The 54,678-nt window shown below is 67.0% G+C and carries 58 protein-coding genes and 1 tRNA gene (2 of these 59 cut by a window edge); 22 read left to right on the forward strand and 37 right to left on the reverse strand.

Annotated features, from left to right (window positions below; genetic code table 11):
- Positions 1–1,746 carry the 5' portion of a GumC family protein gene (locus Q8S38_RS13000; protein ID WP_305680841.1) on the reverse strand. The gene continues 435 nt to the left of window position 1, outside the view, so only the first 1,746 of its 2,181 coding nucleotides appear in the window; the start codon lies at positions 1,744–1,746; its stop codon lies beyond the left edge, outside the window.
- 193 nt (positions 1,747–1,939) lie between these two features.
- Here Q8S38_RS13000 and Q8S38_RS13005 point away from each other — a divergent pair, with 193 nt between their 5' ends.
- Positions 1,940–2,500, forward strand: coding sequence for a polysaccharide biosynthesis/export family protein (locus tag Q8S38_RS13005; protein WP_305680842.1), 561 nt, complete (start codon positions 1,940–1,942; stop codon positions 2,498–2,500).
- A gap of 19 nt (positions 2,501–2,519) precedes the next feature.
- Positions 2,520–3,680, forward strand: a complete 1,161-nt coding sequence (locus Q8S38_RS13010) for a glycosyltransferase (protein WP_305680843.1) — start codon at positions 2,520–2,522, stop codon at positions 3,678–3,680.
- A 15-nt stretch (positions 3,681–3,695) separates the two neighbouring features.
- Here Q8S38_RS13010 and mdtI read toward each other — a convergent pair whose 3' ends face one another.
- Both mdtI and Q8S38_RS13020 read right to left on the reverse strand, forming a co-directional pair.
- Positions 3,696–4,034, reverse strand: coding sequence for a multidrug/spermidine efflux SMR transporter subunit MdtI (mdtI, locus tag Q8S38_RS13015; protein ID WP_305680844.1), 339 nt, complete (start codon positions 4,032–4,034; stop codon positions 3,696–3,698).
- Positions 4,031–4,402, reverse strand: a complete 372-nt coding sequence (locus Q8S38_RS13020; RefSeq protein ID WP_305680845.1) for a DMT family transporter — start codon at positions 4,400–4,402, stop codon at positions 4,031–4,033. Before Q8S38_RS13020 ends, mdtI begins: the two co-directional genes overlap by 4 nt.
- Positions 4,403–4,939: 537 nt before the next feature.
- Here Q8S38_RS13020 and Q8S38_RS13025 point away from each other — a divergent pair.
- A complete protein-coding gene (locus tag Q8S38_RS13025; RefSeq protein ID WP_305680846.1) occupies positions 4,940–6,490 on the forward strand; it encodes an undecaprenyl-phosphate glucose phosphotransferase in 1,551 nt (516 codons plus the stop codon).
- Positions 6,487–7,749 (forward strand): O-antigen ligase family protein, encoded by a 1,263-nt coding sequence (locus Q8S38_RS13030; protein ID WP_305680847.1) that lies wholly within the window; start codon positions 6,487–6,489, stop codon positions 7,747–7,749. Before Q8S38_RS13025 ends, Q8S38_RS13030 begins: the two co-directional genes overlap by 4 nt.
- Here Q8S38_RS13030 and Q8S38_RS13035 read toward each other — a convergent pair.
- On the reverse strand, positions 7,719–8,537 hold the full coding sequence (locus Q8S38_RS13035; protein ID WP_305680848.1) for a class I SAM-dependent methyltransferase: 819 nt from the start codon (positions 8,535–8,537) through the stop codon (positions 7,719–7,721). The genes Q8S38_RS13030 and Q8S38_RS13035 overlap by 31 nt on opposite strands.
- Positions 8,538–8,747: 210 nt before the next feature.
- On the opposite strand from Q8S38_RS13035, the gene Q8S38_RS13040 reads away from it, so the two are divergent.
- From Q8S38_RS13040 to Q8S38_RS13050, 3 genes are all read left to right on the forward strand, one after another.
- Positions 8,748–8,825, forward strand: a tRNA-Pro gene (locus Q8S38_RS13040).
- 109 nt (positions 8,826–8,934) lie between these two features.
- Positions 8,935–9,084: a hypothetical protein gene (locus tag Q8S38_RS13045; RefSeq protein ID WP_305680849.1), complete on the forward strand. Its 150-nt coding sequence runs from the start codon at positions 8,935–8,937 to the stop codon at positions 9,082–9,084.
- A gap of 102 nt (positions 9,085–9,186) precedes the next feature.
- Positions 9,187–9,417, forward strand: a complete 231-nt coding sequence (locus tag Q8S38_RS13050) for a hypothetical protein (protein WP_305680850.1) — start codon at positions 9,187–9,189, stop codon at positions 9,415–9,417.
- A 45-nt stretch (positions 9,418–9,462) separates the two neighbouring features.
- Here Q8S38_RS13050 and Q8S38_RS13055 read toward each other — a convergent pair whose 3' ends face one another.
- Positions 9,463–10,083, reverse strand: coding sequence for an alpha/beta hydrolase (locus Q8S38_RS13055; RefSeq protein ID WP_305680851.1), 621 nt, complete (start codon positions 10,081–10,083; stop codon positions 9,463–9,465).
- Positions 10,084–10,153: 70 nt separating this feature from the next.
- Positions 10,154–11,086 (reverse strand): ring-cleaving dioxygenase, encoded by a 933-nt coding sequence (locus Q8S38_RS13060; RefSeq protein WP_305680852.1) that lies wholly within the window; start codon positions 11,084–11,086, stop codon positions 10,154–10,156.
- Between the two features lie 202 nt (positions 11,087–11,288).
- Between Q8S38_RS13060 and Q8S38_RS13065 the strand changes: the two genes are divergently transcribed.
- From Q8S38_RS13065 to Q8S38_RS13075, 3 genes are all read left to right on the forward strand, one after another.
- Positions 11,289–11,714, forward strand: coding sequence for a DoxX family protein (locus tag Q8S38_RS13065; protein ID WP_305680853.1), 426 nt, complete (start codon positions 11,289–11,291; stop codon positions 11,712–11,714).
- Positions 11,715–11,857: 143 nt separating this feature from the next.
- Entirely contained in the window at positions 11,858–12,835 is a 978-nt protein-coding gene (locus Q8S38_RS13070; protein ID WP_305680963.1) for a LysR family transcriptional regulator, read from the forward strand.
- 105 nt (positions 12,836–12,940) lie between these two features.
- A complete protein-coding gene (locus tag Q8S38_RS13075) occupies positions 12,941–13,111 on the forward strand; it encodes a hypothetical protein (protein ID WP_305680854.1) in 171 nt (56 codons plus the stop codon).
- 12 nt (positions 13,112–13,123) lie between these two features.
- On the opposite strand, the gene sugE is transcribed toward Q8S38_RS13075, so the two are convergent.
- From sugE to Q8S38_RS13110, 7 genes are all read right to left on the reverse strand, one after another.
- Complete coding sequence (gene sugE, locus Q8S38_RS13080; protein ID WP_305680855.1) at positions 13,124–13,438, reverse strand: quaternary ammonium compound efflux SMR transporter SugE; 315 nt, start codon at positions 13,436–13,438, stop codon at positions 13,124–13,126.
- 138 nt (positions 13,439–13,576) lie between these two features.
- Positions 13,577–14,050, reverse strand: coding sequence for a MerR family transcriptional regulator (locus tag Q8S38_RS13085; RefSeq protein ID WP_305680964.1), 474 nt, complete (start codon positions 14,048–14,050; stop codon positions 13,577–13,579).
- Between the two features lie 35 nt (positions 14,051–14,085).
- Positions 14,086–14,400 (reverse strand): integration host factor subunit alpha, encoded by a 315-nt coding sequence (locus Q8S38_RS13090; RefSeq protein ID WP_069054799.1) that lies wholly within the window; start codon positions 14,398–14,400, stop codon positions 14,086–14,088.
- 190 nt (positions 14,401–14,590) lie between these two features.
- Positions 14,591–15,568 carry a beta-ketoacyl-ACP synthase III gene (locus tag Q8S38_RS13095; RefSeq protein WP_305680856.1) on the reverse strand — a complete coding sequence of 326 codons (978 nt, stop codon included), beginning with the start codon at positions 15,566–15,568 and terminating at the stop codon, positions 14,591–14,593.
- Positions 15,569–15,578: 10 nt separating this feature from the next.
- Positions 15,579–16,652 (reverse strand): phosphate acyltransferase PlsX, encoded by a 1,074-nt coding sequence (gene plsX / locus Q8S38_RS13100; protein WP_305680857.1) that lies wholly within the window; start codon positions 16,650–16,652, stop codon positions 15,579–15,581.
- Positions 16,653–16,767: 115 nt separating this feature from the next.
- Entirely contained in the window at positions 16,768–17,358 is a 591-nt protein-coding gene (locus tag Q8S38_RS13105; protein ID WP_305680858.1) for a YceD family protein, read from the reverse strand.
- Positions 17,358–17,903: a ubiquinol-cytochrome C chaperone family protein gene (locus Q8S38_RS13110; RefSeq protein ID WP_305680859.1), complete on the reverse strand. Its 546-nt coding sequence runs from the start codon at positions 17,901–17,903 to the stop codon at positions 17,358–17,360. The genes Q8S38_RS13105 and Q8S38_RS13110 overlap by 1 nt, the downstream gene beginning before the upstream one ends.
- Positions 17,904–18,046: 143 nt before the next feature.
- Here Q8S38_RS13110 and Q8S38_RS13115 point away from each other — a divergent pair, with 143 nt between their 5' ends.
- On the forward strand, positions 18,047–18,541 hold the full coding sequence (locus tag Q8S38_RS13115; RefSeq protein WP_305680860.1) for an outer membrane protein assembly factor BamE: 495 nt from the start codon (positions 18,047–18,049) through the stop codon (positions 18,539–18,541).
- Positions 18,542–18,618: 77 nt separating this feature from the next.
- Here the strand turns inward: Q8S38_RS13115 and Q8S38_RS13120 are convergent, their stop codons facing one another.
- Both Q8S38_RS13120 and Q8S38_RS13125 read right to left on the reverse strand, forming a co-directional pair.
- Entirely contained in the window at positions 18,619–19,548 is a 930-nt protein-coding gene (locus Q8S38_RS13120) for a DMT family transporter (RefSeq protein ID WP_305680861.1), read from the reverse strand.
- 612 nt (positions 19,549–20,160) lie between these two features.
- The gene (locus tag Q8S38_RS13125; RefSeq protein ID WP_305680862.1) at positions 20,161–20,379 is read right to left on the reverse strand and encodes a hypothetical protein; all 219 of its coding nucleotides are present in this window, start codon (positions 20,377–20,379) and stop codon (positions 20,161–20,163) included.
- A 167-nt stretch (positions 20,380–20,546) separates the two neighbouring features.
- Between Q8S38_RS13125 and Q8S38_RS13130 the strand changes: the two genes are divergently transcribed.
- Positions 20,547–20,975, forward strand: a complete 429-nt coding sequence (locus Q8S38_RS13130; RefSeq protein ID WP_305680863.1) for a hypothetical protein — start codon at positions 20,547–20,549, stop codon at positions 20,973–20,975.
- Positions 20,976–21,029: 54 nt separating this feature from the next.
- On the opposite strand, the gene Q8S38_RS13135 is transcribed toward Q8S38_RS13130, so the two are convergent.
- The 12 genes from Q8S38_RS13135 to glyA all read right to left on the reverse strand — a co-directional run bounded on the left by Q8S38_RS13135 (position 21,030) and on the right by glyA (position 32,080).
- Entirely contained in the window at positions 21,030–23,186 is a 2,157-nt protein-coding gene (locus tag Q8S38_RS13135) for a sodium-translocating pyrophosphatase (protein WP_305680864.1), read from the reverse strand.
- Positions 23,187–23,407: 221 nt separating this feature from the next.
- Complete coding sequence (gene allE, locus Q8S38_RS13140; RefSeq protein WP_305680865.1) at positions 23,408–24,208, reverse strand: (S)-ureidoglycine aminohydrolase; 801 nt, start codon at positions 24,206–24,208, stop codon at positions 23,408–23,410.
- A gap of 38 nt (positions 24,209–24,246) precedes the next feature.
- Positions 24,247–25,452, reverse strand: coding sequence for an MFS transporter (locus Q8S38_RS13145; RefSeq protein ID WP_305680866.1), 1,206 nt, complete (start codon positions 25,450–25,452; stop codon positions 24,247–24,249).
- Between the two features lie 39 nt (positions 25,453–25,491).
- Positions 25,492–26,487, reverse strand: a complete 996-nt coding sequence (thiL, locus tag Q8S38_RS13150; protein WP_305680867.1) for a thiamine-phosphate kinase — start codon at positions 26,485–26,487, stop codon at positions 25,492–25,494.
- 156 nt (positions 26,488–26,643) lie between these two features.
- Entirely contained in the window at positions 26,644–27,096 is a 453-nt protein-coding gene (gene nusB / locus Q8S38_RS13155; protein WP_305680965.1) for a transcription antitermination factor NusB, read from the reverse strand.
- Between the two features lie 41 nt (positions 27,097–27,137).
- Positions 27,138–27,647, reverse strand: a complete 510-nt coding sequence (ribH, locus tag Q8S38_RS13160) for a 6,7-dimethyl-8-ribityllumazine synthase (RefSeq protein WP_305680868.1) — start codon at positions 27,645–27,647, stop codon at positions 27,138–27,140.
- 41 nt (positions 27,648–27,688) lie between these two features.
- Complete coding sequence (locus Q8S38_RS13165) at positions 27,689–28,330, reverse strand: riboflavin synthase (RefSeq protein ID WP_305680869.1); 642 nt, start codon at positions 28,328–28,330, stop codon at positions 27,689–27,691.
- Positions 28,330–29,475, reverse strand: coding sequence for a bifunctional diaminohydroxyphosphoribosylaminopyrimidine deaminase/5-amino-6-(5-phosphoribosylamino)uracil reductase RibD (ribD, locus tag Q8S38_RS13170; protein ID WP_305680870.1), 1,146 nt, complete (start codon positions 29,473–29,475; stop codon positions 28,330–28,332). Before ribD ends, Q8S38_RS13165 begins: the two co-directional genes overlap by 1 nt.
- The gene (nrdR, locus tag Q8S38_RS13175) at positions 29,468–29,965 is read right to left on the reverse strand and encodes a transcriptional regulator NrdR (RefSeq protein ID WP_305680871.1); all 498 of its coding nucleotides are present in this window, start codon (positions 29,963–29,965) and stop codon (positions 29,468–29,470) included. The genes ribD and nrdR overlap by 8 nt, the downstream gene beginning before the upstream one ends.
- A 9-nt stretch (positions 29,966–29,974) precedes the next feature.
- Positions 29,975–30,445, reverse strand: a complete 471-nt coding sequence (locus tag Q8S38_RS13180; RefSeq protein WP_305680872.1) for a PIN domain-containing protein — start codon at positions 30,443–30,445, stop codon at positions 29,975–29,977.
- Positions 30,442–30,684, reverse strand: a complete 243-nt coding sequence (locus tag Q8S38_RS13185; protein WP_305680873.1) for a hypothetical protein — start codon at positions 30,682–30,684, stop codon at positions 30,442–30,444. The genes Q8S38_RS13180 and Q8S38_RS13185 overlap by 4 nt, the downstream gene beginning before the upstream one ends.
- Positions 30,685–30,778: 94 nt before the next feature.
- Positions 30,779–32,080 (reverse strand): serine hydroxymethyltransferase, encoded by a 1,302-nt coding sequence (gene glyA, locus Q8S38_RS13190; protein ID WP_305680874.1) that lies wholly within the window; start codon positions 32,078–32,080, stop codon positions 30,779–30,781.
- 310 nt (positions 32,081–32,390) lie between these two features.
- Between glyA and Q8S38_RS13195 the strand changes: the two genes are divergently transcribed.
- The gene (locus tag Q8S38_RS13195) at positions 32,391–32,615 is read left to right on the forward strand and encodes an antitoxin MazE family protein (protein WP_305680875.1); all 225 of its coding nucleotides are present in this window, start codon (positions 32,391–32,393) and stop codon (positions 32,613–32,615) included.
- 205 nt (positions 32,616–32,820) lie between these two features.
- On the opposite strand, the gene Q8S38_RS13200 is transcribed toward Q8S38_RS13195, so the two are convergent.
- The 4 genes from Q8S38_RS13200 to Q8S38_RS13215 form a co-directional block, all read right to left on the reverse strand.
- On the reverse strand, positions 32,821–34,062 hold the full coding sequence (locus Q8S38_RS13200) for a L,D-transpeptidase family protein (RefSeq protein WP_371125878.1): 1,242 nt from the start codon (positions 34,060–34,062) through the stop codon (positions 32,821–32,823).
- Positions 34,063–34,332: 270 nt separating this feature from the next.
- Positions 34,333–34,845 (reverse strand): transcriptional regulator LdtR, encoded by a 513-nt coding sequence (ldtR, locus tag Q8S38_RS13205; protein ID WP_305680877.1) that lies wholly within the window; start codon positions 34,843–34,845, stop codon positions 34,333–34,335.
- 203 nt (positions 34,846–35,048) lie between these two features.
- Complete coding sequence (locus Q8S38_RS13210; protein WP_305680878.1) at positions 35,049–35,495, reverse strand: DUF6163 family protein; 447 nt, start codon at positions 35,493–35,495, stop codon at positions 35,049–35,051.
- Between the two features lie 8 nt (positions 35,496–35,503).
- Entirely contained in the window at positions 35,504–36,559 is a 1,056-nt protein-coding gene (locus Q8S38_RS13215) for an enoyl-CoA hydratase/isomerase family protein (RefSeq protein ID WP_305680879.1), read from the reverse strand.
- A gap of 228 nt (positions 36,560–36,787) precedes the next feature.
- Here Q8S38_RS13215 and hemB point away from each other — a divergent pair, with 228 nt between their 5' ends.
- The 8 genes from hemB (at position 36,788) to Q8S38_RS13255 (ending at position 44,230) form a co-directional block, all read left to right on the forward strand.
- A complete protein-coding gene (gene hemB / locus Q8S38_RS13220) occupies positions 36,788–37,801 on the forward strand; it encodes a porphobilinogen synthase (RefSeq protein WP_305680966.1) in 1,014 nt (337 codons plus the stop codon).
- Between the two features lie 169 nt (positions 37,802–37,970).
- A complete protein-coding gene (locus Q8S38_RS13225; protein ID WP_305680880.1) occupies positions 37,971–38,519 on the forward strand; it encodes a hypothetical protein in 549 nt (182 codons plus the stop codon).
- Positions 38,520–38,532: 13 nt separating this feature from the next.
- Positions 38,533–39,792: a threonine ammonia-lyase gene (locus tag Q8S38_RS13230; RefSeq protein WP_305680881.1), complete on the forward strand. Its 1,260-nt coding sequence runs from the start codon at positions 38,533–38,535 to the stop codon at positions 39,790–39,792.
- Between the two features lie 56 nt (positions 39,793–39,848).
- On the forward strand, positions 39,849–40,322 hold the full coding sequence (locus Q8S38_RS13235) for an RDD family protein (RefSeq protein WP_305680882.1): 474 nt from the start codon (positions 39,849–39,851) through the stop codon (positions 40,320–40,322).
- 77 nt (positions 40,323–40,399) lie between these two features.
- The gene (locus Q8S38_RS13240; protein WP_305680883.1) at positions 40,400–41,146 is read left to right on the forward strand and encodes an arginyltransferase; all 747 of its coding nucleotides are present in this window, start codon (positions 40,400–40,402) and stop codon (positions 41,144–41,146) included.
- 161 nt (positions 41,147–41,307) lie between these two features.
- Positions 41,308–42,333 (forward strand): DUF2336 domain-containing protein, encoded by a 1,026-nt coding sequence (locus Q8S38_RS13245; RefSeq protein WP_305680884.1) that lies wholly within the window; start codon positions 41,308–41,310, stop codon positions 42,331–42,333.
- Positions 42,334–42,524: 191 nt separating this feature from the next.
- Positions 42,525–43,517, forward strand: coding sequence for a DUF2336 domain-containing protein (locus tag Q8S38_RS13250; RefSeq protein WP_305680885.1), 993 nt, complete (start codon positions 42,525–42,527; stop codon positions 43,515–43,517).
- A gap of 50 nt (positions 43,518–43,567) precedes the next feature.
- A complete protein-coding gene (locus Q8S38_RS13255) occupies positions 43,568–44,230 on the forward strand; it encodes an outer membrane protein (RefSeq protein ID WP_305680886.1) in 663 nt (220 codons plus the stop codon).
- Positions 44,231–44,383: 153 nt separating this feature from the next.
- Here the strand turns inward: Q8S38_RS13255 and parC are convergent, their stop codons facing one another.
- Positions 44,384–46,630: a DNA topoisomerase IV subunit A gene (gene parC / locus Q8S38_RS13260; RefSeq protein ID WP_305680887.1), complete on the reverse strand. Its 2,247-nt coding sequence runs from the start codon at positions 46,628–46,630 to the stop codon at positions 44,384–44,386.
- Between the two features lie 131 nt (positions 46,631–46,761).
- Here parC and Q8S38_RS13265 point away from each other — a divergent pair, with 131 nt between their 5' ends.
- Positions 46,762–47,553 carry a DUF1003 domain-containing protein gene (locus Q8S38_RS13265; protein ID WP_305680888.1) on the forward strand — a complete coding sequence of 264 codons (792 nt, stop codon included), beginning with the start codon at positions 46,762–46,764 and terminating at the stop codon, positions 47,551–47,553.
- Here the strand turns inward: Q8S38_RS13265 and recO are convergent.
- The 5 genes from recO to Q8S38_RS13290 form a co-directional block, all read right to left on the reverse strand.
- Positions 47,460–48,203 (reverse strand): DNA repair protein RecO, encoded by a 744-nt coding sequence (recO, locus tag Q8S38_RS13270; RefSeq protein WP_305680889.1) that lies wholly within the window; start codon positions 48,201–48,203, stop codon positions 47,460–47,462. The genes Q8S38_RS13265 and recO overlap by 94 nt on opposite strands.
- Before the next feature lie 110 nt (positions 48,204–48,313).
- Positions 48,314–50,209 (reverse strand): DUF7380 domain-containing protein, encoded by a 1,896-nt coding sequence (locus Q8S38_RS13275; RefSeq protein WP_305680890.1) that lies wholly within the window; start codon positions 50,207–50,209, stop codon positions 48,314–48,316.
- A 44-nt stretch (positions 50,210–50,253) separates the two neighbouring features.
- Positions 50,254–52,488, reverse strand: coding sequence for a RelA/SpoT family protein (locus Q8S38_RS13280; RefSeq protein ID WP_305680967.1), 2,235 nt, complete (start codon positions 52,486–52,488; stop codon positions 50,254–50,256).
- A gap of 167 nt (positions 52,489–52,655) precedes the next feature.
- Entirely contained in the window at positions 52,656–53,048 is a 393-nt protein-coding gene (gene rpoZ / locus Q8S38_RS13285) for a DNA-directed RNA polymerase subunit omega (RefSeq protein WP_054141122.1), read from the reverse strand.
- 104 nt (positions 53,049–53,152) lie between these two features.
- Positions 53,153–54,678, reverse strand: the 3' portion of a protein-coding gene (locus tag Q8S38_RS13290) for an ATP-binding protein (protein ID WP_305680891.1). Its footprint extends 163 nt past the window's final position; only the last 1,526 of its 1,689 coding nucleotides appear in the window; its start codon lies off the right edge, out of view — the gene reads right to left on this strand; the stop codon is at positions 53,153–53,155.

Consider the following 54,678-nt stretch of genomic DNA (forward strand, 5'->3'; position numbering starts at 1 on the left):
GATGCAGCGGCAGCGCTGCGACAGCAGATCGGCCAGATCATGGGGCGTGGTCGCGCCCTCGCCCGCACCGTCGAGCACCAGCACCATCGGCGCCATGCCGCGGGCGGGCTCCTCGATGCGCTCGGCGAGATCGGCCAGCGTCTGTTCGGGGTGGGCGAGATCGAGCGTGATCTGGCCGAGGCGGCCGCCATGGGTCAAAAGCCCGGCGACCCGTTCGCGGCGCAGATTGCTCTCGGTCTCGTCACCGCGCGGCGCACCGGCAGCGCCGCCGCCGACCCAGCCCGGCGCCCGGCGCGGCTGGGGAGCGGGCGTCTCGCCGCGGCCGTTGAGCAGCTCGCGCGAAACCACCGTCGCCAGCGAGACGAGGAAGGTCGCCAGCGTCGCCACCAGCACGGTCGGCAGCTTCTTGGGGAAGGACGGCTCGGTCGGCTCGATGGCGCGCGAGATGACGCGGGCGTCGGCGGGCGTCGCGTTCTGGGTGTCGCGGGCGACCGCCTCGCGATAGCGCAGCATGTACTGCTCGAGCTGCTCGCGCAGGGTGCGCGCCTCGCGCTCCAGCGCGCGCAGCTGCACCTCGCTGTCATTGCCGGTCGAGACGCTCTTCTTCTGGCCGTCGAGGGCGGCGGTGAAGCTCTCGACGCGCTGGCCGGCTATCTTGGCCTCGTTCTCCAGCGTGCGGACCGTGCGCTCGGCGGCGGCGCGAAGCTGGCCTTCGAGATCGGCGAGCTGGGCGTTGAGCTCCTTGATGCGCGGATGCTCGGAGAGGAGGTTGCGCGATTCGAGCGCGAGCTGGGCGCGCAGATTGACGCGCTGTTCGATCAGCCGGCGGACCAGCTCGTTGTTGGCGACGTCGGGGATCTCGAAGGTGCGGCCCTGCTTGATCGCGTCGCGGATCAGGCCGGCCTTGGCCTGCGCCTCGGCCTGCTGGCTGCGCGCGGCGGAGAGCTGGGTCGAGAGATCGCCGAGCTGCTGGGCGTTGATCGTGGTGTTGTTGGCTCCAACCAGCAGGCCGTTGCGCGAGCGGAAGTTCTCGACCTTGGCTTCGGCGTCGGCCAGACGCTGGCGCAGCGGCTCGATGGTGGTGGACAGCCAGGACGAGGCGCTGCGGGCGGAATCCTGCTTTGCGGCCTCCTGCAGCTCCAGATAGGCGCTGGCGATGATGTTGGCGCCGCGGGAGGCGAGCTCCGGATCCTGCGAGGTGAATTCGACCGCGACAATGCGCGAGCGCCCGACCGGATAGACCAGGAGCCGGTCGTAGTATTTCTCCAGCACGCGGTCTTCGGGCGAGCGGTCGGCCGGATGGGCCCCAAACCCGATCAGCACGCCGAGCTTGCGCAGGGCGTTGAGCGCGCCGGCGCCCGAATCGAACTCGGCGTTGCCGACGAGCCCGATGCGCTTGATCGCCTCGCGAGCAAGGTCGCGCGACATGATGATCTGGACCTGGCTCTGCACCGCCTCCGAGTCGAACTGTCCGACGCTGTCGGTCGAGGACTGGCCGGGCAGCGTGAAGAACGTGCCGCGGTTCTCCAGCAGGATGCGGGCCTCGCCCGTGTAGCGAGGCGTCACCAGGTTGACGGCGACGAAGGACAGGCCCAGCACCGCCAGCGTCGGCCCGATGATCCAGGCCTTGCGCCGCTTGATCGCAAGCCAGAGCGCCGAGAGGTCGAGCATGTCGCCGCGACCGTCATCGCGCGCCGCCGGCTCGCGGAACTGCTCCCTGACATGGCTCTCGGTCTGAGCGGTCATGATCCATCCATCCACGCAAAACTCTCGCGCCCTGAACAGGACGCAGTCTTGATGAAAGCTCAGTAAGGTTAGTGTGGGGTTAAGAGGCCGCCTGCCCGGCGTACCGATGCGGAGCGTCCGGTTTTGCGCTGAAGTCTTTGTTAACCATGTCGCGCCCATGCTCACGCCAAGCTTCGCATGGGTATCGCTTGTGATGAGTCGCCGTCTCGCCTCTTTCGTCCTGGCCGTTGCCATGACCGCCGGTGCCTGTGCGCCGCGTTATGCGCCGTCCGATTATGCGCTGTCGCAGCCGACCGGGCCCTACCGCCTCGCCAGCGGCGACCGCCTGCGCGTCATCGTCTTCGGACAGGACAATCTCTCGAACATCTATACCGTCGACGGCTCGGGGCGGATCTCGATGCCGTTGATCGACGCCGTCGATGCGCAGGGCCGCACAACCCAGCAACTCGAGGCGGCGATCGCGGCGAAGCTGCGCGCCGGCTTCCTGCGCGAGCCCAAGGTTTCGGTCGAGGTCGACACCTACCGGCCGTTCTTCGTCCTCGGCGAGGTCACGAGTTCCGGCCAGTTCCCCTTCGTCCCCGGCATGACCGTGCAAACGGCCGTCGCCATCGCCGGCGGGTTCACCCCGCGTGGCCAGCGCAGCTCGGCCGAGGTGACCCGCCTGATCGAAGGCCAGCTCGTCACCGCCAGCGTCCCGATCACCTACCCTGTGCAGCCCGGCGACACGATCGTCATCAAGGAACGCTGGTTCTGATCCACGCGGGAGGACCCCGATGACGGACGCCTCGCCGCGGCTGCGGATTCTGCATGTCTTCCGGGCGCCGCTCGGCGGATTGTTCCGGCATGTGCTCGACCTCGCCCGCGGCCAGGCACAGCGCGGCCATGAGGTCGGCATCTTCTGCGATTCCACCACCGGCGGAACCCGCGCCGAAGATGTCTTCGCGGAGCTCGCCAACCAGTTGGCGCTCGGCATCACCCGCGTGCCGATGTCGCGCTATCCAAGCCTGACGGATGCGAAGGCTCAGATGAGCGCGATCGCGCTGCGCGCGCGCCTCGCTCCCGACATCGTCCATTGCCACGGCTCGAAGGGCGGGCTCTACGGCCGGCTGCCGGCGCTGCTGACCCCGGGGCGGCGCTATGTCACCGCCTATACACCTCATGGCGGCAGCTTCAACTACAAGCCCGGCGGCACCGAGCATAAGGTCTATATGGCGGTCGAGCGTCTGCTCGAGCCGGCCACCGACATGTTCCTGTTCGAGAGCCGCTTCATCGCCGGCCGCTTCGAGGCCTATATCGGGCATGTCCCGAAGACCGACCACCGCATCGTGCTGAACGGCATCTCCGAGCCGGAATTCGAGCCGATCGACCATAGCGGCGCGACGTTCGACCTCGTCTATCTCGGCGAACTGCGCTCGGCGAAGGGCATCGACACGCTGATCGATGCGCTGAGCCTGCTCAAGACCCGCGACCGGCTGACACCGCGCACCCTAATCGTCGGCTCCGGCCCCGACGAGGCGACGCTGCGGGCGCTGACGGTGTCGCGCGGCATCGCCGATCAATGCGTCTTCGAACCGCCGGGCCCGATCCGGAAGGCGCTGTCGCGCGCCCATGTCATGGTGGTGCCCTCGCGGGCGGAATCACTGCCCTATGTCATCCTGGAAGCGGCAGCGGCGGCCCAGCCGCTGGTTTCCACCGATGTCGGCGGCATCAACGAGATCTACGGGCCGCGCCATCGCGACCGGCTGATCGCGACCAACGACCCGGTCGTCCTCGCGGGCGCGATCGCCACGATTCTCGCGCGGCCCGATGCCGAACGCGCGGCGGAGGCGACCGATCTCGCCCGGCATGTGCGCGAGAACTTCCAGCTCGACGCGATGATCGACGGTGTCCTCACCGCCTATCGCGATGCCATGGCCAGGCGCGCCGGGGCCTGAGAGGCCGCGTTGCGATCAGACCATCTTGAGCGCGACGACGCCGGCGATGACCAGGCCGATGCCGGCCCAGCCGCTCGGCCGGATGCGCTGCCCGAAGGCGAGCGCGCCGACGATGGCGGTGATGACCAGCCCGGCCCCGCCCCAGACGGCGTAGGCGACCGAGAGGTCCATGCCACGGATCGCCTGGGCCAGCGCCGCGAAGGCGCCGATCACCAGGACGATCCCGAGAAGCCCGTAGAGCCGGTGCCGCAGGCCGTCGGAGAGCTTCAGCAGGCAGGAGCCGGCAACCTCGAGCACCACCGCCAGCGCCAGCCAGGCGATGGCGAGCGACTGCGGAAGCAGGGGGGAGATCATGCCGGCCTCCCCTCATGCGAGCCGCCAGCCGCACGCTGGGCCGGCTTCTCGCCGACGCCGCGTTCGAGCAGCAGAATGCCGGACAGGATCGCCGCCAGCGCCAGGATGCGCTCGGGCGTCAGATGTTCGCCGAAGAGCAGATGGCCGATGACGGCGATGCCGACGATGCCGAGCCCCTCCCAGACCGCATAGGCGACCGCCAGCGGGATGACGCGCAGCGCAATCGAGAGCAGCGCGAAGGACAGGCCGATCAGGACCAGGGGCAGAAGCGCCACCAGCCAGGGGGCCGAGACGACCGACTTCAGCGCGGCCGTCGCGGCGATCTCGACGGCGATGGCCGCGAGCAGGAAGAACCAATGGGAAGACATGGAGCACACGGGGCGAAGCCGACGAGAGGCATCGCGGGGGCGATGCGACGAGGCTCAGCAAATGTTCGAGTTTGAAATCAGAGTCCGGAGCGAACAGGCTTCCGGCGGGATCACCGCGAAAGCAGCAATGCAATCATAAACCGGCCACCAGGGCCGGACATACGATCGCGCAGCAATGTGCTTCTCAGACACTCATCGTCGTCAGATATAGCCTCAATTGTTCTTTTCGTCAACCCGAAACGACTTCCGTGACGGTTTGCACGCTTTTCCAGCGAGGCAATCGATGGCCGTTTATCTGCAACAATACGTTGATCGGCCAAGGAAAACCGGCTTTTCTACGCAGCCGTTTTCGTGGGCGACGTCGGCCGTCGATTCCGCGCCGGCGCGTCGGGGAACCTGCGGAAACAGCGACCCGTCCGGTTAAGCCTTCCGTGAGCATTTTCGGGTAGTTCCACAGCAAGATCGGCGGCCGGCGAAGGCCAATCGTCAGGCGGCGCCGACAGCGACCACGGTTGCGAAGACCAGGGATGTGACGTCATGGGTGCCTTCGATGTCCGCGATCTGATCAAGGCCGACGCCGCCGCCTCCGCCACGCCGGAGATGTTCGGGCGGGCCGGCGGCGGGACGCGCATCTTCCATCCGCTGGCGGAGCGGATCGCCGCGATGCCGGTCAAGCCGACGCTCTCGCCGGTGATGATCGAGGGGCTGGTGCGCCTGCTCGACGTCCTGGCCGTGGTCGGCGCCGGCGGGCTGGTCTACTGGCTTTATGTCGCGGGCAACGCCGAGAACGTCCTGCCCTACCAGATCACCATACCGGCGCTGGCCGTGGGAGCCCTGGCGGTCTTCCAGGCGCTGCATCTCTACCATGTCGGCGCGCTCAGGAATTTCATCGCCATGGCGGTCCGGCTCGCCAGCGGCTGGACGTTGCTGTTCCTGATCACGCTCGCGACCTTCTTCTTTCTCAAGACCGGCGACCAGGTTTCGCGTGTCTGGCTGCTGGGCTTCTACGGCGTCGGCGGCGCGGCGCTGCTCCTCGAGCGCCTGATCGTCACGCTGGGCGTGCGCCACCTGACGCGCAGCGGGCGGCTGGAACGGCGCACCGCCATCGTCGGCGGCGGCGAAGGCGGCGAGGCGCTGATCAAGGCGCTGGAGGCGCAGCGCGACACGGGCCTGCGCATCTGCGGCGTCTTCGACGACCGCAACGACGACCGCTCGCCCGATCTCGTCGCCGGCTATCCCAAGCTCGGCACGATCGACGACCTCGTCGAGTTCGCCCGGCGCACCAAGCTCGATCTCGTGATCTTCACCCTGCCGATCTCGGCCGAGGCGCGCCTGCTCGCGATGCTGCGCAAGCTCTGGGTGCTGCCGATCGACATCCGCCTCTCCGCGCATATGTCGAAGCTGCGCTTCCGGCCGCGCTCCTATTCCTATTTCGGCGCGGTACCGGTGCTCGACGTCTTCGACCGGCCGATCGCGGATTGGGACATCGTCGTCAAATGGGCCTTCGACAAGGTCGTCGGGGCGCTGGCGCTGATCGTCCTCTCGCCGGTGATGCTGGCCACCGCGATCGCGATCAAGCTCGACTCGAAGGGGCCGGTGCTGTTCCGGCAGAAGCGCTACGGCTTCAACAACGAGCAGATCGAGGTCTTCAAGTTCCGCTCGCTCTACCACGAGATGACCGACCACACCGCCGCCAAGCAGGTGACGAAGGACGATCCGCGCGTCACCCGCGTCGGCCGCTTCATCCGCAAGACCTCGCTCGACGAGCTGCCCCAGCTCTTCAACGTCGTCTTCAAGGGCAATCTCTCGCTGGTCGGCCCGCGGCCGCATGCGCTGCACGCCACCGCCTCGAACCGCGCCTATGAGCAGGTGGTCGACGGCTATTTCGCGCGCCACAAGGTCAAGCCCGGCATCACCGGCTGGGCGCAGGTCAATGGCTGGCGCGGCGAGACCGACACCGAGGACAAGATCCAGCGCCGCGTCGAGCACGACCTCTATTACATCGAGAACTGGTCGGTGCTGCTCGACATCTACATCCTGATCAAGACACCGTTCTCGCTGATGACCAAGAGCGAGAACGCCTATTGAGCGCGCTGGCCGACAGGGGCCATGCGGAGCCGGCGCGCCGCGGCGGCCTGCGCATCTCCTATGCCGCGCTCAAGCGCGGCGCGCTCTGGCTGCTGACCGCCTCGAGCGGGCTCGCGTTGATCGAGCCCTCGCCCTACGAGGTCGTGTTCCTGCTCGCCGTCTTCGTCTTCATGATCACCGGCATCCGCTTCTCGCAGAAGCTTTTGCCGCTGGCGCTGCTGCTGCTGCTCTACAATATCGGCGGCACCTTCTCGCTGATCCCCTGGATGGATGAATCGGCCTCGGTCCGCTTCACCGCCGTGTCGGTCTATCTGATGGTGACCGCGGTGTTTCTGGCCGCGATCATGGCCGACGACGCGCTGGGACGCCTCGAAACGCTGCGCCGGGGCTATCTCTTCGCCGCCTGGGGCGCGGGCCTGGCCGGTCTGCTGGGCTATTTCGACGTGGCGGGGCTGGGGTCTGTCTTCACCCTCTATGGCCGCGCCTCGGGCACCTTCAAGGATCCCAACGTGCTCGGCCCCTTCCTGGTGCTGCCGATCATCTATGTGCTGCATCACATCCTGACCGGCCGGCTCGGGCTGATGCGCGGGCTCCTGCTGATGAGCGTGCCGTTGGCGGCGCTGTTCCTGACCTTCTCGCGCGGCGCCTGGGGCAATCTCGTCGCCGCCGCGCTGCTGATGATCGCGCTGACCTTCCTGACCGCCCCGAATGCGGCGCGGCGGGCCAGGGTCGTCGCGCTGACGCTGACGGCAATCGGCCTGCTGACGGTCGCGCTGCTCTTCGCGCTCTCCTTCGAGAACATCCGCAGCGTCTTCGAGGTCCGCGCCAGCCTCGACCAGAGCTATGATCAGGGCGTCACCGGCCGCTTCGGCAACCAGCTGCGCTCGATCCCGCTGCTGCTGGAGGAGCCCAACGGCTTCGGCCCGCTGCGCTTCCGCTGGCTCTTCCCGGAGGATCCGCACAACGTCTACATCAACGCCTTCGCCTCCTATGGCTGGCTCGGCGGCTTCTCCTGGCTGGCGCTGATGGCGGCGACCTGCCTCGTCGGCTGGCGCCTCGTCTTCCAGCGCTCGCCCTGGCAGAACCATGCGATCGTGCTGTGGTCGGTGCTGTTCGTCACGATCCTGCAGGGGCTGCAGATCGACACCGACCATTGGCGCCACATGTATCTGATGCTCGGGCTGGTCTGGGGGCTCGCCGCGCTGCCGGCGCCGCCCGCTGCGCGGCCTCAGCCGCGGTCCTTGCGGACGACGACATAGGCGTAGGTCGTCACGAAGTCCCAGCCGATCTTCGCGGCCAATGCGTTGAAGGCGTGGTCGGCCTGCTTCAGACCGGGCATGCGGTCGAAATAGCCATGGCCCCAGAAGCGCTGGATGTGGACGTCATTGAAGCCGGCGCGGTTGAGCATCGGCTCCAGCATCGCGCGGCTGCCGCGGCACCAGTCGTAATGGGCCGGGAATTTCGGATCGCCGCCGCCGTCACGCCGCGCCGGAAACAGCGCATGGACGATGGCGCGCGAGGCCTTCTCCGGCAGGATGTGGTTGAGCGCGAAGACCGGCGCCCAGAGTGTCGGGAAGAAGGCGAGCGCGACGCCGCCGGGCGCGAGCAGGGCGTGGATGTTGGTCCAGGCGCGCTCGACGTCGCGGACATGCTCGAAAACCATGCGCGAGACCATCAGGTCGTAGCCCCCGCGGGCGATGTCGGGCTCGGACAGGTCGCCGGCGATGTCGAAACGGGCGGTTTCGAGACCGGGCGGCGTCAGCGCCAGTTCGCCGGCATCGATGTCGTTGACGACGAGGTCGATGCCGCGGCGCCTCGCCTGCTCGGCGGTGAAGAGCGGATCACGCCCGCCGCCGATCTCGCAGACGCGGCGCAGGCCGTATTGCTGGGAGAGGGAGAGGATCGTCGCCTCGTAGTTCTCCCAGGCCCATTGCGAATGCCAGTCGGGCGCGAGTTCGCGAAAGAAGCCCTCGACGCTACGGGACGTCGGCGCCGAAACCCGCATCGCGGGGCGCATCGGATTCGCCGTGACTGTCGCCAATGACATGGTGGTCTCCGCCTGCTCGCCCTCCCCATCCCGCCCCAAGAGATGCCGGCATCGCGCCCCGCCCGCAATCGAAGAGTAAATCGAGGGTTAATCGCGAGGGGGCGCTGCTGTGCCCGTTCGACACAAAAACCGATTATCCCGCACGTCTTGCGAAACAAGCCCGCGAAGCCGATTGCATCCGCGGCCACCCGCCCCTATAAGCCGACCCGTCGGAGCGTAGCGCAGCCCGGTTAGCGCACTTGTCTGGGGGACAAGGGGTCGGAGGTTCGAATCCTCTCGCTCCGACCATTACCTCACCGCCCCCGCCCTCCCCATGGCGGTCTTTCGCGGTCGAGTGGGCAGGTTGTCCACAGCGCTCGAAGCGCGTCTCTTGCAGCCCCCTCCCCGATGACCCAACGTGACGTTCAGGGTCGCCGGGGTCGCTGTCATCATGCGTATGTTGTCGCGTTGTCTCGAATGGCGTGTTTCAGGCCAGTCGGCGATTTTTTTGCGCGCCCTGGTCGTGCTGGCGATCGCCATGGCGATCACCCTGCCCCTGCTGGCCTGAGCGCGGCGTCGGGCCGCGATCACCGCCCCTGCGATGCGGCTCGTATCGGCGCGCAATCGGGGGTAAGCTTCACTCTCCGCGTGTGACAGAAGGATGAGAGCGATGGCAGGGGAAAACCGGGGAACACGCGCCTGGCATGACGTGAACAACGTCCAGGAAGCGCCCCGCGAAAAGCAGAAGTCGAGCGGCCGCATCGCTGCCGAGGAGGCCGCCGCCCGCAAGAAGATCGAGGGGCTGAAGGCCCTGCGCATGGCCAAGCAGGCGGCCGAGCCGCCGGCGCCGCCCGCTCCCGAAAAGAAGACGAGGCGCAAGGCCACGGCCCCGACGGCCTGACTCCACAGCCATTCGGCGGCGCCATGCGCGCCGCCGATGGGGGCCTCAGGCTCCCGCCAGCCAGTTCTGCAGCAGCCCGATATCGGGCTGCGACAGGCCGTGACCGGCCGGCAGCACGCGATGATCGACGCTGGCGCCATGGCCCGACAGTGTCTGCGCCAACCGCCTGGCGTCCGCCGCCGGCACGATCGGATCCATCGCCCCCGAGAGGATGAGGACGCGCTGGCCCGCCAGATCCGCCTGTGGCGGCGAGACGAAGGGCGACATCGCCCGCAGCAGCGCCGCGCCCGCCAGAACGCCAGGCCGCAGCAGGAGCAGGCTCGCCGCGATGTTGGCCCCGTTCGAGAAACCGACCGCGACCGGCGCCGCGAGCCCGTAGCGGCGGCGGGCGTCCTCGACGAAATCCGCCAAATCCTGCGTGCGCCGACGCAAATCGTCCTCGTCGAAGACGCCCTCGGCCAGCCGCCGGAAGAAGCGCGGCATCGCGCCTTCCAGCACCTGGCCACGCGGCGAGAGCAGGCTGGCGCCCGGCGCCACCGCCCGGCCGAGGCCGAGCAGATCGCGCTCGTCCCCGCCGGTGCCGTGCAGCAGCAGCAGCGGCGGCCTGTGGTGATCGGCGCCGGGCTCGTAAACGTGAATGAAGTCGGTGGTCGCGGGAGCGTCCATCGTAAACCTCCTGTTCGATAGGGTTAGCGGACGGCCCTGCCCGGCTTGCAGGCCGGGCAGGGCAACGCGATCAGCCCAGCGCGGGCAGCACGGCTTCGATTCGGGCACGCTGCGTTTCCAGCCCGGCCGGGAGCTTCAGCGCCTGGCCGAGGCTCTCGGCGGGTTCGTCGACGGCAAAGCCCGGCACGTCGGTCGCGATCTCGAAGAGCACGCGGCCGGGCTCGCGGAAGTAGACGGAGCGGAAGTAGTTCCGATCCCGCTGTTCCGTGGTGCGGATGCCGTGGTTCTCCGCGAGCTTGCGCACCATCTCCCCCTGGGCCGCATCGTCGGCCGCCCGGAAGGCGATATGGTGGACCGAGCCCGCCCCCTGCCGCGCCGGCAGGAAGCCGCCAGCAACCCGCAGGTCGATGACGTCGCCGAACGGCGCGCCGTCCGCGCGATAGCGGACCAGCGTGCCCTCGCGGCCGATCTCGCGGAATCCGAAGACGTCGCTCAGGATCGCCCCCGTCGGCGCGGCATCGTCGACCAGCAGGCTGACGCCGTGGAAGCCGCGAATGGCGTGCTCGAGCGGCACATCGCTGCCGGCCCAGGCGGTCTGCGCCTCGATGCCGGCCACGCCGACGAGCGCCAGCCGCATGCCGTCGGGATCGCGGAAGGCCAGAACCGTCTCGCCGAAACGCTTCAGCGGCGCATCATGGGGCACGCCCTGCTCGACGAAGCGATGCGTCCAGTAGCCGATCGCGCCGGCCGGCACGCGGAACACCGTCTCCTGCGTCTCGCCGACGCCGAGCCGGCCCGGTGCAGCGTGCTCCCAGGGGAAGAAGGTCAGGATCGAGCCCGGCGCTGCATCGGCATCGCCGTAATAGAGGTGATAGGTGCCGGGATCGTCGAAATTCACGGTCTTCTTGACCAGGCGCAGGCCGAGCACACGCCCGTAGAAATCGAGATTGCGGCGGGCCGGGCCGGAGATCGCCGTGACGTGATGAATGCCGTTGATCTGCATGACTACGATCCTTCCAATGCGATGAGGCGGGGTGACCGCCCTGTTGGCGAGGAAGATCGGTCCGCCCAGCCCAAAGCGCCAGAGCCGGAACATTGCATCTACGCAATGCAATCGTTGACCAATCGCCGTTTGCATTGCCTCGGAGTGGCAGCGATCTCTCATGCCGAGACCAAGCCGGTCCCGCTTCCTGGAAACTGCCATCATGATCGACCATCGCCTCGCTCCCTATGGCGCCCTGACCCTGCGCGTCGCGCTCGGTGCCATGTTCATCGCCCATGCCTATCTCAAGCTCGCGGTCTTCACGCCGGCTGGCTTTGCCGGCTTCCTCGGACAGGTCGGCCTGCCGGCCATCCTCGCCTGGCCGATCATCCTTGCCGAGCTTCTCGGCGGCCTCGCGATCCTGGCCGGCTTCTATGGCCGTTTCGTCTCGCTCCTGCTGCTGCCGATCCTGCTCGGCGCCTTGATGGTGCATGCCCCCAATGGCTGGGTCTTCAACGCCCCCAATGGCGGCTGGGAATACCCCGCCTTCCTGGCGCTGGCCGCCCTGGCCCATGGCCTGATCGGCGATGGCGCGCTCGCAGTGCGGGGCGCCCGGCTGCCGGCCGCGCGCGGCCTTCTGACGGCCTGACCGGCGGCACGCGCGCCCTGTCGTCCGCCGCCGCCATTCGGCCTCGTGGCCTTGATGGCGGCGGCGTCCTGGCCGACAGTATCGCCATGACCGAGCCGACCCAGACCGACCCCGGCAAGACCCGCCCGCGCACGCCCTCCCTCATGAAGACCGCCGCCAAGGGACAGCCCTCGCCCCCGGCGCTGTCGAGCAAGACGCTGGCCTGGGACGATTTCCGGCTGATCAAGGCGATCGCGGAGCGGCGGGCCCTGCCGGCCGCAGCGATCTCGCTCGGCCTGAACCATTCGACGGTGTTTCGTCGCCTCGGCCAGATCGAGGCGGCGCTCGGCGTCAAGCTGTTCGAGCGCCATCGCAGCGGCTATGTCGCGACGCCCGCCGGGGACGAGATGGCGCAGCTCGCCGGACGGGTCGACGACGACATCAGCGCCTTTGCGCTGAAACTCGCCGGACAGGAGATCACGCCGGCCGGGGAACTGCGCGTCACCACCAATGATTCCCTGCTGATCGACCTGCTGACCCCGGTCTTCGCCGGATTCCTGGCGCAATGCCCCGCGATCAGGCTCGATGTGCTGCTCAGCAACCAGGCCCTGAACCTGTCGAAGCGCGATGCCGATGTCGCGATCCGCGCCACCGACAACCCGCCCGAAACGCTGGTCGGCCGCAAGGCCGCCCGGATCGCCTGGGCGCTTTATGGCCGCGCCGAGGCCTTCGCCGAGGCCGTTCCGGTGCCGGTCGAGAGCTTGTGGGAGCGCAACTGGGTTTCGCTCGGCGACGGGTTCGCCGGGCTGAGGGCGGTGCGCTACCTCGTCCAGCATGTCGCGCCCGAGCGCATCGTCTACAAGGTCAACACGGTGCTGGGGCTGACCGAGGCCGTCGAGGCCGGCATCGGGATCGGCTTCCTGCCCTGCTTCATCGCCGATACGAGGCCGGGCCTGACCCGGCTGGCGGAACCAGATCCGGGCTTCTCCGCCGATCTGTGGCTGTTGACCCACCCCGATCTGCGGCATTCGCCGCGTGTGCGGCTGTTCCTCGATTTCATGGCGGCGGAACTCGGACGCATGAGGCCGTTGATCGAGGGTGTGCAGCCGCAGGCGGCGCGTGCAGCCGCCGCCGGCGCATGAGCGTCATCTGCGGCGGCCTCGCCCAGGTCGGCGCGTCTGCGTCCGTTCGCACACGCTCGGCATGGGGCGGTTCCGCCCGGGCTCGGCTTGGGCTAGGCTGACGCCATGGAGATGCTCATTCCCCTGCTGGTTGGCGCAACCCTGATCTGGCTGATCGGTCGCGGCGTGCCGTGGAACGCCAAGCTGATGACGCTCGTCGTCACGCTCGCCGTGATCGTGCTCATCGTGATGCTGGAGCGCGGCGGCTACTGGCCGCAAGACTGGCGCCGCTCCTGAGCGCGCGCCCGCTCAGGCGACGAGCTTGAGCCCGACGATGCCGGCTACGATCAGACCGATGCATGCCAGACGCAACGCCGTCGCAGGCTCGCCGAGGAGGATCATGCCGAGCGCGGCCGTCCCGACCGTGCCGATGCCGGTCCAGACCGCATAGGCCGTGCCGACCGGGAGGGTCTTCAGCGCCAGTCCGAGCATGCCGAGGCTGACCGCCATGCTGGCGAGGGTGAGCGCCGTCGGCACCAGCCTGGTGAAGCCTTGCGTGTACTTCAGGCCGATGGCCCAGCCGATTTCGAACAGACCGGCGATGAAGAGATAAAACCAGGCCATGGCGGCGCTCCTTGGGAAAGGGGCGAGGTCGTCCACGCCTGGAAGAAAAGCGGCGGCGCCGCCGAGGTCGTCCTCGCGGCCGATCTAGAGCGACGCGCACCGCATTTCAAGCCGCAGCCGGCCGGCGTGGCGACCGCATCAGCCCGTTTCGGCGGGCGGTTGCAGGGCCCGATCGAGAATGCGCTTGCATTCGCCAAGTTCGGCCAACACCGCCGTCAGCAAGGTGATGTCGTCGAGGCCGGGCGGGACCGGCGCGCGGGATGGGCCAGCCGGACGAGACGAGGCTTCGTCGCGATGACGTGCCGTCCCCGGCGCGGCGGGTGCAGGGCCGATCGGCCCGCCGCGTCCGATCGCCTGGACGTGGCGCGGCCCCTGCTCCTTGAGGATGCGCTGCAGGCCCTTGATCGTGTAGCCCTCGCCGTAGAGCAGCCGGCGGATACCCTTCAGCAGCGCGACATCGTCGGGGCGATAATAGCGGCGGCCGCCGCCGCGCTTGAGCGGCTTGATCTGCGAGAAGCGCGTTTCCCAGAAGCGCAGGACATGCTGGGGAATATCGAGGTCGTCAGCGACTTCGCTGATGGTTCGGAAGGCATCTGGGCTCTTGGTGTCCATGTCGGCCTCGGTGTCGCCGGTGTGGAACTCCAGGCTCACGCGTCGTCGCCCTCACCCAACTGACCGTTGATGCGGGCCTTCATCACATTCGAGGGCTTGAAAACCATCACGCGCCGCGGCTCGATCGGCACCTCGACACCCGTCTTGGGGTTGCGGCCGATCCGCTCGCCCTTGTCACGCACGACGAAGGAGCCGAAGGAGGACAGCTTGACGTTCTCGCCACGGGCGACGGCATCGCAGATTTCGTCGAGGACGGCCTCGACGAGCTTCGACGACTCCGTCCGCGAAAGGCCGATCTTCTGATACACCGCCTCGCAGAGGTCCGCTCGCGTAACCGTGTGCCCCGCCATCCATATCCTCCAAGGCGTTATCTCGGCTGGCGGGTATGCCACCTGCCTTTCGCCATTCCGGACGATGAACGCTAGGCGCAGCCGCAGTCCGGGTCAATGCTCGAGCGCGCGCTGATGCGCCCGCCCTATGAAAATTAAATGAAAACAGCGCGATAATCCGGAAAATTGACCGGAAATCCGCTCCCGGCGCCTACCAGCGGATCAGCGCCGAGCCCCAGGTGAAGCCCCCGCCCATCGCCTCGATCAGCACGAGTTGGCCACGCTTGATGCGGCCATCGTGATGCGCCTCCGCGAGCGCCAGCGGGATCGAGGCCGCCGAGGTGTTGCCGTGGCGATCGACCGTGATCACCACCCGCTCATGAGCGATCCCCAGCTTGTCGGCGGTCGCGTCGATGATGCGGCGATTGGCCTGGTGGGGCACGAACCAGTCGATGTCCGCCCCCGTCAGCCCGGTTTCCTCGAAGGTGTGCCGGACGGTTTCGGCGAGGTTCTGGACGGCGTGGCGGAAGACCTCCTTGCCCTCCATGCGCAGGAACCCGACGGTCTTCGTCGAGCCCGGCCCGCCGTCGACATAGAGCTTGTCCTTGTAGCGGCCATCCGAGCGGATATGCGTCGTCAGGACGCCGCGATCGGCCAGCGTGCCCTCGCCCGGCGCCGCCTTCAGCACGACCGCGCCGGCGCCGTCGCCGAAGAGCACGCAGGTGGTGCGATCCTCCCAGTCGAGAATCCGCGAGAAGGTCTCGGCGCCGATCACCAGCGCCGTCCTGGCCGAGCCGGTGCTGAGGAATTTGTCGGCGGTGGCGAGCGCGAAGACGAAACCCGAGCAGACGGCCTGGAGATCGAAGGCGACGCCGCCGGCGATGCCGAGCGCCGCCTGGATCTGCGTCGCGGTCGCGGGAAAGGTGTGGTCGGGCGTCGCGGTCGCGACGATGATCATGTCGATCTCGGAGGCGTCCATGCCAGCGTCGGCGAGCGCCGCCTGGGCCGCCTTCAGGCCGATCGCCGAGGTCGTCTCGCCCTCGGCGGCGACATGGCGCTGGCGGATGCCGGTGCGCTGGACGATCCACGCATCGGTGGTGTCGACGCGCTCGGCGAGCTCCGCATTGGTGACGATGCGCGCGGGAAGATAGGACCCGCAGCCCATGATCTGAGAACGCAGCATAGACAAGGACGTTTCCTTACTGGGCAGCGGCCGCTTGCGCTGCGGCCTCCTGCTGGGCGGACGCCTCCTGACGCGCGGAGGCGGCGACCATCTCCCGGACTTTGGCCATCAGGTTCTCGCGCGCCATCTCGTAGCCGAGTTCGGTCGCGCTGGCGAAGCCTACGGCATCGGTGCCGCCATGGCTCTTGATGACGATGCCCTCGAGGCCGAGGAACACGCCGCCATTGACCTTGCGCGGATCCATCTTGTCCTTCAGCGCGGCAAAGGCGCCGCGCGCGAAGAGATACCCGATCTTGGCCATCAAGGACCGGCTCATCGCCGCCTTCAGATAGGAACTGATCTGGCGAGCGGTACCCTCGGCAGTCTTCAGCGCGATGTTGCCGGTGAAGCCTTCGGTGACCACGACATCGACCGTGCCCTTGCCGAGATCGTCGCCTTCGACGAAGCCGTGATAGCTCATATTCGGCAGGTTCAGCTCGCGCAGGATGCGCCCGGCCTCCTTGACGGCCTCGACGCCCTTGATCTCCTCGACGCCGACATTGAGCAGTCCGACCGTCGGCCGGTCGAGATCGAAGATGACGCGGGCCATGGCCGCGCCCATCACCGCGAGATCGACGAGATGGCGGGCGTCGGCGCCGATGGTCGCGCCGACATCGAGCACCACGCTCTCGCCGCGCACCGTCGGCCACAGGCAGGCGATGGCGGGCCGGTCGACCTCGGGCATCGACTTCAGGCAGAACTTCGACATCGCCATCAGCGCGCCGGTGTTCCCAGCGGACACGGTGACGTCCGCTTCGCCGGTCTTGGTGGCGTCGATGGCGCGCCACATCGAGGATTTGTAGCGGCCATAGCGCAGAGCCTGGCTCGGCTTGTCGTCCATCTTCACCGAGACCTCGGTGTGGTGGAAGGTGGTCACAGCCTTCAGCTTGGGGTGCTGGTCGAGCAGCGGCAGGACCTGCGCCTCATCGCCGAAGATCACGAAACGCGCATCGGGGCGGCGCTCCAGCGTGAGCGCGGCGCCGGGGATGACGATGGCGGGGCCGTGATCCCCGCCCATCGCATCGAGCGCGATTGTAACCGGTCGTGTCATGGAGTTTTGGTTGTTCCCAGGAGCGGCCGACCTGCAGTCCGCGGCGGCTCGATGCGGGCGGGACAATAGCGACTTGGGCGCGCGCCGCAAGCCGCTACCCGCCCCGCTGCACGTCTCATTCGGGGCGCTTGAGCCGCGCCAGCGCCGCAAAGGGCGATTCGGGGGGCTGCTCGGGGGCCGGCTCGGCAAAGACCGCGCCGGGTTTGCGCGGATAGGGATCGAGGCCCAGCGCCAGGAATTCCAGCGTCACGGCACCGAGGTCGATCATGCCGTCGACGATCGGCTCGGGCGGATCCTCCTCGTTCAGCCGGACCTCGACATCGATCGCGCCGCCGTCGTCATCGGCGCTCTTGCGCCGCGGGTTCGGCTGGTCGGCGGGCGCGAAGTCGAGCTTGAGCGGCACGGTCAGCGTCACGGGGAAGGCATCGAGCGTCACGGCGCAGATCTGGTGCAGCGTCGCCTTCATCTCGCCCTCGAGCTTCACCCGGGTTCCGCTGCGCGACAGGACATAGCGCGCCTCGAGCGATTCGACCGACGGCAGGTCGAGCATCGCGGCGATGCCGGCCAGTTCGGCCGCTTCCGCCCGGACGGCGACATGCGAGCCCCTCAACTTGATCTCGTCGACGCGGATCGGCCGCTGCAACGGCAGCGGCGGCATAGGCTGCAGGGCTTCGGGCGGCAGGGCTGGCGGGGTTTCAGATGTCATCAACGCTCTCCACCGGCCATGGGAATGGCAAACAGGGTGGCCTCGGTCAGGATCTCTTCGAGATCGCGCTGCTCCAGAACGGCCTGCAGGCGGCGCGCATGGGCCGCCAGAAAGGCCGCGCCCTCGCCGGAGGCGTCCTGAGGCGTCGCGTTGCGGGCCAGGGCTTCGGTCAGGCCGTCGCCCTCCTCCCCGGCGAACGCAGCCTCATAGGCGCGCACCCGGCCGTAGAACATCTGGCCGATCTTCTTCATGCGCTTGGGGACGGCGGTGTCGCTGACGCCGCCATTGCGGCAACCCAGCTCGAGATAGGCGAAATTGGCGTCGACCAGATCCTGCGCGACCTCGTCGGCGGGCGACGGCAGCTCCCGCAGCCGCCTCAGGACCAGGAAGACATGGAGCGTCAGCGATTCGAAGCGCCCCTCGAAATCGTCGGCGATGGCGCCGTCGAGATACAAGGCCGGCAGGCGCGACGCTTCCGCGACGCGCGCGAACAGCGCCTCGACGGGCGCTTGCCGGACCTCACGCTTGCCGAACAAACCGAACATGGGGCGGGTACTTTCCCGGCCGGCGGCGCAGAGAACGTCCTTGCCTTGCCAAAGCCATCCTCGGGCGTTACGCCAACCTCCACCCGTTTGACAAGCGGCTCGGGCTTTGGCCCTTTGCCGCAGCGCCACTGGATGCCGTCCGCATGATCGCCGTTTCCCGCCGTACTGCCCTGCTCGGCCTCCTCGCGACGACCTCCCTGGCTCTCGCCGGCTGCGGCCCCAATGCCGGCGGCTTCCGGCTCGCGACCTCGGCCGGCATGAACGAGGAAATCCATCGCGGTTTCGTCGCCGACGAGGCGCTGATCGCGCAGATCAAGGTCGGCATGGATGTGCAGCAGGTGCTGTCGATCCTCGGCACGCCCTCGACGACGTCGACGGTCGGCAACCGGACCTTCTACTACATCAGCCAGACCATGCGCCGCCGCTTCCAGTTCCAGGATCTGAGCGTGGTCGATCAGCAGGTGCTGGTGATCTATTTCAACAAGGGCTTCAAGGTCGAGCGCATCGCCAATTACGGGCTGAAGGACGGCGTGATCTTCGACTTCATCAGCCGCACCACAGCGACCGGCGGCGAGGAGCAGAGCTTCCTGCGCAACCTCTTCCGCGGCGTGACCCGGTTCAACCCGCTGGGTGCGTGACGGCCTCGCCATCATCGAGACAGCATGACGCCCGCGGCTTACGCCGCGGGCTTTTTCGTTGGGGTACGTCGGCAGGCTCAGGTGGGATTGCGCGGGCGGCGGACGGGCAGCGTCATCGCCAGTACGCCGCCGACGATCAGGACGAGGCCCGCCCAGGCCGTCGGCGCCAGGCTCTCGCCGAGGAAGATCATGCCGATCAGCACGCCGGTGGGCACCCGCAGATAGGCCACCGACGTCGTCGCGACCGAGCCCAGCCGGGCGATCAGGCGGAAATAGATCACGAAGGCCAAGGCGGTCGAAAAGATTGAGAGCGCGAGCAATGCCTGGATCGAGGCCACCGAGGGCGCCAGCGTCCACGGCCGGTCGAGCATGAGGCTCAGCGGGATCAGAATGATAGCCCCGCAGATCAGCGAGCCGGCGGCGGGCATGCTCGGGTCGAGCCCCCTGAAGTGGCGCCCGAACAGCGCCGCACCGCCATAGCAGAGACTGGCCGCGACCAGCGCGAGTTGGGCTGCGAGATCGGCCCCAAAGCCGACCATCGCCTCGACGCCGACGATCAGCAGGGTTCCCGCCAGGCCCGACGCGATGCCGGCGAGCTTGAGCAGCGACACTCGCTCGCCGGTGCCCCCAAGCAGCCCCAGCAGCACGACGAAGATCGGGCTGGTCGAGCTCAGGATGGTCGCAAGCCCCGCCTCGACGCTGCGCTCGGCCCAGGCGATCAGCGTAAACGGCAGAACGCTGTTGAGGCAGGCCTGGACGAGAAAGAGCCGCCAGGTCGCGAGGTCCCGCGGCAGCCGCAGGCCGCGCCAGCGGATCACCGCGAGCAGGATCGCACCCGCCAGCAGCGTGCGCGCCGCGATCAGCGTCACCGGCGGAATCGTCTCCACGCCGACCTTGATGAAAGTATAGGAGCCGCCCCAGAGCGTGGCGAGGACGAGCAAGAGGGCGAGATCGATGAAGCGCCCTGCCCCGGAACGGGGTGCGACAACGGCGGTGGATGGGGCCATGGGAGGTCTCCTGTGATGGGAGACGTCATGCCCGCCGGCGCGGGTTATGGCTTGCGGGAACGCTACGGGGATGGCGGTAGTGTCGAGGGCGGTTCGGGCAGCGGACGTCCCATGGGATTGCATTCAGCTTGGGAATGCTCGCGGTCATATCGGCGAGGAGCAGAGCTTATTGCGCAACCTATTCAGGGGCGTGACGAAGTTCAGTCTGTTCGGCGTGTGAGGCCGGAGAAACTACTTACGAAAGAACCACTTTGATCCAGTGATCGCCATGGTACCGACTTGGAGAGTAATAGCGGAAATGAACGCTATTATCACTTTTGAATCGATCAGGCGACTTTCATGAGGGAGCTTTCCGGTTAGAACGAACATCACCTCAATGGTCGCAAGCGCAGCGATCCAGATTGTGACAGCCGCATTTATAATCATCATGTAACGCGATAATTTTGAGTATTCGACCTCCCTAACTTCGAAACGCTCCTCAGTTTTATAGGGACTCCTCTCCTCTGTCTCACTAACTTGACGATCTTTCATTACCGCCATCCTCTCGATTTATAAAAACACCCGCCAAATCTGGCGGGTGCGCTTAATCTAAGACAATCGTCAGCTCAACGACTAAAATGACTGAGGAACAACTACTTCCGCATATGTTCCATCATCTTTTTTCCTCAAAAGATGAATCCGATTATCTTCGTCGGCCTCCTCCGAGGCGATCATGGCAATCGCGAGCGCTCTCTTTAGAACAGCCGCATTCGTCGAAACGCCGTAAACACGCTTCAACTCCTCAAGAGCTTTAGCCGTCTTTTCGTCGATCTCGAAACTTGTCTGGGCCACGAAAGTCATCCTCCGATTAAGGGAACCTGAACGCGAAAGGTTCTACATCCACCCCAATCGCGCCTACATCGTGGCATCTATGTAACATTCATATGAAATCCATACAAGGAATATTGACGATCTGGTTAACATCCAGTACCCGCAAATTGCCAACATGGGACTGGAGAATGAGCCCTTATCAGCGCTTAGGCCAAATTGCGCAGCGGTACAGCCGCCGCTATCACGCTCTTCGGCGCGCGCTGCCGTTTGAACTCATTGCCGAACTTGCGAGCGCTGAGCTACGAATCGTCCAGACGTGCGGTTACCCAGAGGGACATATCAGGGCCAGCGCACTCTACATGATCTCAACCGACGAAACGCAGCAGGCTTTCTTGATCAGCGAAAATCCTGACATCACAAATACAGCCTCAGAAGAGCCTGAAATAATCAAATTAAATTTGCAAATGAGTGACGCATACAGGAAGCTTGAGCTGATAAATTATTATTCGACGAGGTCTTTGACTATAACCTACGAAGTAAATTTCGAAACAAACTGGATTACGTTTCTTGACATCCCACTTATCGGGAAGCCGATTAAATTTCTCGAACAACATTAACATATCTGCGGCCACGCCCAGATCACAGAGGTCTAGGCATGGCCGCTGATCACCTCAGCTGTGAGCCAGGATCGCCAGCAGCAGCAGCGCGATGATGTTGGTGATCTTGATCGCCGGGTTCACGGCGGGGCCCGCCGTGTCCTTGTAGGGGTCGCCGACGGTGTCGCCGGTGACCGAGGCCTTGTGCGCCTCGGAGCCCTTCATGTGGCGCACGCCGTCCTTGTCGACGAAGCCGTCCTCGAAGGACTTCTTGGCGTTGTCCCAGGCGCCGCCGCCCGAGGTCATCGAGATCGCCACAAAAATGCCGGTGACGATGACGCCCATCAGCATGGCGCCGACGGCCGCGAAGGCCTGGTTCTTGCCGGCGATGGCGTTGATCGCGAAGAAGGTCACGATCGGGGCCAGAACCGGCAGCAGCGAGGGGATGATCATCTCCTTGATCGCCGCCTTGGTCAGGAGGTCGACGGCGCGCGCATAATCGGGCCGCTCGGTGCCGTCCATGATGCCCGGCTTCTCCTTGAACTGGCGCCGGACCTCCTCGACGACGGAGCCCGCCGCGCGCCCCACCGCCGTCATGCCCATGCCGGCGAAGAGGAAGGGGATCAGGCCGCCGAGCAGCAGGCCGACAACGACGTAAGGGTTGGACAGCGAGAAATCGACGACCACGCCCCTGAAATACTGGAAGGTGGTCGAGCCCGCCTTGTTGGCCTCGGCGATGAAGAAATTGAGGTCCGAGGTATAGGCCGCGAACAGCACCAGCGCGCCCAGCCCCGCCGAGCCGATCGCATAGCCCTTGGTGATCGCCTTGGTGGTGTTGCCGACGGCGTCGAGCGCGTCGGTGGAGTGACGCACCTCCTTGGGCAGGCCGGCCATCTCGGCGATGCCGCCGGCGTTGTCGGTGACGGGGCCGAACGCATCGAGCGCGACGACCACGCCGGCCAGCGCCAGCATGGCGGTGGTGGCGATGGCGATGCCGAACAGGCCGGCAAAGCCATAGGAGACGATGATGCCGGCGATGATCACGATCGTCGGCAGTGCGGTCGATTCCAAGGATACCGCGAGGCCCTGGATGACGTTGGTGCCGTGGCCGGTGACCGAGGCCTGGGCGATCGAGACCACCGGGCGCTTGCCGGTGCCCGTGTAGTATTCGGTGATGACGACGATCAGCAGCGTGACGGCGAGGCCGACCAGCGCGCAGGCGAAGAGCCCGCCCGAGGTGAAGGTGACGCCCTGCACCGTGGTGAAGGAGGCCGAGAAGCCCCCGAACATCAGATAGTTCACGGCTGCGATCGCGCCGATGGAGAGCACGCCGGCGGCGATGAAGCCCTTGTAGAGCGCGCCCATGATCGACTGGTTGGCGCCGAGCTTGACGAAGAAGGTGCCGATGATCGACGTCACGATGCACGAGGCGCCGATCGCCATCGGGTAGAGCATCATCGTCCCGAGCGTCGCCTGACCGGCGAAGAAGATCGCAGCCAGAACCATCGTGGCGACCAGCGTCACCGCATAGGTCTCGAACAGGTCGGCCGCCATGCCGGCGCAGTCGCCGACATTGTCGCCCACGTTGTCGGCGATGGTCGCAGGGTTGCGCGGATCATCCTCGGGAATGCCGGCCTCAACCTTGCCGACGAGGTCGGCGCCGACATCGGCGCCCTTGGTGAAGATGCCGCCGCCGAGACGGGCGAAGATCGAGATCAGCGAGGCGCCGAGGCCGAGCGCAACGAGCGAGTCGATGACGACGCGGCTTGAGGGCGAGAAGCCCAGCATCGAGGTCAGGACGCCGTAATAGACGGCAACGCCGAGCAGGGCGAGGCCGGCGACCAGCATGCCGGTGACGGCGCCGGCCTTGAAGGCGACGTCGAGCCCCTCGCCCAGCGACTGCATGGCGGCCTGCGCGGTGCGGACGTTCGCGCGCACCGAGACGTTCATGCCGATGAAGCCGGCCATGCCTGAGAGCACGGCGCCGATCAGGAAGCCGATCGCGACCCACTGCCCCAGCAGATAGGCGAGCGCGACGAAGAGCACGACGCCGACCATGCCGATGGTGATGTATTGGCGCTTCAGATAGGCCTGCGCGCCTTCAGCCACCGCCGCTGCGATCTCCTGCATGCGCTGGTTGCCGGCGTCACGCTTCATGACGTCGGCATAGGCCCAGACGCCATAGGCGATCGATAATGCACTTAAAAGAATGATGATGAGCAGCGCTGACATGCGGTTTCCTGACCTTGAGCTTCCGACCGATCGGGAGCGCTTTCGCTCCTCATTTGCCGTTTTGGACGCCAGGCATAGGAAATCTGGACCGAATGACGGTTCGGCCCGCGTCGCGTCGCCAGTGTCAGGCGAATTTGTGGCAAGTTTCGCAGGGAAGCGCAAACGGCCAGGGGCACCGAGGACGCAATATTGTCGCGCGTGCAACGCCCGTCACAGGCGCCTTACAACGCCACGTCGCGGTTGACGTTCTTGTAGAGCAGGTAACAGGCGTCGTCGAAGCCGGTGGGATAGAACTGCTGCGGGCAATAGCCGCCCATCCAGATGAAGTCCTGAGCCCAGATCTCGTGCCAGTCGCGGCCGAGGAAATAGAGCCCCTGCCCTTCGAGCATATAGAGCCCGTGTTCCATGACATGGGTCTCGACATCGGGGAAACAGGTACCCGGCTTGAACCACATCAGGTTCATCTCGAAATCGAAGCGCAGATCGCCATAGGGCAGCAGGAACTGGAAGCCCCGCCCCTCCATGCCCGTGTGGTTGGTGACCGGCACCGCATCCTGATGCGAGAGGATCGGTTCGGGCATGGCCAGCCCCGGCGCGGGCTCGTATCGCTTGCGCAGTGCGAGCACGCGAACGGGCGCGGCGCTCTCGTTGCGCAGGCTGAACGACGTGCCCGGAGGCAGATAGGCAAAGCTGCCCTTCCCGAACGCGACGGGCGCGCCGTCCGCCACGGCAAAGGCGGCCTCGCCGGACAGCCCGTAGTAGAAATGCTGAATGCCGTCCTCGGCGAAGGGGACACGTGTCCCGCCGCCTGGCTCGATCTCGAAGACATATTGCGCGAACGCCGCGCCCAGCACGGGCGCAGCGAGAGTGCGCACGACCGTCTTCTCCAGATGCGGCAGACGGCTGACGAGAACACCTTCCGGCGGCATGAAGGCATAGTTTCTGGTGACGATGCCGCGGTTGTGGCCGATCGCGCCGACGGGAGGCCTGCCGGCGATCTGAGGCAACTGATGGGGACGCATGGCGGGTTCTCCTCTCGGTCGGCTCGCCCGGGCAAAGATCAGGCCGGGACGGCCGGCTTCGACAACGCCTGCCAGGCGACCAGCACCAGTGCCACCGCGACCGGCGGGAAGACCAGCCAGTTGACGCTCTCCCAGCCGCCGGCATGCAGCAGCCCGCCCGAGGAGAAGGAGGCGATGGCGACCGAGCCGAAGACGAGGAAGTCGTTGGCGGCCTGGACCTTGACGCGCTCCTCGGGGCGGTAGCAGTCGGTCACCAGCGCGGTCGCACCGATGAAGCCGAAATTCCAGCCGATGCCGAGCAGGACGAGCGCGGTCCAGAAATGCGCCACGGTGAGGCCGTGCAGGCCGATGATGGCAGCCATCGCCGTCAGCACCAGCCCGGCCATGGTGACCTGCGCCTTGCCGAAGCGGGCGATCAGCCGCCCGGTGAAGAAACTCGGCCCGAACATCGCCAGCACATGCCACTGGATGCCGAGCGCGGCGTCGCCGACCGAATGCCCGCAGCCGATCATCGCGAGCGGGGCGGCCGTCATCAGAAAGCTCATCAGCCCATAGGTGACGAGGCCGGCCGTGACCGAGGCGATGAATTTCGGCTGTCGCATGATCTCGGGGAGCGGCCGCCCGCCGGTCATGGCAGCCTTCGCCACCGGCGGCGCCCGCAGCATCAGGATCACCAGCATGGCCAGCAAGGCCAGGCAGCCCTGGGCGAGGAAGCTCGCGGCGAACGGGGCGTCGGGCGTCAGATCGCGCGTCCAATAGACGGTCTGCGGGCCGATCACGCCGGCAGCGATGCCGCCGATCATGACCCAGGAGATGGCGCGGGGCCGGAAGCTCTCGGTCGCGGCGTCGGCGGCGGCGAAACGGTAGCTCTGGACGAAGGCGCCATAGAGCCCGCAGGCGAAGGTGCCGAGGCAGAACAGCCAGAACAGCCGCGTGCTCGTGCCGGCGGCAGCGATGCTGGCGGCTGCGGCCCCGATCAGCGCGCCGATCAGATAGCCGTTGCGGCGTCCGAGCCGGCGCATCAGCATCGCGGCGGGAATGACGCCCACCGCGATGCCGAGCTGCATCAGGCTGACGGGGACGGTGGCGAAGGTCTGGTCGGTGACCAGCTGCGAGCCGACGATGCCGCCCAGCGAGATGACGATCGGCGGGCTCGATCCGCCCAGCGCCTGGGCGCAGGCGAGAACCACGGCGTTGCGCTTGGCGGGCGCGTCGCCGTCAGCGACCGGGACATGCTGGTTCATGCGTCTGCCGTCCTTGATCAGGCGGCGCGGGCCGCCTTCTTAAAAATGCGCGAAGGAGCCGCGCGTGAAGTCCCGTGCCCTGCCCTGTTCGCGGTGGCTGGCCACGCCCGCCGCCTCGGTTACGAACCCGATCCGGGTGAGCGCGATCCCGGCGGCCTGCGCCGCCGTGGTCAGAGCAGGATATTCCTTTTCCGGCACCGTGCAGAGAATTTCGTAGTCGTCGCCGCCGGTCCAGGCCAGTTCCGCCAGCGCGGGAGCGGCCATGATCGCAGCGCGCGCCGGATCAGACAGCGGAACGGCGTCGAGATCGACCTCGGCGCCGGCGCCCGAGGCCTTAAGCAGCTTGGCGAGATCGCCGACGAGCCCATCCGAGACATCCATCGCGGCACTGGCATGCGCCTGCAGGGCTGCGGCGAGATCGAGACGCGGCTGGGGATGCAGATAGCGATCGGTCAGGAACGCGCGGTCACGCTCCCCCAGTTGCGAGACCCAGCCCGGCTTGTCGGGCCCATGCACCTTGAGCCCAAGCGCGCCATCGCCGATCGTGCCGGACACGAGGAGCAGATCGCCCGGTTTGGCGCCCGCGCGCCGCACCATCCGGCCCGCCGGAACGCTGCCGAAGGCGGTGATCGAAAGCGTCAGCGGGCCCGGCGTCGAGACGGTATCGCCGCCGATCAGCGGGCAGCCCCCCGCATCGGCCGCTTGCTTCAGCCCAGCGGCGAAAGCGGCGAGCCAGCTGTCGGTCCAGCCCTTCGGCAAGGCGAGCGCCAGCACGAACCCCTCGGGCCGCGCGCCCTTGGCCGCAAGATCGGAGAGATTGACCGCCAGCGCCTTGCGGGCGATCGAGCCCGGCGGGTCATCGGGGAAGAAATGCACGCCGGCGACCAGCGCATCGGCGGTGACCACGATCTCGTAGCCGCGCGCCGGTCGCAGCAGCCCGGCATCATCGACAAGCCCGAGCCCGCCAGGTCCCGCGATCGGAGCGAAATGACGGGCGATCAGCTCGAATTCGCCGGGGCGTTCCGTTTCCGACATCCGAGCAGCCCTTTTCCACCTTCCCGCGTCATCCCGGACAAGCGGCGCAGCCGCGCCGATCCGGGATCCATTCCGGAGCCTGACCGATCGGCGCTCCGGAATGGATCCCGGGTCTCCCTTCGGTCGCCCGGGATGACCCGAGCAATGGAAAAGCCGTCACGCCGCCGGCGCGTCGAACTCGTCGGAGCGGACGTCGCGAGCGAGCTTGTCGAGCACGGCGTTGATCATGCCGATCTCCTCGCCCTCGTAGAAGGCCCGCGCAACCGCGACATATTCGGAGATGACGGCGCGCGCCGGCACGTCCTTGCGGAAGGACAGTTCATAGGCCCCGGCGCGCAGGATCGCGCGGACCACGGCCTCGACCCGCTTGAGCGGCCAGCCCGCGGCGAGCGTCTCGTCGACCGAGCGGTCGACCAGGCGCTGCTCGCGCACGACACCGCCCAGCAGATCGCGGAAGAAGGCGATCTCGGCCTTGGGAAGCTCGATGTCCTCGACCAGCTTGCCGATCCAGAAGGCCTCGAACTCGGCCATGGCCTCGACCACGCCGCGCCCGCCGATCTCCATCTCGTAGAGCGCCTGGACGACCGAGAGCCGCGCGCCGCGGCGCATCTCGGCGCGGTTGGATCCAGGACGGCCGGCCCCTGACCCACTCACTTGGATTGCTCCCCGAGCGCGCGCTTGTAGCGCAGCACCGACAGCGCCGCTTCGGCTGCGCCGCCGCCCTTGTCCATCTCGGAGCGGTTGGCGCGGGCCCAGGCCTGCGCCTCGTTCTCGACGGTGAGGATGCCGTTGCCGAGCGGCAGGGCGAAGGCAACCGAGATGTCCATCAGCGCGCGCGAGCTTTCGCCGGCGACGATGTCGTAATGGCCGGTTTCGCCGCGGATCACGGTGCCGAGCGCGACGACCGCCTCGTAAGGATCGACCGCCTCGTCGGCCGCGCGCATGCCGATGATGATTGCGGAGGGGATTTCGAGCGCGCCGGGCACGGTGACGACATCGACGCGGCAGTCGGCCTTGTCGAGCACGGCGAGTGCGCCTTCGAGCAATTCGTCGGCAAGCGTGTCGTAGAAGCGCGCCTCGACCACGAGCACGCGGGCGCCGTCCAGCGGGACGGCAGGAGTTGCGGCCTTGTCGGCCGAGATTTGCCGGGGTCCGGCCATGGTTCTTGTCCTTGTCGAAAGTATGAGGCCGCTGGTTAGACCTAGCCGCGCGCCTCCGCAAGGCGCGCGGCATAGCGCGCCATCAGATCGACCTCGACATGGACGGGATCGCCCTGCTTTCGCTGCCCCCAGGTGGTCACCGCGAAGGAATGCGGGATCAGCAGCACGGTAAAGACGTCGTCCTCGACCGTGTTGACCGTCAGCGAGGTGCCGTCGAGGCAGATCGAGCCCTTGGCGGCGATGAAGCGCGGCAGTCCCTGTGGCGCGCGGATATGAAAGCGCGCCGTCGCGCCCCAGGGCTCGTCGGGATCGGGCGCGATCGGCTCGATCTTCATGATCTGGCCGACGCCGTCGACATGGCCGGTGACGAGATGCCCACCAAGCTCGTCGCCGACCTTGAGCGAGCGTTCGAGGTTGATCGCGCTGCCGACCTCCCATTCCCCGACCAGGGTCTTCGACAGGGTTTCGGCCGCGGCCTCGACCTGGAAGATGCAGCCGGGCTCGCCATCGGTGCGCGGCCGCAGCGCCGTCACCGTCAGGCAGACGCCGGCGCAGGCGATCGAGGCGCCGATCTCGATGCCGGCAGCCTCATAGGGGCAGGCGATGGCCAGCCGCTTCAGGCTCGGGCCCTTGCGCTCGCTCTCCACGACGGTGCCGATGGCGGTGACGATGCCGGTGAACATCAGCCTGTCCTCGTAAAATGCTCGAAATGGTCGTGACCGATCAGCCCGGTCTCGGCAAGGGCGTAGAGATCGGGGTCGGCCAGCGCCGCCGCAAGGCCCGGGCGCACGGCGACGACGCCGGGCTGCCCCAGCGCGTTCGGCGAGGTCGAGACCACGACCTCATCGAGCAGCCCGGCGAGCGCGAGCTTTTCGGCGACGGTGGGCCCGCCTTCGGAGAAGATGCGCGTGATGCCGCGCGTGCCCAAAAGGCGCAGCGCCTCGGCGAGATCGAGATGCCCCTGCGGATCGGCTGAAACCCGCATGACCTCGACGCCGGCGGCGACCAGCGCCATCTCGTTTTCGACAGGAGCGGCTTCCGCCGCGATCACCCAGACCGGAACCTGCGCGACGGTCTTCACGAGTTGCGAGGAGAGCGGCAGCCGCAGATGCGTATCCAGGATGACCCGCACCGGCGAACGCTCCGCCAGGCCGGGCAGACGCACGGTCAGCAGCGGGTCGTCGGCCAGCACCGTGCCGATGCCCAGCATGATTGCGTCGTAATGGGTGCGCTGCAATTGGACCCAGCCATTGGCGGCGGGGCACGACACCGCCAGTCGCGCGCCGCCCGGCCCGCCGGCATAGCCATCGGCGGTGCGGGCGATCTTGAAGGTCACCATAGGCCGGCCTTGCGTCACCCGCAGGACATGGCCGCGATGGGCGGCTTGCGCCTGATCTTCGCAAACGCCCGTCGTCACCGCGATGCCAGCCGTGCGCAGCAGCGCGAAGCCCAAGCCCCTGAACAGCGGGTTGGGGTCCGCCATGGCCGCGACCACGCGCCGGACGCCGGCCAGGATGGTGCGTTCGACGCAAGGCGTGGCGGCGCGGATCGTGCGGTGCGAGCAGGGTTCCAGCGTGACGTAGAGCGTGCCGCCGGCTGCGGCATTGGGCCCAGCGCGGTCGAAGGCGTTGGCCTCGCCATGCGGCCGGCCGCCGGGCTGCGTGTGACCGCGTGCAACGATGACGGGGCCATCGGGCGTATCCTGCGTCACGATCGCGCCGACGCAGGGGTTCGGCCAGGTCGTGCCCTGCCCGCGCGCGCCGAAGGCGAGCGCCTGGCGCATGAAAGCCCGGTCGATCGCGGCCTGCCGGCCGCCGGTCTCAGTCATCGGCGCGGGCGGGCGGGACGGGTTGATCGCCCCCCTCCTCGTCGCTGCTGAGCTGGCCCAGGATTTCCTCGAAATCGCGGGCCTCGCGGAAATTCTTGTAGACCGAGGCGAAGCGGACATAGGCGACATCGTCGAGCGCCTTCAGCCCCTCCATGACGAGTTCGCCGATGGCGGAGCTCGCGATCTCGGCTTCGCCAGAGCTTTCGAGCTGGCGCACGATGCCGTTGACCATGCGCTCGATCCGCTCGGGCGCGACCGCGCGCTTGCGCAGCGCGACCTCGATCGAGGTCTGGAGCTTGTCGCGGTCGAAGACCGTGCGCCGGCCCGAGCGCTTGACCACGGTCAGCTCGCGCAATTGCACGCGCTCGAAGGTGGTGAAGCGGCCGCCGCAATCGGGACAGACGCGGCGGCGGCGGATCGAGGCGGAATCGTCGGTCGGCCGGGAATCCTTCACCTGCGTATCGAGGGAACCGCAATAGGGGCAGCGCATGGCGGGCTTTCAGGGGTTCGCGGCGGAGGCGGCGGCCTCCGCGCTGAGGGCCGCGGCGAGATTGGCGCTGGACCATGACGGCCAGCCGGTGCCGGCAAAATCCCGGTCATGCGACCAGATGTCGGCTTCATAGGCCCAGGCCAACGCAAGAATGTGGGCGTCGGCGACGCTGCCGTTTCGGGACGCGGGCGCGTTGCGGAGAGCGTCTGCTGCCGGCACCAGAGACATGCGATAGCGCGCTTCCGGCGGGACCTCGATCAGCCGCAACACGATTTTCGCGTCGTGTTCCGCGTCCGGCGCACGATCGCGCAAATGCCAGATCACAGCCATCAGTTCTGCGACCGATTCGACTGAAAAGAGCAGGCGCCTGCGTGTTGCGACCCTGTCCCAGATCCCACGGAGCCTGAAGCCCAAAACCATCGACAGGACGATGTTGGTATCGACAACCAGAGCGGCCGAGGGCTTGCGAGCGATCGTCACTGTTCGCGCGCGTCGAGGAAGTTCTCCAGCCAGGCCTTCGTGTCTGGACTCAGCTGGGCATGGTGCGCCTCGATCTGGTCAAGAACGCGCATCCAGGCCTCGGGATCGGGCATCCGCAGCGGTGTCAGAAAGGCGACGGTTTCCCCGTCGCTCTGGATCGGAACAGCATGCGGCAGCGCCTTGATCGTCGCAGCCGACATCTTCTGCAACTCACGCATCGTCACGGCTTGCTTGTTCATACCGCCCTCCAGCGAGAGTCCGTCTGCGGCCCAACTCGGTATGTAACCCTGTAGGGCAACCAATTCAAGTCGCGCTTTTTGCCCGGATCGTCCCTCAATAGATCGGGAAGCGCCCGGTCAGCTCATGCGCCTTGGCCTTGACCGCCTGCTCGACGGCGGCGTTGCCCTCTTCGCCGTTGGCTGCGAGCCCGTCCAGCACCTCGGCGATCAGTTCGCCGACCTTCTTGAACTCGGCCACGCCGAAGCCGCGCGAGGTGGCGGCGGGGGTGCCGAGCCGGACGCCCGACGTCACCATCGGCTTTTCCGGATCGAAGGGGATGCCGTTCTTGTTGCAGGTGATGTGGGCGCGGCCGAGCGCGATCTCGGCGGCCTTGCCGGTGACCTTCTTGGAGCGAAGGTCGACCAGCATCAGGTGGTTGTCGGTGCCGCCGGTGACGAGGTCGAAGCCCCTGGTCTTGAGCGTGTCGGCCAGGGCCTTCGCGTTCTCGACGACGGCCCGCGCATAGATCTTGAATTCCGGCTGCAGCGCCTCCTGGAAGGCGACGGCCTTGGCGGCGATGACGTGCATCAGCGGCCCGCCCTGGATGCCCGGGAAGATGGCCGAGTTGAACTTCTTGGCCAGCGCCTCGTCATTGGTCAGGATCATGCCGCCGCGCGGGCCGCGCAGGGTCTTGTGGGTTGTCGTGGTCGCGACATGGGCGTGCGGGAACGGCGAGGGATGCGCGCCGCCGGCGACGAGGCCGGCGAAATGCGCCATGTCGACGAAGAGATACGCACCGACCTCGTCGGCGATGGCGCGGAAGCGGGCGAAGTCCCAGTGCCGGGCATAGGCCGAGCCGCCGGCAACGATGACCTTCGGCTTGTGCTCGCGGGCAAGCCGCTCCATCGCGTCATAGTCGATGAGCTGGTCGACGACGCAGACGCCGTAGGAGACGACGTTGAACCATTTGCCCGACTGGTTGACCGGCGCGCCATGGGTCAAATGCCCGCCGGCGGCGAGATCGAGGCCCATGAAGGTGTCGCCCGGCTGCATCAGCGCCATGAACACGGCCTGGTTGGCCTGGCTGCCGGAGTTGGGCTGGACATTGGCGAAGCCGCAGCCGAACAGGCGCGTGGCGCGCTCGATGGCGAGCTTCTCGGCGATGTCGACGAACTGGCAGCCGCCATAATAGCGCCGGCCGGGATAGCCCTCGGCATATTTGTTGGTCATCACTGACCCTTGAGCCTCGAGCACGGCCCGCGACACGATGTTCTCCGACGCGATCAGCTCGATCTCCTCGCGCTGACGGCCGAGTTCGAGCTCGATGGCGCGCGCAATCTCCGGGTCGGCATCGGCCAGCGACGCGGCGAAGAACGAGTTCGAGAAGTGCTTTTCGGCGGCGGCGTCATGGCTCATGGCGAGGCTCCATCGGCGCTGGATCGTCGCAGGCCCGGAGGACTTTCGCCCTCGAAGCGGCATGCGGTTGCAAAGGCTTGCGGAATCCGCGCGCGCGATCCCGCCATGGCCGGTCCCGTAGCATTCGGCGCGCGCCTTTTACAAGCGCGAAGCGGGCGACATGAGCGCGCGGGTGGGCACAGGGGCGGCGTCCCGAGACGAGACCTCGCCGGTGTGACGGGGACGTAAGCCCGCGCCGTCTCAGGCCGAGACAACTTGACGGCTCTGGGCGTGAGGTTCAGCTGTGATATTCAACGATCGGGAGGCCGCCATGCCCGTGTCCGTCAATCCAAAGGGCCGGAAGCGCCGGGATGCGCTGCGGGCCGCCGGACTCCGTCCTGTGCAGATCTGGCTTCCGGATACGCGCCGACCCGGCTTCGGCGAAGAATGCCGCCGCCAGTCCCGTTTGGTTGCGGCCGCGGACGCCGCAGACCGCGATCTCGGTGCGGTCCTCGATGCCGCCCTCGGCGATCTCGCGGGCGAGCACGAGGCGTGACGCGTGGCGGCATCACCCCGTCGCCATGACCGGCGATTTTGGGAAGCCGCGGCGCCTCGCACTCCGGCGGCGGGGTAGTGGCCAGCTAGCGTCCGTTTCCGACCCAACCTCACTCCGTCGCGCGCGCGTAAACTCGCACGCCACTCCACAAAAAACCCGCCGTCTCCGGCGGGTTTCCTCGTCTCACGCAGCCTGTTTCAGCCGCTCAGATGTCCTGATCGCCCTGCAAGGCGGCGACGGGCACCGGTCCCAGGCCGTCCTTGTTGTAGATGTCGTCGCGGAACTGCACGCCGCCATCGGGCGTCGCCCAGGCGGTGACGTAGACCCAGTAGCACGGCACCGGATTGCTGATGCGGGCGTTGACGCGCTCGCCCGAGGCGATCGTGGCGTCGATCTTGGCGCGGTCCCAGCCGGGGGTGTCCTTGAGCAGCCAGGCGATGTAGTCGCGCACGTTCTGGACGCGCATGCAGCCCGAGGACACGAAGCGGAAATCGTCGCCGAAGATGCCCTTGGCCGGAGTATCGTGCATGTAGACGCCGTGCGGGCTGGGGATGTTGATGCGCACGAAGCCCAGCGAGTTGAACTCGCCGCCCGGGTCCTGCCGGAAGGTGTAGCGGGTCGCCTCGTCGGAGTTCCAGTTGACGCGCTCGGGCGGAATCTCGCCCTGCGGCCCGATGATGCGGATCTTGTTCTCGGTGAGGTAGGTCGGCTCCTTGCGCATCTTCGGGATCAGATCCTTGCGGATGATCGAAGCCGGCACGGTCCAGGTCGGGTTGAAGTTGACCTCGGGAATCTTGGTCGAGAGCAGCGGCGACTGGCGGTCGACCTTGCCGACGCCGGCGGCATGGCGGGTGGCGACGACGCCGTTCTCGACGGTCTCGACCATCGCGGCGGGAATGTTGGCGACGACATAGCGGTTGCCGAGGCTCCCGGACCAGGAGCGCAGCCGCACCACATTGGTCTCGAGCTGCCGAATCCGCATGTCGATCGGCACGTTCAGCGCGGTCACCGTGGCGCGGTTGATCGCGCCCGTCGTCGAGAGGCCGACCCGGGCCTGGAAGTTGCGCACCCCCGCCTCGACATAGGAATCGTAGACGTTGCTGGTGCCGGCATTGGCGGGCAGGTCGCCGGTGATCATCAGGCGCTGGCGCAGGGCCACGACACCGGGGCCCTTCGAGCCCACCGCCATCTTGCCGCCGAGCTGGATGGACGGCCAGCCTCCGCGGGCCGCGAGATCGCGATAGGCCACGATCGCGGCTTCGGTCGCCTGCAGCGATTCCGGCGAGAGCATCGGGGTGTGGGAGCGGGCCACCGCGTTGCGGGCGCCCGCATCATAGCTCTGGCGCCATTCCGCCTGCTGGGCGAAGGCCGGCACGGCCGTGGTCGCAGCGGCGCCGGAAAGCAGCGCCATCACTGTTTCGCGGCGGGTCAGGCTCATCGTCGGCATCACGTCCCTCTCGAACTCGTTTATTGCGCGCGGGGCCGGCCCTAACGCCCCGTCGTGCCATCCGCATAAGCGGTAGGCCTCATAACGGGCGAAGCTGCCGTAACACAATTAACGAGGCGTGATGAGCGCGGCGAATTTAGGGCATGGCACCGTTCTGCAACATGCAGGGCGCGATTGTGGCAGCGACGCCACGCGACGCCGCTCCCGGCCCGGTGGGCGGAAGCGGCGACAGCATGCGAAAGGCGCGGAGCGGGCGCGATCCCGCCCTTTTCAGAGCTTGTAGCGGATCTGGTCGGTCCAGAAGCGCTCGAGGCGCAGCAGCGCGTTGTTCATGCGCTCGAAGTCGTCGGCCGCGATGCCGCCGATCTGCTCGACCGTGCGGACGTGCTTGTCGTAGACGCCCTTCACGAGATTGTGCACTTCGGCGCCCTTCTCGGTCAGGCTGATGCGCACCGAGCGGCGGTCGATCCGCGAGCGGGCATGGTGGAGATAGCCGAGCTCGACCAGCTTCTTGACGTTGTAGGAGACGTTCGAGCCGAGATAGTAGCCGCGTGTCCGCAGCTCGCTGGCGCTGAGCTCGGCATCGCCGATGTTGTAGAGCAGCAGGGCCTGCACGCTGTTGACGTCGTCGCGGCCGCGACGCTCGAACTCGTCCTTGATCACGTCGAGGAGGCGGCGATGCAGCCGCTCGACGAGGGTGAGTGACTCCAGGTAGAGGGGCTTGACCTTGAGATCAGCCTCTTCAGACCTTTCGACGACCGAAGTCTTGACGCTCGCTTTCATGGTATATCCCGCCTGTTGACTGTCGGTCGGGATTGATCTCCCGATCCGCTTCTGAGAAACACCATAGGCGGGCCGGATGAAAACGAGTTTAAATATCAGGATGAATCAGGGATTTACCCCTTTGGGTGAATGCAAGATGAAGCCAGAAACGCTTAAGCTAAAGCGTTTGTTACCATGACTCGCCGCCGCCGCGCCTCGCGCGCTCAGGAGCTTTCGTTGTCGGCCGCCCAGGTCGCCAGGAAATAAGCCAGGATCGCGGCGATGTAGGCGCCCGCCAGCCAGGGCGTCATCGGCAGCAGCAGCGGGAAGAAGAAGGCGAGCAGCAACTGGCTGATCGCCGCCAGCAGCCAGAGCACGCCGCCCCAGGTCGAGGTCAGCCACAGCCCGACGGCGGCGACGAGATCGATCACCGCGAAATAGACCGTGATCGCCTGGAAGGAGAGCAGGCGGGCCTCGAACGGCGGCTGGCCTTCGCCGCCGATTCCGAAGATCACCGCCCAGGCGAGCAGGCCCTTGGCGAGCCAGAGCACGGACAGAAGGCGCAACATCCAGACCAGGACGGTCCGCCATCGCGTCGGCGCCGCACCGACACCGCCGCCGGAGACGTCGTCGCCGCGGGTCCCGCGCAGGGCGTCACTGTCTCCACCCACGGGCAAGCTCAGGCCTCCAGCGCCAGTTCGTCGGCGCCCAGCGGCGCGAAATAGGCTGCGATCGCGGCGGGATCGACCGCATCGAGCGAGGCCGGACGCCATTGCGGCGCATGGTCCTTGTCGATGACGACGGCCCGCACGCCCTCGTAGAAGTCATGCCCGCGGGCGATGCGCGAGACGATGCGAAATTCGGTGCGCATCGCCTCGGCGAAGTCCAGGCTCGCGCCGCGGCGCATCTGCTCGAAGGCGATGGCGACGCTGGTCGGCGACTTGACGGCCAGCGTCTGGCGCAGCTTGCCGGCAAAGGCGCTGCCGGCGGCGGCGGCAGCAGCAAGGCGCGCGAGGATCTCGGACAGGCTCGCGGCGCCGAAGCAGTCCGCGATCGTCTGCCGCTCGCCTGCGAGCTTGGCTGGCCCCGGATCATGGCTGAAGGCGGCGAGGATATCGTCCAGCGAACCGCGTCGCGTCAGCGCATCCACGAGTTCCGCCATGCGCGCGCTGGGAACGGCGTGGGTGGCAAGGCCGAAGGCAAGCGCGTCGGCCGCGCCGACCCGGTCCCCGGTCAAGGCGAGATAGATGCCGGCCGCACCCGGCAGGCGCGGCAGCGCATGGGTCGCGCCGACATCCGGAAAGAACCCGATCCCGACCTCGGGCATGGCGAAGAGATAGCGCTCGCCGGCGATTCGGTGGCTGCCATGCAGCGAAATCCCGACGCCGCCGCCCATGACGATGCCGTCGATCAGCGCGACATAGGGCTTGGGGTAGGTCTTGATGCGGGCATTGAGGATGTATTCCTCGCCCCAGAAGGCGAGCATCTCGTCATGTCGGCCGGCCCGGCCGAGATCGTGCAGGGCGCGAATGTCGCCGCCGGCGCAGAAGGCCTTCTCGCTGGTGCTGGTGACGACGACGCGTTCGACGGCCGGGTCGTTCTCCCAGGCGTCGAGCGCCCGGCTCAGTTCGCGCACCATCGGCAGCGTCAGCGCGTTCAGGGCCTTGGGCCGGTCGAGGATCACCATCCCGGCGGCGCCGCGCACCGCGCACAGGATCTCCGGGTTCTGGGACATGCGGCTCGGCTCCCCTGTCGCGCGGCTCGGTTCTGGGCTGGCGTGGCGACGCTTGTCAACGCGGACGCAACGGTGCGCGCGCCGCCACCGGGTCCGGCATGCGACCACAGCCCCTTTTTTGGAACCGTTCCGATGTGCTAGGAGTGTCGCTCCGGCACCGCCGGCAGCAGCAGGCCGACGGAGGCATCATTGGACAACCGGATCGTGCGGCCTTTCCCGACCCCGCAGATGCGCCAGGATGCGCCCTCCGCTTCGCTGGGGCTGACGCGTCGCCTGCGCCGCAACCGCAAGGCCGAGTGGTCGCGGCGGCTGGTGCGGGAGACCCGGCTGACCACGGACGATCTGATCTGGCCGCTGTTCCTGATGGATTCGAGCGAAGCGCGGACGCCGGTGGCCTGGATGCCGGGCGTCGAGCGCCTCAACATCGAGGAGGCCGTGCGCCAGAGCGTCCATGCCGCCTCGCTCGGCATCCCCGCGATCGCCCCCTTCCCCTTCGTCGACAAGGCGCTGCGCGATCCGACCGGCTCCGAGGCGCTCAACGCGCGCAACCTGATGTGCCGCGCGGTGCGGGCGATCAAGGCCGAGGTGCCGCAGATCGGCATCATCTGCGACGCCGCGCTCGACCCCTATACCTCGCATGGCCATGACGGCGTGATGGACGGCGAGCGCATCCTCAACGACGCCAGCGTCCATATCCTGGTGCAGCAGGCGCTGGCGCTGGCCGATGCCGGGGCCGACGTGATCGCGCCTTCCGATATGATGGACGGGCGCGTCGGCGCGATCCGCGCCGCACTCGACGCCGCCGGCCAGGAAGACGTGCAGATCATGGCCTATGCGGCCAAATACGCCTCGGCCTTCTACGGCCCGTTCCGCGACGCGATCGGCACCAACGCCACGCTGGTCGGCGACAAGCGCACCTACCAGATGGACCCGGCCAATTCGGACGAAGCCATCGCCGAGGTCGCGCTCGACCTCGAAGAGGGCGCCGACATGGTGATGATCAAGCCCGGCCTGCCCTATCTCGACATCGTCGCGCGGGTGAAAGACCATTTCCGGGTGCCGACCTTCGCCTACCAGGTCTCCGGCGAGTACGCGATGATCATGGCGGCGGCCGGCAATGGCTGGCTCGACGGCGACCGCGCGATGATGGAAAGCCTGATGGCCTTCAAGCGCGCCGGCGCCGACGGCGTGCTGACCTATTTCGCGCCGAAGGTGGCGCAGGCGCTGAAGGCGATGGGCTGAGGGCTCGCTCTTCCCGTCATTGCGAGCGCAGCGAAGCGATCCAGCCGGCCTAGCGCTCTACGTTCCCTGGATGGCTTCGTCGCTGCGCTCCCTCGCAATGACGAATGGCGCGCCCACAGTTCTGCGTTACCCTTCCCGCCGCATGCGCGCTCTCCTGCTCCCGATTCTGTTGGCCCTCGCGCTGGCCTCGTGCAGCGAGCGCTTCGAGCCCGCCCAGGTGAAGCTGTGCCGGCAGGCGATACCGGCGCTCAACGGCCCCGAGACCCCGATCGCGATCAAGGCCACCGGGCCGGGACCGCGGCCCCATACGCTGCGCATCGACTATGTCGCCGGCCCCGCGTCGGGCCCGGCGCGACGGCGCAGCATCGACTGCCTGTTCGCCGGCGACGGGCAAGGCCAGCGGCGCGGCGCGCTGATCGGCATCGCCTCCGACGGCCGGCCGATGAGCGATGCGAATTTCTATCTGCTGCGCCGCTTCTATCTGGAGAACCGCGAGGAGCCGCCGCCCGACCCCGGCGCGCCCGCCGTGCAGGGGCGCGCGGAGCCGGGACCGGCGTTGCGCGCACGCCATCGCGGGGCAGCGACGTGCCCATGCCCGAAGACCGGCGTGACCGTGGCATCGCCCCTGTCTCCGGGCGGGGTGTCTCTAGGTGGGGGTTGCGAGCACGCGACGCTGGCCCTGCGCAGCCCTGACCGCAACCGACCATCCGAACGATAAGGGGACCCCGGATATGAGCGAGCCCTTCGTGATCACGCCCGCAGATGTCGAGGAAGCGGCCCGGCGCATCGAGGGCCATGTCCTGCGCACGCCCCTGGTGCCGGCGCCGCGCCTCTCGGCCCTGACCGGCGCGACCGTGCTGGTCAAGCACGAGAACATGCAGGCGACCGCGTCCTTCAAGGAGCGCGGCGCGGTCAACAAGCTGCTGACACTGGACGAGGATGAGCGCGAGCGCGGCGTCATCGCCATGTCGGCGGGCAACCACGCCCAGGCCGTCGCCTATCACGCCCGGCGCTTCGGCATCCCGGCGACGATCGTGATGCCCGAGACGACGCCGCTGGTGAAGGTCGAGAACACCCGCTCCCATGGCGCCCGCGTCGTGCTGCATGGCGAGACGCTCTACGAATCGGCGCAGAAGGCCCGCGAACTGGCGCAGGACGGCGAGCTCGTCTTCGTCCACCCCTATGACGACCCGGCGGTGATGGCGGGCCAGGGCACGATCGCCCGCGAGATGCTCGACGACGACCCCGATCTCGAGGTGCTGATCATTCCGCTCGGCGGCGGCGGGCTGATGGCCGGCAACGCCATCGCCGCCAAGGCGCTGAAGCCCGGCATCGAGCTGATCGGCGTCGAGGCCGGGCTCTACCCCTCCTTCTTCAATGCGATCAACGCCGACGACCTGCCGGTCGGCGGCGCGACGCTGGCCGAGGGCATCGCGGTCAAGACGGTCGGCGTCCAGACCCTTCCGATCGTCTCCAGCCTGGTGTCCGACATCGTGCTGGTCGGCGAGGACCTGATCGAGCGCGCGGTCTATGCTTACGCAAGTCTTCAACATAGCCTTGCAGAAGGGGCCGGCGCCGCGGGGCTCGCCGCGATGCTGAAGGAGCCGGGGCGCTATGCCGGGCGCAAGGTCGGGCTCGTGCTCTGCGGCGGCAACATCGACACGCGGCTGCTCGCGGCGATCATGGTGCGCGAACTCGAGCGCGAGGACCGGATCGTCGCCTTCCGCCTGACGACCAGCGACCGGCCGGGCCTGCTCGGCAAGGTCGCGAGCCTGCTCGGCGAACAGGGCGCCAATATCCTCGAGGTCAACCACGGCCGGCTCTTCCTCGACGTGCCCGCCAAGGGCGTGACGCTCGACGTCACCGTCGAGACGCGGGGCAGCGCGCATGCGGTCGCGATCGAGACGGCGCTGCGCGAGAGCGGATTTGCGCCCCATCGCGTCCTGCCGCGCGGTCTCGCCGGCCGCGACCTTGAAGAACCGGGTCGCTGACCAAACATAATGGCGAGGGGCCGCAGGGACCCCGCCAGACAGGACCCGACCCGCCGATGACCGACTCACGCTACAGCCAGCCCCCGATCGTCTCGGTCGGCGAGCGCCCCCTTCAGGACGTCAGCGGCGTGCTGGGCTCGCGCATCTTCGCCTGGATCGGCGACATCATCGTGCTGGCCATTCTCGGCACGCTGGTCTGGGTCGCGCTCGGCGTGCTCGGCATCGTCACCTTCGGCGCGACCTGGCTTTTGATCCCGATCGCGACGGTCGCCACGGCGCTGGGCTATGCCGCGCTGACGATCGGCGGACCGCGCCAGGCGACCTGGGGCATGCGGATGGCGGGCCTGCGCGTCGAGACGGCCTCCGGCGGGCGGCCCGACGGCTTGGCGGCGGCGGTTCATGCGCTGCTGTTCTACGTCGCGGCCTCGACGGTGGCGCTGTGGGTGCTCGACATCCTGTGCGGCATCGTGCGCAGCGACCGCAGGCTCGGTCACGACCTGCTGACCGGGCTGGTCATCGTGCGCGCCTGAGCGCCCTGCGCGGCTCTTGTTGCCGGCCGCGCTGCTGCTACACTGGCGCTTCAGACCGTTGCCGGAGCGAACCAGACGTGACGCGCCCGTTGCGGGATGCCCCGCAATTCTACCTGACGTCGCCGACCACGTGCCCGTATTTGCCCGGGCGCGAGGAGCGCAAGGTGTTCACGCATCTGGTGGGCGCCCGCGCGCGCGACCTCAACGACGTGCTGAGCCAGGGCGGCTTCCGGCGCTCGCAGAGCATCGCCTATCGCCCGGCCTGCGAGACGTGCCGGGCCTGCGTCTCGGTACGCGTCGTCGTCGACGAGTTCCGGCCGTCGCGCAGCTTCCGCAAGGTGATGTCGCGCAACAGCGATCTCATCGGCGAAACCTTGGCGCCGCGGCCCCGCTCCGAACACTACTCCCTGTTCCGGACCTATCTCGACGAGCGCCATCCCGATGGCGGCATGGCGACGATGTCGGCGCTCGATTTCGCGATGATGGTGGAAGACACCCATGTCGAGACGACGCTGATCGAGTATCGTCGGCGCGGCCCCGACAGCGGCTTCACCGGGAGGGGCCAGGGCGACCTCTTCGCGATGGCGCTGACCGATACGCTCAGCGACGGCCTGTCGATGGTCTATTCGGTCTTTGACCCTTCGCTCGAGGCGCGCTCGCTGGGCAGCTTCATGGTGCTGGACCATATCGAGCGGGCCCGGCGCCTGCGTCTGCCTTACGTCTATCTGGGCTATTGGGTCGATGGCTCGCCGAAGATGGCCTATAAGGAGCGATACCAGCCGCAGGAGCGCCTGACGCCGCAGGGCTGGGAGCGCGCCGACTGAGGTGCCGCCCCGCTCAACCGGACCACCGCCCATTGCCCCTGCGGCAATAGGTTTTGTTCATATCAATCCATGACAGTGGTTTTCGTGGTGACGAGGCTGCGCCACATTGGCCGACGGTCTCGCGCAGACCTGCCCGTGATGAGAAAGGCCCTGGGGGCGTCATGCTGCACTCCCTGTTCAAGCTCGCTGCCGAAACCTCCTCCGATTCACGGCGGCGGCTTCTGCATGCGGTGACGGATCTGTTCTTCTACGATCCCGAGCCCACGGGCATGTCCAAGCATCACTATGGCGAAATCGCGCTGCGCGCCTTGCCGCATCTCGATGTCGGCGCGCGCCAGGGCTATGCCGACGAGGTGGCGGCAGAGCCGAACCTGCCGCGCAGCGTCGCCAATGCGCTGGCCGGCGACCCCGACAGCGAGGTCGCGCGGCTGGTCTTGCGCCTGTCGCCGGTCCTGACCGACCGCGACCTCGCCGCGATCGCGCTCAACCAGTCGCAGGAGCATCTGGCCGCCATCGCCGAACGCGTGCGGCTGTCTGAGAAGATCACCGATATCCTGGTCGAGCGCGGCGACAACGGCGTGCTGCAGACCGTCGGCGGCAATGAGGGGGCGGCCTTCTCCGAGACGGGTTTCGAGCGTCTGCTCGAACGCGGCCGCGAGGAGGTGGCGATTCCGCGCGCCGTGGCGATCCGGTCGGATCTCACAGAAGCGCGCGCCACACGCGTGATGCGCATGCTGGCCGAGCTCGGCGAGGATGACGACATCGATTTCGCCCCCGTCGGCGAGGCTGCGACGATCGCCAGGCAGGCCCGCCAGCAGCGGCTCGAGGTCAGCCAGCTCGTCGCGGATCTGAAAGCGAAGACCCGGGTCATCGACGACGTCGTGATCATGCTCGCCGAGGAGGATCGTGCCTATCATCTGTCCCAGGTCCTCGCGCAAGCCTCCGGCATCGGCGTCGAGCAGGCGCTGCGTGTGCTGTTGAGGCGGGATGTCAGCGGCATCGCCCTGGCCTGCCGCGGGCTCGATGTCGGCTTCGCGGCCTTCGCGGCGATCCTCGGATTGCGGTCGCGACGCCTGATGTTCGCCAACAAGGACACGGAAGACGATCTGCGGCGCTACGCCGAGATCGACCTCACGGCCGCCAAGCGCGGCATGCGCCTGATCCGGATCAAGGCGAAGGTCGCCTGACCCTCGCCGCGGCTCTGCCGCCGCGCGATTTCGACCTCGGTTGCCCGTGTGCTCGGCGCAGCGGAAGCGGCATTTGTCGCGGATCACGCAGGGTCATCTTAATCATCGCTCAATCGCTTCGCGGTAGGTTGCGTCATGGGTTCCTCCTGGATCGAATGATGCTCAGCCAACTGACGCGGATGCCTGCGGAAATGTCGTCCGATTCACGGCGACAGCTTCTCAATGCGGTCACAGATCTCTTCCTTCTGGACGAGGCGCCCAATGACGCGGTCCAGGCGCATTATGGCGACATCGCGCTGCGCTCATTGCCCCATCTCGAAACCGAGGCCCGCCGGGACTATGCCGACCGCGTCGCCGAGACGCCCTCGCTGCCGCGCGAGGTCGCGGTGACGCTGGCCTCCGACCCGGACGCGGATGTCGCGCGGCTCGTCCTCAAGCTGTCCCCAGTGCTGACCGACACCGATCTGGCGGCGATCGCCGTGACCCAGTCGCAGCGCCACCTGGTGGCCATTGCCGAGCGGGCGCGGCTGTCGGAAAGCGTCACGGAGATCCTGGTCGAACGCGGCGACCGCGAGGTACTGCACACCGTCAGCGCCAATGAGGGCGCGAGCCTGTCAGAGAAGGGCTTCGACCGCCTCGTCGAACGCGGCGGACATGACAGCGAGATCAACCTGGCAATCACGACGCGCTCCGACCTGACGCCCGACCGGGCGCAGCGTGTGATGCGTATCGTCGAGCAGCTCAGCGACGAGGGCGGGCTCTGGTCCAAGCCCAACAGCGAAGCGCTGACCCTGGCGCGGCAGGCCCGGCAACAGCGTCTCGAGATCAAGCTGCTGCTCGCGGATCTCGCGGCCGGGGCGCGCGCGCTCGACGAGATCACGACGATGCTCGCCGAGGAGGACCGGGCCTTCCATCTCGCGCTCGTCTTCGCCCAGGTCGCGAGCCTGAGCACGGACCAGGCCCTGCGGGTGCTGATGCAGCGCGATGCCAGCGGCATCGCCGTCGCCTGCCGGGCGCTGGGAATCGGCAGCGACGCTTTCAAGGCCGTGCTCGAGCTCCGCGCGCGGCGCATGATGTTCGCCAAGAGCGCCACCGACGACGATCTGCGCGCCTATGCGGCGCTCGATCCGGCCATGGCCGAGCGGACGATGCGCTTCCTGAAGCTCAAGACCAAGCTATCCTGAGCGCGAACCGCCACAAATCCGCGACATTCGCAGGCCTCAATGCTAGTCTGATGGATGCGATGCGCAGGATGTTCGACCTGCGGCGGCATGGCGAGGATGGCCTGAAGGTGAGATTTTCGCTGCTTTCCGGTGCGCTCTGCGCCGCCGTTCTGATGTCGGGCCCGGCCCAGGCGCAATCCTGGCTGCCGTTCAGCGGCTTTGCGCCGCTGCCCTCCTTCGCCTGGTCGGAGCCGACCGTGGCGCCCGGCGGGGTCAAATGGGAGGGCTCCTACGCCCGGATCTCGACCGGCTTCAACGTCACCACCTCCCGGCGCATGGGCACGACGGCGGGGCCGACCTTCGGTCTCGAAGCGGGCGTGATGAAGCGCGAGGGCGATTTCGTCTACGGGATCGTCGGCGCGCTCGACTACATGCCCGCCTTCGGTGGCTATGGCACGCCGGGCTTCGGCCAGGCCTCCTATACGCGCGACTTCTCCGGCGCCTTCCAGATCAAGACCGGCGTGCTGTTGACGCCCGAGGTGCTGGTCTACACCAAGGTCGGCATGATGGCGGCCAACGAGACCTACCGCTATGGCGCGACGCCTTGGTCGGCGCCGTTCTCGCGCAGCGACATCGCGGTGCGGCCCGAGGCGCGCGCCGGCGTCGAATGGGCGGTGACCAACAATCTGACGCTCGGCCTCGAAGTCGGCGTCGTCGGCCAGGCAATCCGCTGAGAGATTGATTCAGGCGGTTGCGGGGCTGATTCAGGCGATCGTCCCAAGCCGTTGACCACACGCGTCATTCTCGGGCTTGGCCCGAAAATCTCATGACCAGAGACCTCTGGTTTGAGGGATGCTCGGGTCGAGCCCGATCATGACGGTGAGCGCCTACCCCCCGAACTTGTTGTTCTTCGGGAAGCCCTTGGGCGGCAGGCGGCCGGCTTCGCCGCGATGGCCGAGCCATTCCAGGAGTTCGCCCTGCGCCACGGTCCAGGTCCGCCCCGAGGTGTCGCGCCAGGTCAGGCCGTCCGCGAGCTTGAAGGTCTTGGCGTCGGAGACGCCGCCATCCTTGTAGCGCTGCAGCCGGACGCCCTTGCCGCGGCTCATCTCGGCGACCTCCGAGAGCGGGAAGCAGATCAGCTTGCGGTTCTGGCCGATGATCGCGACATGGTCGCCCTCGGCCGGCGTCGCCAGCAGCGCCTCGACGGGCATGTCGACATTGAGGACCTGGCGTCCCTTGCGGGTGTTGGCGACGATGTCGTCGGTGGGCGCGACGAAGCCGCGGCCGTCGGTCGTCACCATCAGCAGCTTGAGGCCCGGGCGGTAGGGGAAGGCGGCGATGATCTCGGCGTGCTCCTCCAGCTCGATCATCAGCCGGATCGGATCGCCGAAGCCGCGGCCGCCGGGCAGCTTGGCCGCCTCCAGCGTGAAGACCTTGCCGTTGGTGGCGAGCACCAGGATCTTCGCGGTCGTCTCGGTGAAGAAGGCGGTCTTGAGCCCGTCATCGCCCTTGAAGGTCAGGGTCGACTGGTCCTGGACATGACCCTTGAGCGCCCGGATCCAGCCCTTCTTCGAGATCACCACCGTCACCGGCTCGCGCTCGACCATCGCCTGGGTCAGGTCGATGTCGGTGGTGTCGGGCATGTCCGAGAAGGTGGTGCGGCGCTTGCCGATCGCGGTTTCCGGCCCAAACAGCTTCTTCACCGCGCGGATATCGTGCTGGATCAGCTTCCACTGCACGGGTTCCGACGCCAACAGCTCCTCGATCTGGCACTTCTCGACGGTGAGTTCGTCGAGTTCGGTCTTCAGCGCCATCTCCTCCAGCTTGCGCAGCGCGCGCAGGCGGGTGTCGAGGATGGCGTTGGCCTGGACTTCGCTCAGCTCGAAGAAGCGCATCAGCTCGATCTTGGGCTCATCCTCCTCGCGGATGATCTTGATGACGCGATCGAGGTCGAGATAGACGATCAACAGGCCGCGCAGGATCTCGAGCCGCTTCTCGATCTGGCCGAGCCGGAAGCGCGAGCGCCGCAGCAGCACGTCGCGGCGGTGGTCGAGCCAAGCGCGCAGCGCCTCGTTGAGGCCGAGAACGCGCGGCACCAGACCGCCGGTCAGCACGTTCATGTTCATCGAGATGCGCGATTCCAGCTCGGTCAGCCGGAACAGCGATTCCATCATCAGCGCCGGATCGACATTGCGCGCGCGCGGCTCGATGACGACGCGGATATCCTCGGCCGATTCATCGCGGATGTCGCCGACGAGCGGCAGCTTCTTGTCGTTGAGCAGCTCGGCGATCTTCTCGATCAGCCGGCCCTTCTGGACCATGTAGGGGATCTCGGTGACGACGACCTGCCAGGTGCCCCGCCCGAGATCCTCGGCCGCCCAGCGCGCCCGCGTGCGGAAGGCGCCGCGCCCGGTGCGGTAGGTCTCGGCCATCGAGGCGCGGGTCTCGACGATGACGCCGCCGGTCGGAAAGTCCGGCCCCTGCACGAAGGTCATCAGCTGTTCGGAGGAGGTCTCCGGATGCTGGATCAGATAAAGCGCGGCATCGCAGAGTTCGGCGGCGTTGTGCGGCGGAATCGCGGTCGCCATGCCCACCGCGATGCCTTGGGAGCCGTTGGCGAGCAGGTTCGGGAAGGCGGCGGGGAGCACGATCGGCTCCTCATCCTCGCCATTATAGGTCTCGCGGAAATCGACCGCGTCCTCGTCGATGCCATCGAGAAGAAGACGGGCGACCTCGGTCATCCTGGCTTCGGTGTAGCGATAGGCAGCCGCATTATCGCCGTCGATATTGCCGAAATTGCCCTGGCCGTCGACGAGCGGGTAGCGCTGGGCGAAATCCTGGGCGAGGCGCACCAGCGCGTCATAGACCGACTGGTCGCCATGCGGGTGGAACTTGCCGATGACGTCGCCGACGATGCGGGCGCATTTCTTGTGGACCTGGCCGGGGTCGAGCCGCAGCAGGCGCATTGCATGCAGGATTCGGCGGTGAACCGGCTTCAAGCCGTCGCGCGCATCCGGCAGGGCGCGGTGCATGATGGTGGAGAGCGCATAGGCGAGATAGCGCTCTTCGAGCGCCGATTTCAGATCGATACGCTCGGATTCATCCTCCGGCGGCGGATCGACCGGCTTCCCCATGGCTTGCTAACCCCCATTGCGATTTCGTCCGCGCCTCTATCGCACGGCCCGATTCGCCCCGCTAGAACGATGGCGGGCGAGACACTGCGACGCAATCGACGCAGACGCGCCCAAAACCGATGGAGAGCCGCATGACGAGCCACGAGCCCAGCGCGGAAGACGGCGTCTGCGCGCTGACCGGGCGCACGCTGCCCCGGCGCCACCTCATCGGCCTCGACGCGCTGCGGCCGGCGCTCGCCGACGCCATCCGCCGCGACCACCCCGATCTCCCGGCGCATGCGCTGGTCTCGCAGGACGCCGTCGCCAGCTATCGCTCGCGCTATGTCAACGCGCTGCTCGCCAGCGAGCGCGGCGAGATGACCGAGCTGGACCGGCAGGTGGCGCAAAGCCTCGCCTCCTCCGAGCTGATCACCAGCAACACCGACGACGAACTCGATCGCGACCGGACCTTCGGGCAGCGCCTGGCCGACCATGTCGCGAGTTTTGGCGGAAGCTGGGCCTTCCTGATTTCGTTCGGCGTCGTCATCGCCTTCTGGATCACGATCAATATGGGCGGCGCGACCCGCTTCGACCCCTACCCCTTCATCCTGCTCAACCTGATCCTGTCCTGCGTCGCGGCCGTGCAGGCCCCCGTCATCATGATGAGCCAGCAGCGGCAGGAGGCGAAGGACCGCGCCCGCTCGCGCAACGACTACCAGGTCAATCTCAAGGCGGAGCTGGAAATCCGGCACCTGCACGAGAAGATGGACCATCTGGTCAACCGGCAATGGCAGAGGCTCGCCGAGATCCAGGAGGTGCAGATCGAGCTGCTGCAGGAGCTGCGCAGCGCTCAGGCTTCCGACGCGAGCGAAGCGCGCGCCGCGAGTTCGACCAAGCGCGCCCGCTCGGGCGGCTCGGCCAAACCGCGCGGCTCGAAGACGTGACGGCGCAGGAAATACGCCGTCAGCGCAAAGCCGGCTGCGAGATCGGTGGCTGAGGGCTGGCGGGCGCCCTGCCCCTCGCTGAGGAAGGGCGGCAGCGCCAGCAGGCGGTCGCGATAGGGCTCGGCGGCCTTGCGGCTGACGGCCTTGCCCGATTTCGGCGAGACATGGCTGAGATCGTCAGGCGAGCCGGTGACGGCGCAGCGCGCGAGATCAAGTCCAAAGCCGAGCTCCGAAAGCATCGCGACCTCGAAGCGCACGACCAGGGCCGGCGCCAGCCCCGGCTCGTGCAGATGCTCGACCATCACGGCAAGCGCTTCATGCAGGCCGGGATGAGGATCGCGCTCCGGCAGCAGGCGCAGAAGGCCCGAAATGGTGGCGAGCCCGTAGAGCGCCACCGGCGCCTCGATCAGGCGCGCCGCATGCGAGGCCAGAAGCTCGACCTTGTATTCGCCGAGATGCTCGTCGAGCCGGGCGCGCCACACCAGCGACACGGCGTTGCCGGGCTGGAGCACCGGCTGCTGCTTGGCCGAGCGGCCGCCGCGCACCAGGCCGAGATGGCGGCCATGGTCCCGCGTCATCGCCTCGAGGATCACGGCGCTCTCGCCATGCCTGCGGACGCCGATGATCGTGGCCTCGTCGGTCCATTCCATGGGATGGGTTTAGGGCGGCTCGCGCGAGGCTGCAATTTCGGGCGCGACGTCATCCCGGCCGCAGCGAAGCGGAGCGCCGGGATCCATCGGAGGGCTCCGACGTCTTACACTCAGGATGCGCAATCCAGCGCACCACGCAGGTCTTCTCGCAGCGGATAAAGCGGAATCATCATCAGCTTGAAGAGCAGCCAGCAGGAGTAAATCGCGTCCGCTCCATAAGGACCATTATCCGTAAGGAGGCCGTGCGCGACCGAGTGGCGGAGAGCGGGACCGGGCCTCCGCAAGAACACGTACTCCAGGTCATGAACGATCTCAGCGCCAAAAATCTCTTCCATGGCACCCCGCATATCGGCGAACAGCGATGTCAGCATTCGATCCTGCTGAGTTTGCGTGGCTGCATCGAAGGTAGTCACGTCGTGACCTGCGGTTTTCAGGACATATCGCAGGCAGCTTTCGAGCAGCGGCGTCAGAATATAGGTCGCCCCGATACGGTCGCCTTGGAAAAAATTCGAAATGCCTTTGGCGAAGGTTTGCTCTTGCCGAGGATCAACAAACGCACTGTTTCGGGTCAACGTCTCGATGAGATCGTCCGATATTAAATGATGCGAAACAATGATCTGTCGAGCCGGTTCAATCGCTCCACTGACAACCATACTACGACGCAACGACTCAGCTTTTACGATCTGAGCGACAACGGCCCCATCGCTCCCTCTTTCGCCAAAACTCGCGCAGTCCGTCCGATGGATGACCTTGCCATCGTGATCAAGGTGCGACGTTCCGAAAATAGAGGAAAGTGGGTAAGCGCGTATCTGAGCTTCCGCTTCCTGAATGAGCTTGTCGGGAGGCGGCGACGAGGCCAAGCCCATCAGGGTAAATAGCATATCGACGAGGCCGAGTTCTTCGAAGGTAGACACCGTCGCCTCGACGAGGTCGCGGATGTCCGTTCGATGGCTGAAGCTGGACATCTCGTCCATTATCGCCGCTTGCACATCGACCAGCCGATGTTGGAGTTCCTTGCGCCTTTCTTTCTTGCCTGGGACTCCATGAAGTTCCGAAATTGCATCAGCAAGGAACTTTGATGCGACAAAGGCGGAGCCTCGCGCCTCCGCTAGCTTGACCAGCGTCTCAGCGGCCAATGCCCGTGTCCGGTGCCGGTCATCGTCACGCTTCGCCATTTGGTAGGCTCTCGCGGCGACGCGCCAGAGTTCGATTTCCGTATCCAGGTCGAGCGACGGTGCCACTGCGCCGATGAGGCCTTCAACATCCTCGGCGACGGCCGCCGGATCAGACAGACAGAAGTCCAGATCGATATTGGCAAAACGTCGTAGCGCTGCGGGATCGTTGGCTGCAAAGGCCTGCTCCCTTAATCGAACTGCAAGCGCTTGAGCATTTTTGAGTATCGGCTCTTCGCCTTTGAGCCACCGAGCTATCTGTAGGCATCGTCGCAGTAGCCGAGCCGCATCCGAATTGAAGGCGTTGGCGGGGAGGTCTTTCGCAGATCCAATGTGCAATTCGCCCGACGCGAGCGCTTCAACGAGTTCAACATATGCTGTCACTCCAGCCAGTGCGGAAACGCGCCTTTTGCGCTCCAGATGCCAGCAGAGGTCAGACAATCGAGAACGAACGACAGCGCTTGTTGCCTTACCGGCAATCGCGGACAACGCGTCGACGCTCCCTTTGAAGTCCGTTGGAATTGCGCTTCTACGGTCACCGAAAACTGCCATAGGCGCATATGGATCGTTCGGATTTCCGACTGTAAGTCGGATGTCGAGGGCAGCAGCTAGCATTGCGAAAATGCGCGCCGATTTGTGATCTTGATCGGCGGATGAACGCTCAGAAGCCCCACGGTAGAGTGTTGCTGCCTCATGATAGTCCGCTGAGTTTGACTCAGACAGCGGCTGATCGACGTCAACCTCCTGCACGTCGTCGACGGTAGCCTGAAGCCAAAATGGCGACGTATGCTCTTTGTCTACCGGCTCGGCTTCACAATCGGTCTCTCGCGCCATGTCGATCCCTTAGTGATTGGGCCTCCCGCGACAATACACTCAAACTACCCCACCACCCGCTCGACCCGGCTGATCACCCGCTTCTCGCGCAGTTCGCTGATGATGGCGCTGAGATGCTTCAGGTCCCAGACCGTCAGGTCGATGGTGACGTTGGTGAAATCGGGGTTCGGCCGGTGCATCGCGACCGCGTCGATGTTGCCGTCATGCTCGGCGATGGTGGTGGTGATCTGCGCCAGCGAGCCTGGCTCGTTGATCGAGTGCAGCGAGATGCGCGCGGGGAAGCGCTGGGGGGCCTTGTCGTCGAGATCCCAGCGGACATCGAGCCAGCGCTCGGGCTCGTTGTCGAACGCCGCCAGCGCCGAGGACTGGATCGGGTAGATCGTCACCCCCTCGCCCGATGTCAGGATGCCGACGATGCGATCCCCCGGCACCGCCCCGCCATTGGGGGCAAAGCGCACGGGCAGGTCGCCGCCGAGACCGCGAATCGGGATCGCGTCCTTTCCGGGGCCGTCGTCTCCCGGTGTCTCGCCCGGGAGCTTGAACTTCAGATTCTCGCCCTGGCGCAGTTCGAACCAGCCCTTGGCATTGCCGGTGGTGGCGCCGGCCGATTTCGGATCGGAGGCGCCGCGCTTCTCGGGTTCGAGGTCGGGGTAGACCGCCTTGACCACGTCGCCGGAAAACATCTCGCCGCGTCCGACCGCCGCCAGCACGTCGTCGACCGCCGTGCGGGCGAGGCGCTTGAGGGCGGCCTTGAGCTTCTCGTCGTTGAAGGGCCGCTCGACCCGGCTGAAGGCGCGCTCGAGGATCTGGCGGCCGAGGCCGGAATATTGCCGGCGCACGGCGGCACGGGTGGCGCGGCGGATCGCGGCGCGGGCCTTGCCGGTGACGACGAGGGATTCCCAGGCAGCCGGCGGCGTCTGGCCTTCGGCGCGGGTGATCTCGACCTCGTCGCCATTGGCGAGTTCGGTCAGGAGCGGCGCGATGCGGCCATTGACCTTGGCGCCGACCGCGCTGTTGCCCACATTGGTGTGGATCGCATAGGCGAAGTCGATCGGGGTCGCGCCACGCGGCAGCGCGATCAGCCGGCCCTTCGGCGTGAAGCAGAAGACCTGGTCGTGGAACAGCTCGAGCTTGGTGTGCTCGAGAAACTCCTCGGGGCTGTCGCCCTCGGCGAGCAGGTCGACCGTGCGGCGCAGCCACTGATAGGCGCGGCTCTCATCGGCATAATTGGTCAGTTCGGTGGTGCGGCCGTCCTTGTAATGGGCGTGGGCGGCGATGCCGAATTCGGCGATGCGATCCATCGTGTCGGTGCGGATCTGCAATTCGACACGGCTGTGGCCCGGCCCGACCACGGTGGTGTGGATCGAGCGATAGTCGTTCTGCTTGGGTGTGGAGATGTAGTCCTTGTAGCGGCCCGGCACCATCGGCCAGGTCATGTGGACGATGCCGAGCACGCGGTAGCAATCCTCCGGCGTGTCGACGATGACGCGGAAGCCGAAGATGTCGGAGAGCTGCTCGAAGGAGATGGATTTGCGCTCCATCTTCTTCCAGATCGAATAGGGCCGCTTGCGCCGGCCGGAGACGTCCGCCTGGATGCCGCTGGCGGCGAGCTTGTCCTTGAGGTCCTTTTCGATCTCGCCGATGACGCTGCCCTCGCGCTCGGTGACCTCCTCCAGCCGCTTGGTGACGGTGGCGTGGGCCTCGGGCTTGATGTGGCGGAAGGCGAGCTCTTCCAGCTCCTCGCGCAGCTCCTGCATGCCCATGCGGCCGGCGAGCGGGGCATAGATCTCGGCGGTTTCCTCGGCGATGCGCAGGCGCTTCTCGGGCGCCATGAAATGCAGCGTGCGCATGTTGTGGAGCCGGTCGGCGAGCTTGACCAAGAGCACGCGGACATCGTCGACGATGGCGAGCAGGAGCTTGCGGAAATTCTCGCCCTGGGCCGCCTTCTTCGAGACGAGGTCGAGCTTCTTGATCTTGGTCAGCCCGTCCACCAGCCGGCGGATGTCGGGGCCGAACATGCTCTCGATCTCTTCGAGCGTCGCCTCGGTGTCCTCGACGGTGTCGTGCAGGACGGCGGCGACGATCGTCGCATCGTCGAGCTTGAGATCGGTCAGGAGGGCTGCGACCTCGAGCGGATGGGCGAAGAACGGATCACCCGAGGCGCGCTTCTGCGTGCCATGGGCGCGCATGGCATAGACATAGGCCCGATTGAGGAGGTCCTCGTCGGTGTTGGGATTGTAGCTGCGAACCCGATCGACGAGTTCGTATTGCCGCATCATGCCCATGCGGGCCCTCTGTCACGCCTGCCTGCTCCGGAGTCCGTCAATATCGGCGCGGCGAGAGCGAGCAGCAAGGCGAATTCCCTGTCGGAGGCACGAAAAAGCCCGGCGGGGCCGGGCTTTAGCGGAATAGGTGAAGAGAGCGTTCCAAACGCCCGCGCGCGGGATCAGTCCTCGTCGTCGGCGCTCTCGGTCGGCGGCACGAGACCGTCGAGGCCGCGCAGCAGGTCGTCCTCGCTCATGCGATCGAACTGGACCTCCGAATCGGGGGTCGAGGCGCTCTGGCCGGGCGCGGCGAGCAGCGGCACGGTCTCGGCCTCGGGCTCATCGACCTCGACATGCTTCTGCAGCGAGTGGATCAGGTCTTCCTTGAGATCCTCGGGCTTGAGCTTCTCGTCGGCGATCTCGCGCAGCGCGACAACCGGATTCTTGTCGTTGTCGCGGGACACGAGGATCGCCGAGCCCGACTGGATCATCCGCGCGCGATGGCTGGCGAGGAGAACCAGCTCGAAGCGGTTGTCGACCTTGTCGATGCAATCCTCAACGGTGACACGAGCCATGGCGCGGCTCCTTCTGATCTTTAGCGATGCAGGGAAGATGATGTGAGCCGGCCTTACAGCCAAAGCGCGGGAGATGCAAGATTTGCCTGCCGCCCTCGCCCGGCTCAGCCGCGCATCCGCCGGACCATGTCGTCGAGGCCGGGCTCGCGCCGACCCTCGACGCCGGCGACGACGTCCATGGCCGGAAGTTCATGGCGCGGAAGCTCGGCGAAGCGCATCCGCATCGTCGTGGCGACGCCCTCGCCAAAGGCGATCGCCTCGCGGTTGCCGACCGAGGACAGGAATTTCAGCGTGCTCGCCGAGGCGTCGGAAATCGCCGAGCGGATGATCTGCTGGTCGACCTCGTTGGCCAGCCGCATCGCGAAGATCGTCGAGCATTGCGACAGGATCGTCGGATCGAGTTCGCCGGGGCGCTGCGTCACCACGCCGAGATAGGCGCCGTATTTGCGGCCCTCCTTGGCGATGCGGGCGATGGCCTGGCGGGTCGGCAGGAAGCCGAGCGTCGGGTTGGCGGGGACGTAACGATGCGCCTCCTCGCAGAGCAGCAGGATCTCGTAGGTGCCCTGGCTCGCCATGGCGAGGTCGAAGGCCAGCCGTGCCAACACGGAGGCCACCGCATCGACGACCTCCGAGGGCAGTCCGCCGAGCTGGAAGACCGTGATCGGCCGGCCGTGATGGGGCACCCGGAAGATCTGGGCGATCACCGGCGCCATGGTCTCCATCATGTTGGCGCGGGCGAACATGAACTGGTAGCGCGGATCGCCATGCAGCGCCTCGAGCCGGACCTTGAGCGAGCGCAGCGAGGCATGCGGCCAGCGCTTCTCATGCATCCCGATCAGATCGTCGATGATGGCCAGCACATCGATGATCCGATACGGCGTCGGCATGTCGCCGGCGCTGCCGGCGCTGTCCTCCCGGCGGCCCTGGCCGACATCGAGGGGGCGCTTCAGCAGCGTCGAGTTGAGATCGCGCATCGAGCTGCGCAGGCTGCCGGAGCGATAGCGCTCGCGGGCCACGCCGACGACCTCGCGCAGGATGTCGGCCTCCTCGTCGAAGGCCGAGCGGCCGCGGAACACGACCTCGGCGAACTCCTCGAGCTTGAACATCCAGAACGGCAGGTCGAGCCCCTCGGCGTCGATCGTCAAGGCGCGGTCAGGGAAGGCCGAGGCGTATTCGTTGTGCGGATCGAGGATCAGCACGCGCAACCGCGGGCGGGCCGCGATGGCCCGGCGCAGCAGCAGCGCCACCGCGCTCGACTTGCCGACGCCGGTGGTGCCGAGCAAGGCAAAATGCCGCGCCAGCATGTCGTCGATGCAGACCGTCGCGGGGATCGAGGGATCCTGGGTCAGCGTGCCGATGGCGACCGCCTTGCGCGTGCCGAGATCATGGACGAGCGCGAGATCGCTGGCGCGGATTCGATGGGCCACGGCGCCGATCGGCGGATAGGTCGAGATGCCGCTCTGGAAGCTGGTGCGGCCGTCGGCGGTTTCCGAGACCTCGCCGAGCAGCTCGACCTGGACGTGGATGGCGTTGTCGGAGCCCTCGTCCCAGACCGCCTGGACGGCCGCCATCTCGAAGACGAGGCCGACGATGCGCGAACTGCCGAGATTGATCGAGATCATCCGGCCCA

Source organism: Allobosea sp. (assembly GCF_030695125.1).
Lineage (GTDB): Bacteria > Pseudomonadota > Alphaproteobacteria > Rhizobiales > Beijerinckiaceae > Allobosea.

Coding starts and splice junctions, on each gene's coding strand:
- nusB (WP_305680965.1), bottom strand. CDS start 27,096: ATGCGCCGCGGCGCGCGGCTCTCGGTCGTCCAGGCGCTCTACGAGATG.
- Q8S38_RS13200 (WP_371125878.1), bottom strand. CDS start 34,062: ATGCCGACGATGAGCCTGACCCGCCGCGAAACAGTGATGGCGCTGCTT.
- Q8S38_RS13145 (WP_305680866.1), bottom strand. CDS start 25,452: ATGAACCAGCATGTCCCGGTCGCTGACGGCGACGCGCCCGCCAAGCGC.
- Q8S38_RS13055 (WP_305680851.1), bottom strand. CDS start 10,083: ATGGACGCTCCCGCGACCACCGACTTCATTCACGTTTACGAGCCCGGC.
- Q8S38_RS13110 (WP_305680859.1), bottom strand. CDS start 17,903: ATGTTCGGTTTGTTCGGCAAGCGTGAGGTCCGGCAAGCGCCCGTCGAG.
- Q8S38_RS13060 (WP_305680852.1), bottom strand. CDS start 11,086: ATGCAGATCAACGGCATTCATCACGTCACGGCGATCTCCGGCCCGGCC.
- Q8S38_RS13105 (WP_305680858.1), bottom strand. CDS start 17,358: ATGACATCTGAAACCCCGCCAGCCCTGCCGCCCGAAGCCCTGCAGCCT.
- Q8S38_RS13215 (WP_305680879.1), bottom strand. CDS start 36,559: ATGTCCCAGAACCCGGAGATCCTGTGCGCGGTGCGCGGCGCCGCCGGG.
- Q8S38_RS13280 (WP_305680967.1), bottom strand. CDS start 52,488: ATGATGCGGCAATACGAACTCGTCGATCGGGTTCGCAGCTACAATCCC.
- thiL (WP_305680867.1), bottom strand. CDS start 26,487: ATGTCGGAAACGGAACGCCCCGGCGAATTCGAGCTGATCGCCCGTCAT.
- Q8S38_RS13255 (WP_305680886.1), top strand. CDS start 43,568: ATGGATGCGATGCGCAGGATGTTCGACCTGCGGCGGCATGGCGAGGAT.
- Q8S38_RS13135 (WP_305680864.1), bottom strand. CDS start 23,186: ATGTCAGCGCTGCTCATCATCATTCTTTTAAGTGCATTATCGATCGCC.
- Q8S38_RS13230 (WP_305680881.1), top strand. CDS start 38,533: ATGAGCGAGCCCTTCGTGATCACGCCCGCAGATGTCGAGGAAGCGGCC.
- Q8S38_RS13185 (WP_305680873.1), bottom strand. CDS start 30,684: ATGAACAAGCAAGCCGTGACGATGCGTGAGTTGCAGAAGATGTCGGCT.
- plsX (WP_305680857.1), bottom strand. CDS start 16,652: ATGACACGACCGGTTACAATCGCGCTCGATGCGATGGGCGGGGATCAC.
- Q8S38_RS13020 (WP_305680845.1), bottom strand. CDS start 4,402: ATGTCTTCCCATTGGTTCTTCCTGCTCGCGGCCATCGCCGTCGAGATC.
- Q8S38_RS13090 (WP_069054799.1), bottom strand. CDS start 14,400: ATGGCGGGGCACACGGTTACGCGAGCGGACCTCTGCGAGGCGGTGTAT.
- Q8S38_RS13275 (WP_305680890.1), bottom strand. CDS start 50,209: ATGGCGCGAGAGACCGATTGTGAAGCCGAGCCGGTAGACAAAGAGCAT.
- Q8S38_RS13075 (WP_305680854.1), top strand. CDS start 12,941: ATGGAGATGCTCATTCCCCTGCTGGTTGGCGCAACCCTGATCTGGCTG.
- Q8S38_RS13005 (WP_305680842.1), top strand. CDS start 1,940: ATGAGTCGCCGTCTCGCCTCTTTCGTCCTGGCCGTTGCCATGACCGCC.
- rpoZ (WP_054141122.1), bottom strand. CDS start 53,048: ATGGCTCGTGTCACCGTTGAGGATTGCATCGACAAGGTCGACAACCGC.
- Q8S38_RS13245 (WP_305680884.1), top strand. CDS start 41,308: ATGCTGCACTCCCTGTTCAAGCTCGCTGCCGAAACCTCCTCCGATTCA.
- Q8S38_RS13025 (WP_305680846.1), top strand. CDS start 4,940: ATGGGTGCCTTCGATGTCCGCGATCTGATCAAGGCCGACGCCGCCGCC.
- Q8S38_RS13120 (WP_305680861.1), bottom strand. CDS start 19,548: ATGGCCCCATCCACCGCCGTTGTCGCACCCCGTTCCGGGGCAGGGCGC.
- ribH (WP_305680868.1), bottom strand. CDS start 27,647: ATGGCCGGACCCCGGCAAATCTCGGCCGACAAGGCCGCAACTCCTGCC.
- Q8S38_RS13010 (WP_305680843.1), top strand. CDS start 2,520: ATGACGGACGCCTCGCCGCGGCTGCGGATTCTGCATGTCTTCCGGGCG.
- Q8S38_RS13235 (WP_305680882.1), top strand. CDS start 39,849: ATGACCGACTCACGCTACAGCCAGCCCCCGATCGTCTCGGTCGGCGAG.
- Q8S38_RS13130 (WP_305680863.1), top strand. CDS start 20,547: ATGAGCCCTTATCAGCGCTTAGGCCAAATTGCGCAGCGGTACAGCCGC.
- Q8S38_RS13070 (WP_305680963.1), top strand. CDS start 11,858: ATGAAGACCGCCGCCAAGGGACAGCCCTCGCCCCCGGCGCTGTCGAGC.
- nrdR (WP_305680871.1), bottom strand. CDS start 29,965: ATGCGCTGCCCCTATTGCGGTTCCCTCGATACGCAGGTGAAGGATTCC.
- recO (WP_305680889.1), bottom strand. CDS start 48,203: ATGGAATGGACCGACGAGGCCACGATCATCGGCGTCCGCAGGCATGGC.
- Q8S38_RS13265 (WP_305680888.1), top strand. CDS start 46,762: ATGACGAGCCACGAGCCCAGCGCGGAAGACGGCGTCTGCGCGCTGACC.
- Q8S38_RS13195 (WP_305680875.1), top strand. CDS start 32,391: ATGCCCGTGTCCGTCAATCCAAAGGGCCGGAAGCGCCGGGATGCGCTG.
- Q8S38_RS13065 (WP_305680853.1), top strand. CDS start 11,289: ATGATCGACCATCGCCTCGCTCCCTATGGCGCCCTGACCCTGCGCGTC.
- sugE (WP_305680855.1), bottom strand. CDS start 13,438: ATGGCCTGGTTTTATCTCTTCATCGCCGGTCTGTTCGAAATCGGCTGG.
- allE (WP_305680865.1), bottom strand. CDS start 24,208: ATGCGTCCCCATCAGTTGCCTCAGATCGCCGGCAGGCCTCCCGTCGGC.
- Q8S38_RS13165 (WP_305680869.1), bottom strand. CDS start 28,330: ATGTTCACCGGCATCGTCACCGCCATCGGCACCGTCGTGGAGAGCGAG.
- Q8S38_RS13050 (WP_305680850.1), top strand. CDS start 9,187: ATGGCAGGGGAAAACCGGGGAACACGCGCCTGGCATGACGTGAACAAC.
- Q8S38_RS13115 (WP_305680860.1), top strand. CDS start 18,047: ATGATCGCCGTTTCCCGCCGTACTGCCCTGCTCGGCCTCCTCGCGACG.
- ldtR (WP_305680877.1), bottom strand. CDS start 34,845: ATGAAAGCGAGCGTCAAGACTTCGGTCGTCGAAAGGTCTGAAGAGGCT.
- Q8S38_RS13085 (WP_305680964.1), bottom strand. CDS start 14,050: ATGGACACCAAGAGCCCAGATGCCTTCCGAACCATCAGCGAAGTCGCT.
- ribD (WP_305680870.1), bottom strand. CDS start 29,475: ATGACTGAGACCGGCGGCCGGCAGGCCGCGATCGACCGGGCTTTCATG.
- Q8S38_RS13250 (WP_305680885.1), top strand. CDS start 42,525: ATGTCGTCCGATTCACGGCGACAGCTTCTCAATGCGGTCACAGATCTC.
- parC (WP_305680887.1), bottom strand. CDS start 46,630: ATGGGGAAGCCGGTCGATCCGCCGCCGGAGGATGAATCCGAGCGTATC.
- mdtI (WP_305680844.1), bottom strand. CDS start 4,034: ATGATCTCCCCCCTGCTTCCGCAGTCGCTCGCCATCGCCTGGCTGGCG.
- glyA (WP_305680874.1), bottom strand. CDS start 32,080: ATGAGCCATGACGCCGCCGCCGAAAAGCACTTCTCGAACTCGTTCTTC.
- Q8S38_RS13035 (WP_305680848.1), bottom strand. CDS start 8,537: ATGTCATTGGCGACAGTCACGGCGAATCCGATGCGCCCCGCGATGCGG.
- hemB (WP_305680966.1), top strand. CDS start 36,788: ATGCGCCAGGATGCGCCCTCCGCTTCGCTGGGGCTGACGCGTCGCCTG.